Origin of the sequence: Leptospira levettii, from assembly GCF_002812085.1 — a bacterium.
Lineage (GTDB): Bacteria > Spirochaetota > Leptospiria > Leptospirales > Leptospiraceae > Leptospira_A > Leptospira_A levettii.
This window is the reverse complement of the sequence record NZ_NPDM01000008.1, coordinates 57,672-115,342: the sequence shown is the minus strand read 5'-3', so window position 1 is coordinate 115,342 and position 57,671 is coordinate 57,672. Positions and strand designations below refer to the sequence as shown.

57 protein-coding genes and 1 tRNA gene (2 of these 58 cut by a window edge) are annotated in these 57,671 nt (G+C 37.7%); 24 read left to right on the top strand and 34 right to left on the bottom strand.

Features of this window, described 5'->3' with window-relative positions; translation table 11 throughout:
- Positions 1–321, top strand: the final stretch of a protein-coding gene (locus CH354_RS17395; RefSeq protein ID WP_100727655.1) for an MBL fold metallo-hydrolase. It extends 636 nt beyond the left edge of the window; 321 of the gene's 957 nt are visible here — the last part of the coding sequence; its start codon lies off the left edge, out of view; it ends in the stop codon at positions 319–321.
- 60 nt (positions 322–381) lie between these two features.
- Positions 382–1,971 (top strand): hypothetical protein, encoded by a 1,590-nt coding sequence (locus CH354_RS17390; protein WP_100727654.1) that lies wholly within the window; start codon positions 382–384, stop codon positions 1,969–1,971.
- A gap of 50 nt (positions 1,972–2,021) precedes the next feature.
- Here CH354_RS17390 and CH354_RS17385 read toward each other — a convergent pair whose 3' ends face one another.
- Positions 2,022–2,531 (bottom strand): hypothetical protein, encoded by a 510-nt coding sequence (locus tag CH354_RS17385; protein ID WP_100727653.1) that lies wholly within the window; start codon positions 2,529–2,531, stop codon positions 2,022–2,024.
- Between the two features lie 141 nt (positions 2,532–2,672).
- Here CH354_RS17385 and CH354_RS17380 point away from each other — a divergent pair, with 141 nt between their 5' ends.
- Positions 2,673–3,455 (top strand): hypothetical protein, encoded by a 783-nt coding sequence (locus CH354_RS17380; RefSeq protein WP_100727652.1) that lies wholly within the window; start codon positions 2,673–2,675, stop codon positions 3,453–3,455.
- 65 nt (positions 3,456–3,520) lie between these two features.
- Positions 3,521–4,639, top strand: a complete 1,119-nt coding sequence (locus CH354_RS17375; RefSeq protein WP_243396142.1) for an MBL fold metallo-hydrolase — start codon at positions 3,521–3,523, stop codon at positions 4,637–4,639.
- A 93-nt stretch (positions 4,640–4,732) separates the two neighbouring features.
- Here CH354_RS17375 and CH354_RS17370 read toward each other — a convergent pair whose 3' ends face one another.
- Positions 4,733–5,146, bottom strand: a complete 414-nt coding sequence (locus CH354_RS17370) for an SRPBCC family protein (RefSeq protein WP_100727650.1) — start codon at positions 5,144–5,146, stop codon at positions 4,733–4,735.
- Between the two features lie 111 nt (positions 5,147–5,257).
- Here CH354_RS17370 and CH354_RS17365 point away from each other — a divergent pair, with 111 nt between their 5' ends.
- The 7 genes from CH354_RS17365 to CH354_RS17335 all read left to right on the top strand — a co-directional run bounded on the left by CH354_RS17365 (position 5,258) and on the right by CH354_RS17335 (position 10,209).
- A complete protein-coding gene (locus tag CH354_RS17365) occupies positions 5,258–6,136 on the top strand; it encodes an Ig domain-containing protein (protein WP_243396141.1) in 879 nt (292 codons plus the stop codon).
- A gap of 67 nt (positions 6,137–6,203) precedes the next feature.
- A complete protein-coding gene (locus CH354_RS17360; RefSeq protein WP_100727649.1) occupies positions 6,204–6,827 on the top strand; it encodes a hypothetical protein in 624 nt (207 codons plus the stop codon).
- Positions 6,828–6,881: 54 nt separating this feature from the next.
- Positions 6,882–7,415 (top strand): hypothetical protein, encoded by a 534-nt coding sequence (locus tag CH354_RS17355; protein WP_100727648.1) that lies wholly within the window; start codon positions 6,882–6,884, stop codon positions 7,413–7,415.
- Positions 7,416–7,494: 79 nt separating this feature from the next.
- Positions 7,495–7,986, top strand: coding sequence for a hypothetical protein (locus tag CH354_RS17350; RefSeq protein WP_243396140.1), 492 nt, complete (start codon positions 7,495–7,497; stop codon positions 7,984–7,986).
- Positions 7,987–8,087: 101 nt separating this feature from the next.
- Positions 8,088–8,486, top strand: a complete 399-nt coding sequence (locus CH354_RS17345) for a hypothetical protein (protein WP_238760713.1) — start codon at positions 8,088–8,090, stop codon at positions 8,484–8,486.
- Between the two features lie 80 nt (positions 8,487–8,566).
- Positions 8,567–9,625, top strand: coding sequence for an alkaline phosphatase D family protein (locus tag CH354_RS17340; protein WP_100766552.1), 1,059 nt, complete (start codon positions 8,567–8,569; stop codon positions 9,623–9,625).
- A 17-nt stretch (positions 9,626–9,642) separates the two neighbouring features.
- Complete coding sequence (locus CH354_RS17335) at positions 9,643–10,209, top strand: TetR/AcrR family transcriptional regulator (protein WP_100727646.1); 567 nt, start codon at positions 9,643–9,645, stop codon at positions 10,207–10,209.
- A gap of 4 nt (positions 10,210–10,213) precedes the next feature.
- Here the strand turns inward: CH354_RS17335 and CH354_RS17330 are convergent, their stop codons facing one another.
- The 6 genes from CH354_RS17330 to CH354_RS17305 all read right to left on the bottom strand — a co-directional run bounded on the left by CH354_RS17330 (position 10,214) and on the right by CH354_RS17305 (position 18,141).
- Entirely contained in the window at positions 10,214–12,007 is a 1,794-nt protein-coding gene (locus CH354_RS17330) for a TPM domain-containing protein (RefSeq protein WP_100766551.1), read from the bottom strand.
- A gap of 11 nt (positions 12,008–12,018) precedes the next feature.
- Positions 12,019–12,807 carry a DUF4349 domain-containing protein gene (locus CH354_RS17325; RefSeq protein ID WP_100727644.1) on the bottom strand — a complete coding sequence of 263 codons (789 nt, stop codon included), beginning with the start codon at positions 12,805–12,807 and terminating at the stop codon, positions 12,019–12,021.
- 53 nt (positions 12,808–12,860) lie between these two features.
- Positions 12,861–14,609 (bottom strand): N-acyl-D-amino-acid deacylase family protein, encoded by a 1,749-nt coding sequence (locus CH354_RS17320; RefSeq protein WP_100727677.1) that lies wholly within the window; start codon positions 14,607–14,609, stop codon positions 12,861–12,863.
- Between the two features lie 104 nt (positions 14,610–14,713).
- The gene (leuA2, locus tag CH354_RS17315) at positions 14,714–15,898 is read right to left on the bottom strand and encodes a 2-isopropylmalate synthase LeuA2 (protein ID WP_100727643.1); all 1,185 of its coding nucleotides are present in this window, start codon (positions 15,896–15,898) and stop codon (positions 14,714–14,716) included.
- 184 nt (positions 15,899–16,082) lie between these two features.
- Positions 16,083–17,522 carry a sodium:solute symporter gene (locus CH354_RS17310; RefSeq protein ID WP_100727642.1) on the bottom strand — a complete coding sequence of 480 codons (1,440 nt, stop codon included), beginning with the start codon at positions 17,520–17,522 and terminating at the stop codon, positions 16,083–16,085.
- 19 nt (positions 17,523–17,541) lie between these two features.
- Positions 17,542–18,141 carry a CBS domain-containing protein gene (locus CH354_RS17305; RefSeq protein ID WP_100727641.1) on the bottom strand — a complete coding sequence of 200 codons (600 nt, stop codon included), beginning with the start codon at positions 18,139–18,141 and terminating at the stop codon, positions 17,542–17,544.
- 123 nt (positions 18,142–18,264) lie between these two features.
- Between CH354_RS17305 and CH354_RS17300 the strand changes: the two genes are divergently transcribed.
- The 4 genes from CH354_RS17300 to CH354_RS17285 are packed head-to-tail and all read left to right on the top strand — an operon-like array spanning position 18,265 to position 23,425.
- Complete coding sequence (locus tag CH354_RS17300) at positions 18,265–20,166, top strand: AMP-dependent synthetase/ligase (RefSeq protein WP_135799723.1); 1,902 nt, start codon at positions 18,265–18,267, stop codon at positions 20,164–20,166.
- On the top strand, positions 20,163–21,737 hold the full coding sequence (locus CH354_RS17295) for an acyl-CoA dehydrogenase family protein (protein ID WP_100727640.1): 1,575 nt from the start codon (positions 20,163–20,165) through the stop codon (positions 21,735–21,737). Before CH354_RS17300 ends, CH354_RS17295 begins: the two co-directional genes overlap by 4 nt.
- 3 nt (positions 21,738–21,740) lie before the next feature.
- Complete coding sequence (locus CH354_RS17290; RefSeq protein ID WP_100766550.1) at positions 21,741–22,982, top strand: sensor histidine kinase; 1,242 nt, start codon at positions 21,741–21,743, stop codon at positions 22,980–22,982.
- Between the two features lie 20 nt (positions 22,983–23,002).
- Positions 23,003–23,425 (top strand): MaoC family dehydratase, encoded by a 423-nt coding sequence (locus CH354_RS17285; protein ID WP_100727638.1) that lies wholly within the window; start codon positions 23,003–23,005, stop codon positions 23,423–23,425.
- Here CH354_RS17285 and CH354_RS17280 read toward each other — a convergent pair.
- The gene (locus tag CH354_RS17280; RefSeq protein WP_100727637.1) at positions 23,409–23,774 is read right to left on the bottom strand and encodes a DUF1292 domain-containing protein; all 366 of its coding nucleotides are present in this window, start codon (positions 23,772–23,774) and stop codon (positions 23,409–23,411) included. The two genes, CH354_RS17285 and CH354_RS17280, sit on opposite strands and share 17 nt — an antisense overlap.
- The gene (locus CH354_RS17275; RefSeq protein WP_100727636.1) at positions 23,774–24,067 is read right to left on the bottom strand and encodes an HNH endonuclease; all 294 of its coding nucleotides are present in this window, start codon (positions 24,065–24,067) and stop codon (positions 23,774–23,776) included. Before CH354_RS17275 ends, CH354_RS17280 begins: the two co-directional genes overlap by 1 nt.
- Before the next feature lie 49 nt (positions 24,068–24,116).
- Between CH354_RS17275 and CH354_RS17270 the strand changes: the two genes are divergently transcribed.
- Complete coding sequence (locus tag CH354_RS17270) at positions 24,117–25,229, top strand: acyltransferase family protein (RefSeq protein ID WP_100727635.1); 1,113 nt, start codon at positions 24,117–24,119, stop codon at positions 25,227–25,229.
- Here CH354_RS17270 and CH354_RS17265 read toward each other — a convergent pair.
- Positions 25,226–26,602, bottom strand: a complete 1,377-nt coding sequence (locus CH354_RS17265) for a flavin monoamine oxidase family protein (RefSeq protein WP_100727634.1) — start codon at positions 26,600–26,602, stop codon at positions 25,226–25,228. The two genes, CH354_RS17270 and CH354_RS17265, sit on opposite strands and share 4 nt — an antisense overlap.
- An 82-nt stretch (positions 26,603–26,684) precedes the next feature.
- Here CH354_RS17265 and CH354_RS17260 point away from each other — a divergent pair, with 82 nt between their 5' ends.
- A complete protein-coding gene (locus tag CH354_RS17260; protein WP_100727675.1) occupies positions 26,685–28,820 on the top strand; it encodes a 7TM diverse intracellular signaling domain-containing protein in 2,136 nt (711 codons plus the stop codon).
- On the opposite strand, the gene CH354_RS17255 is transcribed toward CH354_RS17260, so the two are convergent.
- The 15 genes from CH354_RS17255 to CH354_RS17185 all read right to left on the bottom strand — a co-directional run bounded on the left by CH354_RS17255 (position 28,817) and on the right by CH354_RS17185 (position 43,431).
- Positions 28,817–29,743, bottom strand: coding sequence for a 50S ribosomal protein L11 methyltransferase (locus CH354_RS17255; RefSeq protein WP_100727633.1), 927 nt, complete (start codon positions 29,741–29,743; stop codon positions 28,817–28,819). The genes CH354_RS17260 and CH354_RS17255 overlap by 4 nt on opposite strands.
- 2 nt (positions 29,744–29,745) lie before the next feature.
- Positions 29,746–30,369, bottom strand: a complete 624-nt coding sequence (locus CH354_RS17250; RefSeq protein ID WP_100727632.1) for a helix-turn-helix domain-containing protein — start codon at positions 30,367–30,369, stop codon at positions 29,746–29,748.
- A 39-nt stretch (positions 30,370–30,408) separates the two neighbouring features.
- Positions 30,409–31,095: a 16S rRNA (cytidine(1402)-2'-O)-methyltransferase gene (gene rsmI, locus CH354_RS17245; RefSeq protein ID WP_100727631.1), complete on the bottom strand. Its 687-nt coding sequence runs from the start codon at positions 31,093–31,095 to the stop codon at positions 30,409–30,411.
- Positions 31,092–31,919, bottom strand: a complete 828-nt coding sequence (locus CH354_RS17240; RefSeq protein WP_100727630.1) for an HAD family hydrolase — start codon at positions 31,917–31,919, stop codon at positions 31,092–31,094. Before CH354_RS17240 ends, rsmI begins: the two co-directional genes overlap by 4 nt.
- A gap of 6 nt (positions 31,920–31,925) precedes the next feature.
- Positions 31,926–32,711 (bottom strand): M23 family metallopeptidase, encoded by a 786-nt coding sequence (locus CH354_RS17235; RefSeq protein ID WP_100727629.1) that lies wholly within the window; start codon positions 32,709–32,711, stop codon positions 31,926–31,928.
- Positions 32,712–32,967: 256 nt separating this feature from the next.
- Positions 32,968–34,212 carry a sterol desaturase family protein gene (locus CH354_RS17230; protein WP_100727628.1) on the bottom strand — a complete coding sequence of 415 codons (1,245 nt, stop codon included), beginning with the start codon at positions 34,210–34,212 and terminating at the stop codon, positions 32,968–32,970.
- Between the two features lie 18 nt (positions 34,213–34,230).
- A complete protein-coding gene (gene rsmA, locus CH354_RS17225; protein WP_100727627.1) occupies positions 34,231–35,109 on the bottom strand; it encodes a 16S rRNA (adenine(1518)-N(6)/adenine(1519)-N(6))-dimethyltransferase RsmA in 879 nt (292 codons plus the stop codon).
- Positions 35,063–36,892, bottom strand: coding sequence for a ComEC/Rec2 family competence protein (locus tag CH354_RS17220; RefSeq protein ID WP_100727626.1), 1,830 nt, complete (start codon positions 36,890–36,892; stop codon positions 35,063–35,065). The genes rsmA and CH354_RS17220 overlap by 47 nt, the downstream gene beginning before the upstream one ends.
- A 43-nt stretch (positions 36,893–36,935) precedes the next feature.
- Entirely contained in the window at positions 36,936–37,904 is a 969-nt protein-coding gene (gene trpS / locus CH354_RS17215) for a tryptophan--tRNA ligase (RefSeq protein WP_100727625.1), read from the bottom strand.
- The gene (locus tag CH354_RS17210) at positions 37,901–39,871 is read right to left on the bottom strand and encodes a hypothetical protein (protein WP_100727624.1); all 1,971 of its coding nucleotides are present in this window, start codon (positions 39,869–39,871) and stop codon (positions 37,901–37,903) included. Before CH354_RS17210 ends, trpS begins: the two co-directional genes overlap by 4 nt.
- Before the next feature lie 2 nt (positions 39,872–39,873).
- Positions 39,874–40,455 (bottom strand): LolA family protein, encoded by a 582-nt coding sequence (locus tag CH354_RS17205; RefSeq protein WP_100727623.1) that lies wholly within the window; start codon positions 40,453–40,455, stop codon positions 39,874–39,876.
- 23 nt (positions 40,456–40,478) lie between these two features.
- Positions 40,479–41,438 (bottom strand): electron transfer flavoprotein subunit alpha/FixB family protein, encoded by a 960-nt coding sequence (locus tag CH354_RS17200; protein ID WP_100727622.1) that lies wholly within the window; start codon positions 41,436–41,438, stop codon positions 40,479–40,481.
- Positions 41,439–41,448: 10 nt separating this feature from the next.
- Positions 41,449–42,210: an electron transfer flavoprotein subunit beta/FixA family protein gene (locus tag CH354_RS17195; RefSeq protein ID WP_100727621.1), complete on the bottom strand. Its 762-nt coding sequence runs from the start codon at positions 42,208–42,210 to the stop codon at positions 41,449–41,451.
- Between the two features lie 67 nt (positions 42,211–42,277).
- On the bottom strand, positions 42,278–42,577 hold the full coding sequence (locus CH354_RS18560; RefSeq protein WP_100727620.1) for an LIC10362 family protein: 300 nt from the start codon (positions 42,575–42,577) through the stop codon (positions 42,278–42,280).
- A gap of 17 nt (positions 42,578–42,594) precedes the next feature.
- Positions 42,595–43,431: a UbiA prenyltransferase family protein gene (locus CH354_RS17185; protein WP_100727619.1), complete on the bottom strand. Its 837-nt coding sequence runs from the start codon at positions 43,429–43,431 to the stop codon at positions 42,595–42,597.
- An 84-nt stretch (positions 43,432–43,515) separates the two neighbouring features.
- Between CH354_RS17185 and CH354_RS17180 the strand changes: the two genes are divergently transcribed.
- Entirely contained in the window at positions 43,516–44,865 is a 1,350-nt protein-coding gene (locus CH354_RS17180) for an adenylate/guanylate cyclase domain-containing protein (RefSeq protein WP_207762713.1), read from the top strand.
- 1 nt (position 44,866) lies between these two features.
- Here CH354_RS17180 and CH354_RS17175 read toward each other — a convergent pair whose 3' ends face one another.
- Positions 44,867–46,339 carry an HD domain-containing phosphohydrolase gene (locus tag CH354_RS17175; RefSeq protein WP_100727617.1) on the bottom strand — a complete coding sequence of 491 codons (1,473 nt, stop codon included), beginning with the start codon at positions 46,337–46,339 and terminating at the stop codon, positions 44,867–44,869.
- Between the two features lie 373 nt (positions 46,340–46,712).
- Between CH354_RS17175 and CH354_RS17170 the strand changes: the two genes are divergently transcribed.
- The 3 genes from CH354_RS17170 to thrB all read left to right on the top strand — a co-directional run bounded on the left by CH354_RS17170 (position 46,713) and on the right by thrB (position 50,521).
- Positions 46,713–47,897, top strand: coding sequence for an acyl-CoA dehydrogenase family protein (locus CH354_RS17170; RefSeq protein WP_100727616.1), 1,185 nt, complete (start codon positions 46,713–46,715; stop codon positions 47,895–47,897).
- 64 nt (positions 47,898–47,961) lie between these two features.
- Complete coding sequence (locus CH354_RS17165; RefSeq protein ID WP_100728866.1) at positions 47,962–49,533, top strand: phytoene desaturase family protein; 1,572 nt, start codon at positions 47,962–47,964, stop codon at positions 49,531–49,533.
- Between the two features lie 34 nt (positions 49,534–49,567).
- Positions 49,568–50,521 carry a homoserine kinase gene (gene thrB, locus CH354_RS17160; RefSeq protein ID WP_100727614.1) on the top strand — a complete coding sequence of 318 codons (954 nt, stop codon included), beginning with the start codon at positions 49,568–49,570 and terminating at the stop codon, positions 50,519–50,521.
- 48 nt (positions 50,522–50,569) lie between these two features.
- Here the strand turns inward: thrB and CH354_RS17155 are convergent, their stop codons facing one another.
- Entirely contained in the window at positions 50,570–51,208 is a 639-nt protein-coding gene (locus CH354_RS17155; RefSeq protein WP_100727613.1) for a hypothetical protein, read from the bottom strand.
- A gap of 2 nt (positions 51,209–51,210) precedes the next feature.
- A complete protein-coding gene (locus CH354_RS17150; protein ID WP_100727612.1) occupies positions 51,211–51,528 on the bottom strand; it encodes a hypothetical protein in 318 nt (105 codons plus the stop codon).
- 163 nt (positions 51,529–51,691) lie between these two features.
- Between CH354_RS17150 and CH354_RS17145 the strand changes: the two genes are divergently transcribed.
- Together CH354_RS17145 and CH354_RS17140 are read left to right on the top strand one after the other, a co-directional pair.
- On the top strand, positions 51,692–52,741 hold the full coding sequence (locus CH354_RS17145) for a DsbA family protein (protein ID WP_100727611.1): 1,050 nt from the start codon (positions 51,692–51,694) through the stop codon (positions 52,739–52,741).
- Between the two features lie 29 nt (positions 52,742–52,770).
- Positions 52,771–53,754, top strand: coding sequence for a malate dehydrogenase (locus CH354_RS17140; RefSeq protein WP_100727610.1), 984 nt, complete (start codon positions 52,771–52,773; stop codon positions 53,752–53,754).
- Between the two features lie 130 nt (positions 53,755–53,884).
- On the opposite strand, the gene CH354_RS17135 is transcribed toward CH354_RS17140, so the two are convergent.
- Positions 53,885–54,739, bottom strand: a complete 855-nt coding sequence (locus CH354_RS17135; RefSeq protein WP_100727674.1) for an alpha/beta fold hydrolase — start codon at positions 54,737–54,739, stop codon at positions 53,885–53,887.
- Positions 54,740–54,862: 123 nt separating this feature from the next.
- On the opposite strand from CH354_RS17135, the gene CH354_RS17130 reads away from it, so the two are divergent.
- Complete coding sequence (locus CH354_RS17130) at positions 54,863–55,318, top strand: MarR family winged helix-turn-helix transcriptional regulator (protein ID WP_243396139.1); 456 nt, start codon at positions 54,863–54,865, stop codon at positions 55,316–55,318.
- On the opposite strand, the gene prmC is transcribed toward CH354_RS17130, so the two are convergent.
- The 4 genes from prmC to CH354_RS17110 all read right to left on the bottom strand — a co-directional run.
- Entirely contained in the window at positions 55,266–56,153 is an 888-nt protein-coding gene (gene prmC, locus CH354_RS17125) for a peptide chain release factor N(5)-glutamine methyltransferase (RefSeq protein WP_100727609.1), read from the bottom strand. The genes CH354_RS17130 and prmC overlap by 53 nt on opposite strands.
- A gap of 7 nt (positions 56,154–56,160) precedes the next feature.
- Positions 56,161–56,233, bottom strand: a tRNA-Arg gene (locus CH354_RS17120).
- Between the two features lies 1 nt (position 56,234).
- The gene (locus CH354_RS17115; RefSeq protein ID WP_039928954.1) at positions 56,235–56,867 is read right to left on the bottom strand and encodes a Crp/Fnr family transcriptional regulator; all 633 of its coding nucleotides are present in this window, start codon (positions 56,865–56,867) and stop codon (positions 56,235–56,237) included.
- A gap of 11 nt (positions 56,868–56,878) precedes the next feature.
- Positions 56,879–57,671: the 3' portion of a tetratricopeptide repeat protein gene (locus CH354_RS17110; protein WP_100727608.1), read on the bottom strand. 260 nt of this gene lie beyond the right edge of the window; 793 of the gene's 1,053 nt are visible here — the last part of the coding sequence; the start codon falls outside the window, past its right edge — the gene reads right to left on this strand; the stop codon is at positions 56,879–56,881.

The following is a 57,671-nucleotide window of genomic DNA, read 5'->3' as shown; positions in this document are numbered from 1 at the left end:
GATTTTGCTGATGTCAATTCTAGCACTTTCGTTTTTGATTTTTTCGGTGATCAAAGTTTTTTTATCATCTCTGTTCCAGGGCATACACGAGGAAGTTTAGCATTCTTTATCCCTTCCAAGGATGGTGGTCATTTGGTTTTAGGTGACACTTGTCACACACGTTTTGGTTGGTTAGAAAATGTAATTCCTGGAACCTTTACGACTGACCCAAAATTGAATCGTCTGAGTTTGGATACTTTGAAGGGTATTGCAACGTATCAAAAAACCAAATACATTTACCCAGGCCACCAAGAGAGGATCATTTCCAAAGAATCAAAATAAACGATTGATTCTTTTTAAAAACAATCAATACTCTACGCTTCCATTGCCCGAGGTGATTTGATGAACCAAAAAAGAAATCTATTTTTGCTAATTTGTCTTTCCTTTTCGTCATTGTTTGCTGTTGATCAGGTGACTTGGAACCAAGCAGACAAGTTTTTGAAAAAACAAGATTACCTCTCTGCATTCAAACTATCGGAAGGGATTATCCAAGCGGATCCAAAAGATAGTTTTGGTTGGTGGCTTCGATTGGCTTCTTCTTCTCAATTGGCGAGTAAAAAAGGGAAATGGCCAGATGAATGTGTGAAGAGTGCAAACCAACATATTATACTCGTTCCTGAAGAAGAACCATCTAGTTTGACAACAGCAATCTGGTGTCTCAATCATGATTCTCGTTATTCTGAAATGGTATCCCTCATCCCTAAGGTCATTCCGAAAGCAAGAGAAAAAATTGGGGATGACAACTATGGGTCTCTAATCAATGTTTTAACGATCGCATATTTAAAGTTAAATGAAAGAGAGAAGGCCAGGGAATTTTTATACTCTGGTCTTTCTTTGTTATCTGGAAAAGATGCAGCAATGAACACTGGTTATAATGTCGGTGAACTTTTTATCGATTCAGAAATCACAATGGAAGAAAGGGAAAAGTGGCATGAATTATTTCAGAATAATCTGTTCAAAGATAAATTGTCTAACCCACTCGTTCCTGCAATCGCTTGGAATACTTCCTTACTCACTGATGAATATGTAAAAAAAGGGAAATACAATTACGCATTTGATACCATATCTTTGTTATACCCAGATATGGATGTACACGTAACCTCATATTGGAATTTTTTACGAGACCAACTTCTCATCAAATACAAGGCGTTACAGTTTAGAACAAAAAAGTTAAAAGAAGAACCTCGCCGGAATCTAAAAATGATATTTTTGGTTGTCCCTCGCACACGATTCAAAGATCCATTACCTAATCAATTAAGTTCCTTTGGAAATATGGATGCAGATTTAACGGAAAAGGATTTTTCCGATTTATTGTTAAGTTTTATTTACTTTCGAGACTCCTTTGAAGAGGTATCAAAGGGAATCCATTGGGATTATGAAGTGATCCGTACCAATTCAGAAATCACTTCTACAAATTTTAGAGATGAATCCTTTCGTTTTGTGATGCAACCTTCGCTCGAATCCATCCAACCAGCATTATCAAAGGATATACTCGACCAGATCAAATCAAGTGATGGAGTGATTGTCGTTTGGCCAGGTGTCAAACAACCAAATCGAGTACTCATAACCAATGGAGGTGGGACTGAATGGAATTATGGCACTGATGCAGATCCAGAAGTGAGACTGACCATCCTTTCGGATTCCAATAAAAGTATCGCAAGTGGAAATCATGCCAACCATCCCATTTTCATTTACCATGAATTATTCCATGTTTTGGAATGGGCATACCACAAATCCAACTTCCCTAAAAAAGACCATCCATACCAAAGGAAAAAAGAGTGGCCTCGCGATTACCAAGGAAATACAGAGTGGGACTTTTACTCGGAAACATTTAACAAACGTATGATGGTAGAAGACCAAATGGATCGATTGTATTGGATAGGAAGAAAAGAAGGGTTTTACGGAATCAAAGTCAAAGAAGAAAAAAAATAACACAAACGGTTAACTTTTTTTCAGCCTTTCCTTTCAATCAATATGTAAAGTTAGATGGTTCCATCTAACTTTGCTTCTTTTAGAATGGAATGGATATGGTGGTTTAATAATTTTTGGAATTCCGGATTTTCGAGGAAAAAAGGCCAAAGGGGTAAAAATATCCATCCATTGTACACTTTAAATTTTGATTCTCGTTTGTAATTATTTGCTTTTCCCGTTTCTTGATCACGAATGCTCACTTCTGTTGTGATCGTTTCATAAGTGATACTTGGTAAGATTCCAAACGAAAGTCCCGAGATCCAAACACCAATTCCTTCTTCAGGTTTTCTCGTTAGAAACACTAAAGCATAAACATCATCATCCTTGTATCCAACTTTGACAGATTTGAAATAACCAGCTGTTTCAAATGCTGTTTGTAGCAGTTTTCCTTGATTGATAACACTACTTGGATGATCAAATGTAGATGGGTTGAAAATGGTAATGGATTTTTGGGACGGATTTTGTTTTAAGGATAGGAGGAATTTAGTATCTACTTCTGATAAATTTTCAGCAAACGTCATACAGTTGTTTGTGCATAACAAACATAAAATGTAAAAAAAGAATCCGACTCTAGAACACATCGCCAAAGAATGAATTCTTCCCGCCTAATATCAAGTTATTTTTTCTTGACACCTCTAATTTACAAAACATTGTAATCTACCATGGCTTTTCACCGTATCACTTCAGTTCTTATTCTTTTTTTCACTTATGTATTTATTTCTGCAGGGTGTAAAGCAACAACAGAACGAGTGTTTGATCCTAGTGATTCTAAATCCGAGACAAAAAACACTCTTGTTGGTTTTTTATTATTGGATGAGACCGAACAAAAGGATTTTTCGATTGCGGTTAGTTACGTTAGCTTACAACCGTTATCAGGGGAAAATGTAAAAATAGACGAGATTGTAGAACTAAATCCATCTCTTGATATATACAGAGGTTCTTATATTAAAACTTCTTTTTATTATTTTGAAGAAGAAAAAGAATCTTATGTTTCATTTTCCAATCATCCTAAAAAATCAATTTTTAACCCAAACAAGTTGGATGGCGACAAGGAGTATTTAATTAGGGAACTGAATTGGACAAGGAGTTGTGGAAATAAATGTAGAATCAGTATGAATTCAAGGCTAAACCCTTTCAAAAGTGTGAATACATTAAAAATCAAAGGGAAACCGGGAGAGATCGTTTTCCTTGGTATTTATACGATCAAAACGAATCAAATTCCTGGTACTTCGAGTTTTACCATAGAGTTCAACCGAATTTCGGACGACTCAGAGTTTTACCATAGGCGGATTGATCCTCTTCAGGAAAAAATAATTTTTGATCCTCAATTTGGCAAAAATCAAAAATCGGCAGAAATTCAATTTCTGAAATCCATTTTGGAAATGCAAAAATCTGGGTTTTGGTATGAAAAGGCAAAAGAAAAATTAAATACCCTCATAAGATAAGTTTACAAAACGTTTTTCCAGATACAAAATGTCTAACTTAGACAGCTGTGTTTGGAGAAACTTCTTTGCCAACAATCCTCATATCCTTATCAATCGTAGTGGTATTTTCTATTTCTTTTTTCCAATGTAAGGCATTTGGAAAAGACCCAGAAGGTTCCCATAAAGAATTGATTCAAAAATCAACCCATTACGATCATTCACGCGAACAGTTCGTAAACCGAAGACCAGATGTACTGGAAAAAATGAGAGAAGGTCAAAACTTCTTTTCTCTTTTCGTTAAGTTTATGTTTGGTGGTGACAAATACCAGAAACCTTCCGTAAAATTACCGGAAGAAAAACCAAACTTTCAGGAATTTTTAAAACCTGACGAAAGTATCAAATTTATTTGGTTTGGGCATTCTACATTCCTTGTGAACATTGAAGGAACCATTTTACTCTTTGATCCTGTTTTTTCAGGGTCAGCAGCTCCCTTTGCTTTTATGGTCAAACGATTCCAAGATGCTGTTGTGAAATTAGAAGAATTGCCAAAAATCGATTATATCATTATCTCACATGACCATTACGATCATTTGGATATGGAAACTATCGATTTTTTTAAAGCCAAATATACTCGTTTTCTCACTCCGCTGGGTGTGACTTCGCATCTAAAAGAATGGGGGATTCCTGAAGATCGGCTCACAGAACTCGATTGGTGGGAAAAGTTTACCATTGGAAAAATTCAAATTGTTTGTACACCTGCTCAACATTTTTCAGGACGGAGGGGTATGAATGGGAACCAAACTCTTTGGTCTTCTTGGACAGTGATAGGTGAAAAGGAACGATTTTATTTTAGTGGGGATTCCGGTTACGATATCCATTTCAAACAAATTGGTGATACATATGGTCCCTTTGATTTAACTTTCATCGAAAATGGACAATACAATCCTATGTGGGAAGCGGTTCATGTTTTGCCAGAACAAACCGCAAAAGCTCATTTGGATTTAAAAGGCAAACGATTGGTGCCTGTCCATTGGGGAATGTTTAATTTATCCCTTCATAGTTGGTATGAACCAGCTGAAAACATTGAAAGAGAATCAAAAAAATATAACATTGATTTGATGACTCCAAAATTTGGGCAGTTGGTAAAACTAAAGGAACCAAATCTATTGGAACGTTGGTGGAAAAAATACATAGAAACCGATTGAGTTTCTTTGTCCAACAATCCAAAAGAGAGTAGGATTGTTGGATTTCTTTCTCAATTAAGAAATGTTAGTTGTAAGGGAAACTGGATTCAATCACTAATTTGATTCAACATAATGTTTGAAATTATTTAAGATCGATTGCCATCCATCTTTTTGCATCTCCACTGGATTTTCATTCTCTGCATCAAAAACAACAATCACTTCCGTATTGGGAGATTTGTCTAAAAATTGCACCTTAACCTTTCGACCGTCAGGCATTGTGTAAGACAATGATTGAAATTCTTTCACTTCATCGAATATTGCTTCAAAATCGAATCCAAAACTTCCATCTTTTGCTTCCATTCTTGCAAAATACTTTCCACCTGCAACTAAATCCACTTTTGCAGCGGGACAATGCCAAGAGGGATCTGCAAAATTCCAAGATGTGATGTGAGATGGGTTTGTATAGTATTCCCAAACTTTTTTTCGTTCGGAAGTGATGAGCGCGTTAATCGTAATTTCTGTAGGCATAAGGGAAAATGGATTCAGTTTGTAACCCTTGAGTCAATGATATTTTCCCATCTTTTTTAAAACCATTTCATAGAAAGATTTACCCCAATCCATTACAAGGTGGTACAACAAATGGGAAAAAAAATCTATAACTATCGTTATGCAAAAATTCTTGTGATGACTTCATTCGTTCTCGTATTGTTTGGTTGTTCCGACAATTCGAATTCAAATTTTTCAAATTGGATGGAGGGAATCCTTCTTACGGTCAAAGTGCCACAAGTCGAAACATCGAATGAACCAAATGAGCCAACATTAGGGAATGAATTTGAGATCCACTCCTTCACTCCAAACGTACTTTTGGAAAATTCTAACTTTGTGATCACAGGTAAGAATCTCCTCTTGTTATCTCCGAAAACATTGTGGGGAGAAGTTGGTGATAAGTATCTTTCCTTTATAAGCACTACTGATCAAGAAATTAAAGGGCAAGTGAAAGTATGTCCGAGTCCCATGATCGAAGTTCAAATTGTCAGTCCATCGAACGGAAAAGAAAAACGCCTTTTGCCATGTCTTGGATCCTTTTATTATTCATTCCGTTCTTACTTTTTGGAAACCAACCAGGCGATTTCAAATTTTGAACCAAGGGCTTTGAATCCTTCCTTACAAGGATTAGTGAATTTAGGTGAGATTGTGTTTGGAATTGAACCCCAACTTCCGAGTGGCATTTTTTTCGATTCCAATACAGGTATAGTTACGGGAATCCCAACAACTTCTTCCAATCAAATGTTTCAATCCTTTCAAGTGACTGCTTCTTTAAAATCGAATCCAGAACTTAAAATCCATTCCGAGTTCAAACTCATTGTCCTAACGAGTGAAGAAAAAAATAACCGAACGTGTCGTGAGATCACAGCTACCTCAACTTGTAACGGACCATCACCTCATGTTTGTTCCAATAGTAGTAAATGTTTTATGAGTAAACTAGCTTGTATCTCAGATATTGAGTGTGGCCTTTAAAAAAAGGAAAACCTCTATTTACAAATCGAAACCTATCTGAAAAGATGTGAAAGTCAGGTGGTCACCTTTGAAATATTCACATCTATTTTTTGTTAGTTTTTTAACTCTTGTTTTCCCTCTCCTTGCCATTGATGAAAGTAGAGAACCAAATGTTCAATATACACTCCAAATCAATGGAAAGGATTATGATCTCATCGCTGATATTCCTAAAAAAATAAACGGAAATTTCCAAAACTTAAATCTATTGTTAAAAGCAGGTAAATGGAAAGAGTTCGCATATGGTGGAATTCAGTTTTCCTATTTAGCTTCCTTTACTTGGGAAGCTGACATCCAATCCGATAGTGATAAAAGTTGGGTTTTGTCTGGTAATGATTTTAAAATCATGTATTTTGTTTTGTCTGAAGCGATTACAATCGAAGATTATACAAATGCTTTTGCAGATCGAATGGGAAAAGAGAATACCCAAATCTTTGATGTAGAAGATCGTTTTGGAAATGCTACATACACTGGTAAAAAATTATTTGTAAAGATTTCTGGTGTGGACCTTGTTTATGAAATTTATCTTATCCCTACAAAGGAAGGCACAAGGATCTTAACATTACAGGATGCACCCGAAAGTACGGACAAGTCAAGCCCGGAAAAAATCCAAATGATGGAACAAATTCGAAAACAGTTTACCATTCTCAAATAATAAAGAACCAACTTCGTATTTTTTTACCTATTTGTTTCGACAAGTAGGTAAAGTATGCGTAAGTTTTGTTTTTTCCATTTCTGTATGGTGTTGTTTGTTTTCCAATGTTCCTCACAAGAAGACAAAGGACTCATTCCTGGCACCAGAATCACTGGTGATCCACTCGGTGATGTTTTGGTATTTCTAGCATTATCGAATCCACCATGCCAATTTTTAACAAGTGAAAATGCTGGAGTAACATTTGTTTTACGAGAAGGGCAAACATCTATATGTAGTGCACAACTTGTGAATGGTTCACTTCAGGTAGAAAAATCGGGAAAATACCAGGTCCAATCATTTGCGGGTAAACAGACTTTATCTTCTTCCAGATGTAATTCCCTTTCTTTTGATTTCCATGTAAAATTGAGGGAGGGAAGTACCGATTTATTTTCCTCTCAGAATCCCACTCCAAGTGAAATCAGTCTCGAGATGGGAAAACAATACCAAATATTGGCTTCTGGGCTTGTAAATCCCGATTTGTACCAGTGCCAAGGACGTCCCGTTTCCTCATCGGTCACTGCTTACCGTATCCAATTCCAAAAACTTTAATTTGATTCGGTTTCCCCTCTTTCCAAATCCATAACTAAAAAATTGAGTTTCGAAAAACTGATTTAGGTAGTATCCGCAAATGCGGATAACTACCATCGCTTTCCCTCCGTTAGGAGGTTATACTTTCCATATGAGGTGGCTCTTCTTTCTTATAATAGGTTTCCATTCTTGTACCAGTTTTGACCGTATGGTATTTTTAGGCATCGTGGATGATTCGATCAGAGAAAAGAGAAACGAATACATTCGCCGGCAAGTAACATTAGGCGCCAGTTCGGAATGTTTGGTCCTACCGAGTGGATCGATTCCTTTTTCTAGAATGGAACCTTGTCCGATTGGTGATTTCAGAAGTGTCGATTATGACCGAATGATCAAAGTAGAAGGTCGTATCCATGTATGGTATGTTCCAAGTTATTTATTGGAAGGACATTCCAATTTAGAGTTTTACCAAGACGTCACACTAGGACGAGGCCCATTTCATAACCGATCGTTAAAGGAGAATATCCTCCGACAATCCATGTCTCAAAGCCAATATCAAAATCGAAAGATTCCGACCTTACAATATTCGAAATGAAAGAGGGGTTCATACAAATGACTCAATATTGGATTCTGTTTTTCATCTTTGTTTTTTGTTTCGATTGTTCGGGGCGGCAGAAGAACCAGGAATATATCACTTTGGATGAACCTGCTATCCCCATCAAATCAAATGGTGGAGGGTTTGCAAAGAAGTATGGTTATCAATCAGAATGTTTGGTTTTGATGGAAGGGCCTGTACCCAGTCGATTGGAACCTTGTGTGATTGGTGATGTTCGGTCTGCATCTATGATGTATAAAGAAACGGAAGTGACCGTTTCGGGTGAAACTGCTCAATTTGAATGGCAAATGACAGGCATGGTGTATTCACCATTTGTGAACGAAACCTATTACCAAAATGCGATTTTATACCGAGGTTCCTTTTTTCGAAAATCAGACATTCAATATGATAGACGATCTCCATATCCGACCATTGTTCCTTATTTGACAAGGCCTTCCTATCATTACCCAAGGCATGGGTATTACCGGTATGGTAGATAAGGATTTACGATTGACGTTACTCAATCATCCATCCAAACTTCTATTAGGAGATAGGTTCTTCTCATTCTATCATTTCTCTCATGAAACATTTTTTCTTTATACTTCTCGGTCTTAGTTCACTTTCCTATCCCCTGGTCGCAAAAGAGTCAAAAACTCTTTCGATTGGATTTGGTTCTTGTTTGCACCAAGAAAAAGAAAGTCCTATTTTAAAAATCATCCAATCAGAAAAAATGAATTATTTCATCATGTTAGGTGATAACATTTATGCGGACCAATTGTTTGCAAATGATAAAATTCCTGCTTATGAAAAACAATTCAAACGACCAGAATGGAAGTTGATCCAAAAAGACACCAAACTACTGTTTACTTGGGATGACCATGATTACGGGATCAATGATAGTGGTGGCGAATATGTAGACAAAGTAAATTCCAGAAATATATTTTTAAAATACATCTCACCTATGATGCCAAAACAAATTTCATTTGGCACAGAAAATAAAGAAGGAATCTTCTACTCCTATTGGATTCCATTTCAGGGAAAAAAAATCCATATCATCATTCCCGATACACGTTACTTTCGTTCTCCTTTAGAAAAGAGTTTTTATTCTTATTTGACTGGGAAAAGCCAATACAGTCCTTCTTCCGATACAACTCGGACCATTTTGGGACAAGAGCAGTGGGAATGGCTTACAAAAGAACTGGCAAAACCATCCGACTTACTCATTTTTGTTTCTAGCATCCAAGTTTTACCAACAGAACAACCATTTGAAAAATGGAATAATTTTCCACATGAAAGAGAAAGGTTATTACTCGCTCTTCAAAATGCGAATACTAAAGGATTGTTACTTGTATCTGGAGATAGGCATATTGCCGAAATCCACGAATATAAAATCCCGGACAAATCTTCTTTGATTGAAATTACATCTAGTTCTCTCAATTTGCCCCTTCCATTTTTACCTTTAGAATATGATTCCGAATTGAAGATTGGGAATACATACAAAAATGAAAATTATGGATTCATTCAAATCTCTTTGCAAGATGGTTTGTTACGCTGGTCGACATCCATCAAAGATTTAAATGGAAAATCTGTTTTAGAGGTTCATTCCAATATGCCAGCGAACCAGTTAGAAAAAAAATAGAAAATGGAGTCATCATTTTGAAACCGAAAGATAAAATTTTAGAAAGTTCATTTGCTTTGTTCCGCGAGAAAGGATTCCAAGCTACAGGCATTGCAGAAATATTAGAAAAGGCTGGTGCTTATAAAAAAACTCTATATGATCATTTTCGATCAAAGGATGACATTGGATTTGAATACTTAAACTATTTGTCCGAACAACAAAGGATAGTGATGTTAAAAGTGTTAGGGAAAGCAAACGATCTTTCTGACTTCATTGATAAATGGGTGAATTTCATTGTTCGTAACCAAAGGAATACCTCCAGAAAAGATTGTCCAATTGCATTGTTTTCAGGTGAAATTTCCCACCTGAACCAATTTGATTCGTATCGGAATCGCGCCATACAACATGTGTTAGAAACTGTAGAAATTTGTATCCTGAAGTTCGAGCCGAGTTTACGCCCCGATCTTGTAAAATCCTTGAGTTATGAACTATATATGAGTTATTTAGGTGGATTACGTTTGTATGCACTTACCAAAGATCGTAAGGTAATTGAAAGGATGAAATCACAAATGATCCATTCTGCTCAAAGGTTAATCAAAGTTTAGTTATTTATGACCAACTTCCACTCGCACCACCACCACCTGACCTTCCTCCTCCGCCAGAGTAGGAGCTACTAGAGGAACGGTAACTGGAACCTGATCCAGAACTTGAGGTAGAACCAGAACCAGAACCAGAACTTGTAAAAAAGTCCCGAGTATAGGTACTGACTGTCTTTGACCAACCGAGTTTTCGAAAGATAAAAATGAAGATCGAAGTGAAAATGGCTGAACCGATCATTGATGACAGTGCATATAGGTTAGGTGAGTCTGGTAACATGTATAACTTCATTCGTATGATGACTCCGATCACATAAAATAGTCCATAAAAGAAGATCATTCCTTCACCCGAAGCCAAACCAACCCATAAGAAAAAAATCATCAACATGAAGAACAATTGAAATAGAAAATGTGGTTCCTTAATGATTACTTTTGAAGTGGAAGTCGCGGTTGATGTGTTCGATGAATTTTCGTAATTAAAATCCTTTTGGTAACGAAGTGAATTGAGATAATGATCAATTCCTTCCGCACTTCGAATGCAGATCCAATCAATGTCTGCTACCTTTAGTTCGGATTGTATCGCATTTGTAATCGATTCTTCCAATTTTGGATTTTCAATCGAGTAATGAGATGATCCATTGATTGACTCAATCATAGAATTTTGATCGGTATAAACCAAGAATTTTTTGTGATTTAAGGAAAAGAGTAAGGTGATCCCAGGTGACTTTCCAAAAGCCAATTGGTGGTATTTTTTCCCTTCTTCCTTTAAATCACTTTTTGTATCTAAGAAAAGAATTTGAATTCCAATTTTGTATTCTGTTTCTAACTTTCGAATGGTTTCACCTGCCCTGTCATAAGAGAATCGTTCTAATGAATCAAAAGGATCGTAGATTCCTGTGCCTTTTTCGATTTCGATTTTTTTCTCATGACGGATATGATCTAACAGATCTAAAAATGCGCGGTATGTATAATTTGTAAAATCTCCTGTTCTCTTTTCATTGTATCGATTGTGAAAGATACTCCTGATTTTGTTTTGGCTAAGAGACCAGTAAAAATCTGGGCTTGTTACGATTGTGCCTTTATATTCATTTTTAGGTGAAGTTACAAAAATTACAGAACTTACATTTGGAGAAGATTTTTGTCGTTGTAAGAGTAGGTGATTGGCTGCTCCTTCTAAAGCAAATTGGGATTCTAGTGGAAGTACACAAAATTTAAAATCAATCAATCGAATCGATTTTGTTTCCTTCAAGAGGTAAGGAATTGTATCCGAATGTAATTCTGAATTGGTATCACTAAATGGTTTTGGGCAAGATTCATTCGTCAACTTTGGTGATTGAATCCTGAGTTGTTCTAAAATAGCAGTGACACCAGAGATCATCGCCATAGAAGGATTTCCAGCTTTCATATTAGGGATGATGATTTCATCAATGATACGTTTTGCGATTAAATCAGTAAGGATTGATTCGAGACCATAACCAACTTCAATTCTTACCTTTTTATCATTGGGAGCAAGTAACAACAATATCCCATTGTCTTTCTCTTTTTGTCCGAGTTTCCATTGTTCAAAAACAGCAACTGCTTCTTTTTCAATTGTACTTTCATTCAAACTTTCTGCAATATATACCACAACTTGATTGGAAGTTATTTTTTCTTCTTCTAACAAGATGGTTTCTAGTTTTGATTTGATTTCCAATGGCAAATATCCGCTTGGATCAACCACTGGTCCCGTAAGTACTGGATAAGAACCGAAGGGTACCTTACATGAAAAAATACTAACTAACGTTAACGTTAAAATAAGTCTTTTCATTGTATCAAAACTTATTTTTCTTTGGGAACTTCTTGGATAAATAACCAGATGAAACCATCCTTTACTTTGCCAAGTCCCAGGTATAACCAATAGAAAGGATATCCAACGGGTCCTGGTTGGTATTCTTTTTGTACGACTGGTTCCCATTTTTGTCGAACATGGACTGTCACAGTCGAAAGTTGGACTGCTTGGGATAGATATTTTAATTTTCCTTCCCAACGTTCTATGGATTCAGATACTTTATTCAGTTCAGCTTCTACTTTTAAAGTTTCTTCCAAAGTTTTTGCCGTTTTTAAAATTTCTAATAACCGAGTCCGCATTTTTTGAGCATTTTCTAAACGGATCTCTGTATCTAAATAATCTTCTGTAACATCTTTAGCAGAAACATCTTCTGAATAGTTATGTGATTCTTTTTTTAAACTGCTGAGAAAGTTTTTTAGATTTTCCTGTGGGATTTTTAATTGAATGGTTCCTTGGGAACTATATTGGAGTGCATAACCTCCAAACGTTTCTGCCAATTTGATGATTTCTAATACTTTTGGTTCAATCTCCTTTGATTGTAAATTCACTACAACTGTATAGATCATCATTCTTTTCGGGGATTTGTTTTCTTGTGGTTTACCCTCCGATTTTGGAGATGAGGAAACACCAGGTGAAACTTTTGATTCTTCGTATTCATCTCCTGAATTACGCGAAGCATATTCTCGTTCGCTGCGACTAGTACTAGAACATTGGATGTGTAAAAGAAATAGGGAGAGAAGGATGGAAAAAGAAAAAAGGGAAATCGAGTTTGGTTTCATGGTTTGGTTGGATACTGAATCTAATCGAACCAGTATCCAACTTCAAACCTTTTTTAAGCACCGATTTGTGATTCTAAAAAGCGACCATACCCTCGTTCTTTTCCTAGTCCGGAGACGGGTTTCCCCCCATCCACCGCTAGTTTTCCATTAATGAAAACTTTTTTGATGGTATCATCATTACGACGAACCCATCGTTTAAAATCTTCCATAAACGGCATAGGTGCTTCAACATCCTTGGCCAATGACTCATCCAATTTGTTTGGATCAATTAGTACGAGGTCAGCTCGTTTTCCTTCTTTGATATAACCTGCATCAATTCCAAACCAATCACCAATTTCACCTGTCAGTCTGTGAACAGCACGTTCTATACTCATAAATGGTTTGTTTTCCAATTCGGCATCTCGTACTAGTTTTAACATTCGAAGCGGGAAGTTGTAATGTGCCATACCTCTCAGGTGTGCTCCTGCATCTGAAAATCCGATGAGAATATCTGGATAAGAAACTATTTTTTGAAGTGGTTCCTTTCTATGGTTTGCCATAACAGTATACCACCTAACTTTGTTTCCATGTTCTGCCACTAAATCCAAGAATGCTGTCACGGAGTGTACACCTCTTTCTTTTGCAACATCATCAATTGATTTTCCGATTAGAGATTTGTCCGGTGCATCTACGATTTTTGTTTCTCTAAAGTTTCTGTGAAACACTCGAGGTAAAAACCAATTTGTCCATTGTCTTTTGAACCAAGATCGATAATTTGGATCCTTCATTAGTGTTTTACGTTCCAATTCATCTTCAATGTGGTTTGCTTTTGCACCAGCTGCAAACTCTTCAAATACAACCACATCCATTCCATCTGCATATAGATCAAATGGTTCAGGAAGAGCTTGGAATCGAAAGTCCGATCGGAAAAGTTTATTCGTAATCCTTCCAATCACTCCTAATAATTTATACAAACCTGGATCAAATTTTACATCCATAAGAGAGATGATGGTAGTTTTTAATGGTTTTCTAAAAATACCAAATGCTTCCTTTAAAAACATCAAAACATTGATTTTAGTGGATACGTTTGGAACACCTTGGAATATTTTTCCACGTTTTCTTAGAGTTTTATTTAAAAACTCATACTCACTCCAGTTGGCAAAGGTTGAAGGAAGAGGTCTTGAGCGAAACCGGGAACCATCCATTTTATCCCAAACAAGTGTATTGATCGATAAACCCATAAAACCAGCATCCAATGCTTCTTCTAAGTGTTGGTTCATTTTCTCTAACTCTTGTTTGGTTGGTTTTTCTCCTTTTGTTAAAGATCTCTCTAATCCCATTACATGAGCACGGATTGCTGAGTGACCTGCAAAGGAAGTCACATTGGGCCCTAATGGAAGATCGTTTAAATGTTTTTTGTATTCAATGGCGGAGTTCCAATTTTTTTTACTCTCTAATATCGATAATACATTTTTTCTAGGGATTGCTTCTACACGGCTAAACATATCAGCAAGATCAGTCGGATCACCAACTGCCAAACTCAAAGAACAACTTCCAAGAGAGATCGTTGTAATTCCATGTCTCACTGATTCAGAAAGATCGGGAGCCATTTCAATTTCAGCATCATAATGAGTATGAAAATCGATAAAACCTGGAGTGAGCCATTGGCCTTTTGCATCAATGACTGTTTCTCCTGGTTTTGCACTCAATTCAGTTTTAGAAATCGTCTCCACAATTCCGTCTTTGATCCGCACATCTCCAATAAACGATGGGTTTGTGCTTCCATCAAAAATACGTGCTTGTTTGATAAGAGTTTCTGCCATGATACCTCCAGAAAAACCATTCGAAATTATGGCAGATTGACAAAGATTTGTCAACGATTCCTGATGAATTGCCTCAAGTTTCTCTGGACAAAACCCTTTACTGTTCACTGATAGGTGAGAATCGATCGGCTGAGTTCCACTAACTCTGTTTCGGTGATTTCTCGATTGTTCTCTTTGGAAGAAATTGACTTTGCAACTGAGAACAAATGGTGAATTTCTTCTTTTGAAACTTCGATCCCTTTTTGGCATAACAAAAATTCGATGGCTTTATGACCAGACTGGTTGGTGAATGAGATTGTTTCTTTGTCAAATCTACCTACAAATTCTGGTGAAAAGGTTCTATAAGCACCTTTGGATTGGTTCATAGTTTTGGTGACTCCGTCTTGATGGATGCCTGATCGATGTGAAAATATATCTTCACCGATGATGGGAGTTTTTTCTCCAATTGGAATTCCCGTTAATTCTGAAATTCGTTTTGCAGTTGGATAAATTCTATCAAACTGTATGTTCAAAGATTCACCATTTTGGTGTAAGGCAATCACTGTTTCATACAAATTGGTATTACCTGCTCTTTCACCAAGTCCATTCAATGCCACTTCAATTTGTTCTGCTCCGACATACACTGACTCAACCGATGTGGCAGTTGCCATACCCAAATCATTATGTGTATGAATGGAAATCATTGCTTTGTCTCCAATTGATTCCTTAATTTCCTTCACCATATTGACAAAAACCATCGGGCGATAACGTTCCACTGTATTTGGCAAGTTGATGATATTGGCACCAGCTTCAATCGCAGTCATAAATGCAAGTTTTGTGAATTCAAAGTTTTGGATGGCATCTCCAAAATGTTCCCCTGAAAACTGTATTTGGTGGTTTGGTCCAACAATCGAACGAGCAAAAGAAACAGAAGATTTGATTTTTTGAATCACTTCTTTTTCTGAGATCTTTAACACATGTTTAATGGAGAAGTCACTAACAGGATATACAATATGCATACGAGGTGAGTCTGCATGTTGTATGGCTTCCCACGTAACAGCGATTTCCTTTTCATTGGCTCTAGACAAAGCAGCAATTGGTTTGCCCTTTGGCGCTCGTTTAGACAAAACTTGACAGGTATAAAATTCGGATTCATTGGAAGAGGGAAATCCCACTTCTATGCCATCTACATTTAAACTGACAAGTAAGTCGAAAACTTCGATTTTTTCATTAAGTGTCCAAGGTCGTTTTAACGCTTGGTTTCCGTCCCGTAAGGTAACGTCTTGGATGTGAATGGTTTTTGGTTTCATGGTTCCTCCGTTTTCGCGATCTCACTACCGACCGGGGGAACAAATAAAAAAGCCCACTTCCCGGTTGGGAGTGGGCTTTGTCACATAGCACTCTCTCCCTCGAATTATAAAATTTCGAGGAGGAGGAGAAGCTGAATGTGTGCGAAAAATTTCATTGTTAACTTTTAGACGAACAGAGAACGGATTATCTGTCAACTTTTTTTAGCAATTTTCCTATCGAAACAAAACTAAGCAAAGAACCAAAACCAATGGGGACAAGAAGGGTAAAGGAAAGTTTCCAAACCAAACCCACACCTACAGTCGTGAGGATACTAGATAGGAATAAAAAAGAAAAGAGAGAACCAGAGATAGGAAGTTCCTTTTTCCCTTTGGCCAAAAAGAAAACAGCGATGGAGGGACCAAGTGTGTAAGAAAATATGGTGAGTCCCATTTCCAAAATTCCTTTTTCCCAAGTGTCAACAAGTGCATAGGGGATTAGGCTTGCGAAAAAAAGAAGGACACCGAAGAACAAAGACAAAATTCTCGGACTAAACCATTTGTCCATTTCCCAGTCCCTAGCCCAAGTGAGGGACAATGAATTGATAGTGGAACTGAGTGTGGACATCGCACTGGCAAGGATAGCAGCAACAAGGATCCCAAGGAAAGGAGATGGCACTTCCGTGATGATAAAATGACTAAACACTTTATCGGGTGGAATTGACTTCCCATTATAAAAAACAAACAAAAGAGATCCAATGCACAAAAAAAGTAAAAATTGAAAGAAAACAACGATACCACTTCCGATCAAAATCTTTTGACCCGAGAGTAAATTTTTTGTTGCTATCACTCTTTGGACTAACATCAAATCAGTTCCGTGCGAACCAATGGAGATAAAAGCTCCTCCTATGATGGCAAACAGAATGAAATAACTATTATCTCCAGTTTGGTTATAGTCGAAGACAAACACTTTCCATTTACCCAGAGATTGTAATTGTTCGATTACATTTGAAAATTCTTTACTACCAAATTGTGAATATATCAATACAAGTGCAAATATCCCACCGATAATATAAATGATCCATTGTAAGACATCCGTAAAAACAATTGCTCTAAATCCACCAAACACAGAGTATATGATGGTAACAATGCTAAGGATTGTTAATGCTATAATTCCAAGTATCTCAGGTGATACAGAAAATCCCATTCGTTCCAATAGAAATGCGATCGGTAAGGAACTAACATACAATCGGATTCCATCACCGAGTAAACGTGAAATCGTAAAAACAAAAGAGATCGTTTTTTGAGGAGATTTCCCGAATCGATTGCCTACATATTCATAAACTGAAATGGTATTTCCCGAGAAATAAGAAGGCAAAAGATATAATGCTACAATTGTCCTTCCAAAAATATAACCAATTGCTATTTCTAAAAAACGAAAATCTGTTTTGTAAGATAAGGAAGGAATACTTAAAAATGTTAAACTAGAAGTTTCGGTGGCCACTAGAGATAACATCAAAAACACCCAATGGATTTCTTTTTTTGCTAAATAAAAGTCCTCTTCTTTTTGTGTGTTCTTTGCAAAGTGAAAACCAAAATAGAACACGATAATAAAATAAATCAATATGACAAAAATGTCCCAAATCATAATTTTCCTTTTACAATGATTAAACCGTTAAACTCAAATTGGGATATTTCAAAAGAAGTCGAAGTAAATCTGATCTTGTGATGATGCCAATAGGTAAATTATCGTCATTTACGATTGGTAAACAACCAATTCTTTCTTCGAGTAATACCTTCGTGACCTGTCTGATTTCTGCTCCGGGTGTACCAACTAATACGCGTTTGATCATTGCATCCGAAACAGGTATTTCCCTTTCATAGGATTTCATTTTATCTAATAAATCCCTGTCAGAAACAAATCCAACGAGTTTTCCCGACTCATCTGTGATGGGAAGGTGTCGGATTCCTTTTTCCATCATAAAGTCGAGGCAGGATTGGGTGGATTCGTCCTGGTTTTTGGTCCAAACGGGATTTGTCATGATCTCGTGGAGGAAAAAGACAGGTTTTTCAGAGGGAAGTGAGGATTCTTTGTAAACATCCTCTGGGGTTCTGTGGAGAAAAGAGCCTGTGGGAGTTGTGCCAGGTTCTCCTTCCCCGATGGCTGGTGCGGAAGGTTTGCCTGATGGGTGGACCATAGGGACACGATTGGGTTGGATTTGCGGGGGATTGGGGGAAATTCGGCCATCATGGATCCAAAAGAACATAATTATGCCCTACCTTTCTGAAAAGTTTGTCAAAAATAAGAAAAAACTTGCAAAAAACGAACAGTGATTTTTTATCCATCCTACATTTCCTGTAAAAAGAACGAACTGAAAAAGGCAAAATCTATGAACCAAAACTACCAAATCCTTTACCAAGCATTGGAATCCGTCGCAAATACCTTCCCAACGAAAATTTCGTTCCGGAAACGGAAGTCGACCACTGAGTTTCCTGGGATCAGTTTTGGAGAATTGAAAGAGTTTGTCGACCACTTGACTTCGGGATTCATCGATCTTGGTGTTGAGGTAGGGGACCGAATCGGATTTTTTTGTGATGCATCCGTCAATTGGCTTCGGACCGATCTCTCCATTTTAACTGCAGGTGCAGTTGTTGTCCCAAGAGGAACAGATATCGTTCGTGAAGAAATTTTATACATCTTAAACCATTCAGAAGCAAAGTTTTTGATAGTTCAAAAACCAAAAGATAAAAAACGCATTGATGACCTGTTAGGTGAGCTTCCTCATTTGAAACAGATCTTTGTTTTGGAAAATGAACAAGGTGAACTTATTTCTGGACCCAATTCAATTTTATCATTGGCAGAAAAGGGAAAAGAAATTTGGAAAACAAATGGAAAACAAAACTTAGAGAATCGAATCAAACAAATTGATCCAGATGCTTTGGCCACTTTAATTTATACTTCTGGGACCACAGGAAATCCTAAAGGTGTGATGTTGTCTCAAAAAGGATGGATCACTGCCATTCAAAATACAATTGCTCGTTTGGATATGAATTCAAATGACAATGCTGTAAGTTTATTGCCACCTTGGCATGCTTTTGAAAGAGCCATTGAATACGCAGGTATATTCCTCGGTTTAGATTTTTTAGTTTCCAATATGACAAGTTTGAAGGATGACCTTCGTGATTTTCGTCCTACGATTTTTCCATCCGTTCCAAGGATTTGGGAATCTGTTTATAATGGGATTATGGCGAAAGTTGCCAAAGAAGGTGGTTTTAAAGAAAAGTTATTTCATTTCTTTTTAAAAGTAGGTGCTACATGGGCACGATACTATGCAATGTTTATGGGTTTTGAGTTTGAAATTAAAAAACCAAACTTCATCGTTTCTTTATGCAAACGAAGTTATGCATTATTGATTTTAATTTTACTCTCCCCATTAAAGTTACTCAGCATAAAAATATTTTCTACCATTCATAAAGCATTGGGTGGAAGGATTCGAATTTGTATATCTGCTGGATCAGCTTTACCGAGTGTAGTGGATGGGTTTTTATCAGCCATTGGATTAAAAGTTTTAGAAGGATATGGAATGACAGAAACTTCTGCTGTAGTTTCCATTCGATCCAATACAAAACCAACAAAAGGAACTGTTGGAATACCAATTGATGGTTATTCTATTCGTTTAAAAGATGAAACAGGTAAAATCTTAACAAAAACAGGAGATAAGGGAACTCTTTGGATTAAATCCAAACAGATATTAAAAGGTTACTATAAAAGACCTGAACTCAATCAGGTTGTTTTTGATGCAGATGGTTTTTTTGACACTGGTGATTTGATGATGATTTCACATCGAAATGAACTTGTGTTTGCTGGTAGATCAAAGGATACCATCGCCCTTATTGGTGGTGAAAACGTTGAACCAATCCCAATCGAAGACAAACTCTTAACATCCTCTTATATAGATCAAGTGATGGTTGTTGGCCATGATAAGAAAACATTAGCTGCTCTGATTGTTCCAAATTTTGAAGCAGTTGAAGCAAAAATTCCAGGTTTATCAAAAGACAAAGCTGTTGAATGGAACACTAATCCTAAGGTTCGTGAACTATTTCGATCTGAGATTTCCAAAATTATCTCAAAAGATAATGGATTTAAGTCTTTTGAAATGATTCCAGCTAACAATTTTTATGTGGTGCCACGGCCATTTGATCCAGATGTGGAAATGACAAGAACTCTTAAAATGAAGCGAAATATAATTTCGGAAGTATTTACAAAACAAATTGAAGGAATATACCAATGATTAATCCCAAACTAAATCCTTATCTGGGAGATGAGGAAAGAAGTTTTTACAACACAGTCTTTCAATTTTCAGAAGATAAAGTATACCCATCTTCGGAAGAAAGGGACGAAAAAGAAATTTGGTCTGATGAACTCTGGAAAGAGTTTTCGAAAGCAGGTTTAACTGGTCTTACGATACCAGCAGAATACGGTGGTGAAGGTGCAAGTTGTTTGTTATGTTCAATCGCAACTGATGCATTTGCTTCTGGTTCACTCGATGGAGGTATTGGTTTATCATGGGTTGCCCATTTAGTCATTGGTACGATGCCCATTGTATTCCAAGGAACTGAAGCCCAAAAAGCCAAATACCTCACGAAATTAGCAACTGGTGAATGGATGGCAGGATTTGCGCTCACAGAACCTGCTTCAGGCTCAGATGCAGCTTCCCTTCTGACAAAAGCAGAAGAAGTGGAAGGTGGTTGGAAACTAAATGGATCAAAAACATTTATCACAAATGGCCCTGTTGGTCAGGTGTTTATTGTCATGGCAAGAACTTCCGAAAAAGGAAGAGGGCCCATGGGAATCTCTGCCTTTATCGTAGAAAGTAACACACCTGGCTTTAAGGTGAGTAAGGTTCTAAAAAAATTAGGCCATCATACTTCCATGACTGCAGAACTGGTTTTTGAAGATATGATCATACCAAAAGAAAATCTTCTTGGACCATTAAACACTGGTTTTATGAGAATTGGTAAAGAAACCTTAGAATGGGAAAGGACTGTTTTTGTGGCAGGACTCAGTGGAGCAATGGAGTTTTGTTTTCGCAAAGGAATGCGATATGCCAACGAAAGAGTCCAATTTGGAAAATCGATCTCCAGTTTTTATGGAATGCGAGATATTCTAGTACGAAACTGGGTATACATCCAAGCAGCCAGAAGATTGATTTATTGGGTTGCAGAGAGAAAAGATAGGGGAATCCCTTCTCCGCTTGAAAGTAGTTTAGGTAAATTAATTTCATCAGAACTCGCAGAAGACGTAGCAAAAGACACCGTACAATTGTTTGGTGGATACGGTTACATGAAAGAGTATGCCGTTGAAAGGTTTTACCGTGATGTCAAATTGGGAACGATTGGTGGTGGAACTAGTGAGATCCAAAGATCGATTATTTCTTCGTTATACCCTGGGAAGGAAAAATTCCAAAAAGAATTTAGTGCCATTGGAAATCCACAGAGTGTTACGGATTCCATTCAAAATTTATTATTTGATATCATTCTAAAAATGGATGGGGAACCGAACCGCAAAAAACAACAATCCATTGAATTTGCATTTGCTGATGTGTTATCGGTTTTTGTGATCATTTATTTATCAGAAATTGACACTCATAAAACGATAGATTCTTATCCAAAAGAAGAAAAAATGATAGATCGGAAGTTACTTTCGTATTATCTTGTGGGTAAGTATTTAATGTCCATGAGCCGTCTCAATCAATTTGTACCAAAAGAACTCAATGAAATTTGGAATCTCTATCGAGAGTTAGCAAATTCAATCGAAGAAAAGGTTCATACTAGGTTTTCTTCTCTCCAGGAGTTAGCCTAAATTGTGAAAGCAGCTGCCCGGATTGCAATTTTTTATTTGTTCTTCGGGTATCTGTGGATTTATTACTCTGATTATGCAATTTCCTTATTTTCTCTTTCCGCAGACGATATAAGAGAAATTCAAAGTTTAAAAGGGTGGGGATTTGTCACAATCTCCGCCTTCATCATCTATTTTCTGTTAGTTCGCGAGTTAAAATATCAAAAAAAAGTATTATCCGAGAAGTTTGAATCGGATCAATTATTCCAAGTTATATTAGAACGTATTGAAGATGCAGTGATCGTTTTCAATTTGGATACTTGGAAAATTGATTTTTTGAGTGAACAAGTATGTAGGTTGTTTGATACTGAAACTAAAGAAATTTTAGCGAATCCACAAGTTTTGATTGATCGTGTTTATGAGGGAGATCGAACACGTATGTCTCATATCTGGATGAATCAATTAAGAGAAAATCATACGGGTTTATTGTATCGGATTCAAATGAAGGATGGAAAAATCAAATGGGCATTGGAGCACCGATTGTTCATCCCTTCAATTGATGGAAGTCCAAACAAAGCAGTCGCAGTTATTTCAGATATGACCAGTTATATGGAGAATCAAACTAAACTGGAACAATCTTTAAAAGAAAATGAAACTTTACTAACAGAAGTTCACCATCGAGTTAAAAATAATTTAGCTGTTATCATTTCTTTTTTACAATTGCAAGTATATTCATCTCCCCCAGAAACCGCAGATATCTTAGAACAAAGTATTGTTAGAATTAAAGCTATCGCACTTGTACATGAAAAATTATACAGCGGTAAAAACTTATCAGGGTTAAGTTCCGTCGATTATATCACAAGTCTTGTTGAAAATATAAAACTCATGTATATGCGTACAGATATTCTCATTGAACTGGATATCCAAAAGATGGAGTTTAACATCATTGATGCGATTCCCATGGGACTTATGATAACAGAGATGTTAACCAATTGTTTTCGTCATGCATTTAAAATTGCAAAAGAAGATGCTCAAATTAAAATTGAATTTATTGTGAATGAAAATGGACAGTTTGAATTAAAATATCGTGATAATGGAAGTGGTTTTCCCATTGGGTTTGATTATCGAAAAGCAGAAACCATTGGATTGTCCGTCATCTTTTCATTGAGTAGCCAATTGAATGGTCGAGAGATTGAATGTTCTTCAAGTCCTGGCCAAGGTGTCTTTTATCATTTTTCATTTTCGCCTAAAAGAACAAATTCAAAATAAATAACATTGTTGTAGGTATTATGTACAATCAAGGAAAACGTTTTTCAGAAATCCAAATTGGAGAAAAAGCATCGTTTACAAAAACAATATCAGAAACAGATGTTTATCTTTTTGCCGGAATCAGTGGAGATTTTAATCCCTTACATGTGGATGAGGAATATGCGAAAACAACTAGTTTCGGAACAAGAATCGCACATGGGGGACTTGCTGCTTCATTACTTGCTCCTGTTTTGGGGATGAAGTTGCCTGGCCTTGGAACAGTTGCGTTAGAAACAACAACCAAGTTTCGAAAACCTGTTTATTTTGGAGATACGATTACTTGTTTGGTGGAAGTTGTTGAAAAAGTCGAAAGGATAAAAGCAGTTAAAATGAAAATTGTTTGGTCCAATCAGAAAGGGGAAGTGGTCAGTAAGGGAGAAACTTTGGTCATTCCTCCTGGTTGAGGAATTGGCCAACTAAACCAATTTCATCTTCAACGAATTCTCGAACTTCTTCCAGTTCATCTTCGTCCAAAATTTCTTCTAAGATTTCTTCTCCAGCTTCGTCTTGCCCAAGTCGCATAATAATGTATCCTGGTACTTCCGAATCTGGATCATCCATTTCTACATTCACAAATTGGTATTCTTGCTCTGTTGTGGGTATAAAAACGAGATAATCATTTCCGAGTAAGGAAAAGGAATAAAATACTTCCCATTGGTAACTATTTCCTTTTTCGTCCACCAAATCAATTTCTTCCGAGGTTCGGTTTGGTAAAAAATCATCTGCTTGGAATCCGATTTCTTTATTTTCCATTAGCTAAAGAATTCCTTCTCAAATGGTAGACTATGTTTTTTTTTGAAATTACAATCTTTACAAGCTGGTACTAAATTTGCTTTGACTGACTTCCCGCCTCGTATAAGAGGAATTAGATGGTCCATTGTTAAGTCTTCTACCTTGAATTTTTTTCCACAATAATGGCAAATTCCAGAGGCACGTTTGTTTTTCCACCATGCGGTATTTTTTAAATCTTTTGCTTTTTTCCTTTCTCGACGGATTTCTTCATCGCTGATATCAGAAAAAAAAGGTTCTAGCGGTGGATCGGTCATACCTTAAAAAAATCTGTTATTTTCCATTCGTCAAGAAAAAGATGGAGGAATGGGACGACTCATATACCTCGATAATTTACGTTCTTTTGCCTTATTACTTGGGATTGTTTTTCATTCTGCGATTGTTTACGCATCTGATATCAAATATGCCATCCAAACAGAAGAACGAAGTGAGATATTGTCCTACTTTTGTTATTGGATCCATAGTTTTCGAATGCCAATGTTTTATATGATCTCTGGTTTTTTTTCCGCAATGGTCATTGAAAAAAAAGGTACATCATTTTATCTAGATGGAAGGTTGAAGAGAGTATTCATTCCTACCATTTTTGGATTGGTCTTTCTTGCTCCGATACAATACTTTTTAATGGAAAAATTAAATTCACCTAATTTGGGTTTGATGGAATTTTTGACTTCTTTTTTCACTAAGGATAAATTTCAACATTCTCATATTTGGTTTTTAGTCGATTTGTTTTTGTTTAGTATGATTTATGTTCTAATCCAAAAACCATTGCATCATTTTGCAAATTGGAAACCATTCCAACATTTATCTGGAAAAATATATTATCTAATTGGTTTTACTTTTCTTCTGGTTCTTTTGGCACACACACAATTTGGCAAAGGAGAATCTGTATATGGAATTTTTAAATTAACCTTTGTTTACCAATTTGCATTTTTTATTGTGGGAGTGTTTTGTTATTTTTGGAAGGAAATCCTTTTTGAGGCTTCCATGCCAAAATTGAAACCGTATGCAATATTAGTTTGGGCGATTGTAGTTTCTCTTTTACTCATGGAATTAGAAATATCCGATCCGCTATGGATTTATTTTTCTTATGCGAATCCGATGTTTCGAATATCCCATATTTTTTTATGGGTCCTTTCTCCATTTTTATGGACTGTATTCTTTGTATTTGCATTTGTTCAAATTGGAAATAAGGAAGGGAAAATGGGAACCTATGTCATCGAAGCAAGTTTACCCATTTACTTATTACACCATCCGATTTCATTAACATTTGCTTACATGATGAAAGATAGTCCTTACCCGTTATGGGGTAAGTTTCTCTTTCATAACCTGTTTGTTTTGGTACTTAGTTTTTTACTGTATGAAATTTTAATCAAAAGATCTCGATCGTTACGATTTATCTTCGGGTTAAAAGTAAGTTAAGTTTTACTAATTGCTTGGATGGCAGAAGCAACTGCGCTATCCATACTCCCAGTGTGTAATGCAAGATGTTCTCCTGCAAAAAATACTCTTTCAAAAGGTTCGTTCCAAACATCTTTGATCCCATAACTACCTGGTGGGAAAAGGGATACAAATCCTGACCTGCCAGTTGTTTTTTGAAAACTATGAAAATGGAAAGGGTTTTCTTGTACTAACTCGAAACTCCCCAATTCTTCCAGAGCAGACAACATTAGGTTTTTTTTCTGACGATCACTCCCTTTTTCAAAGAGGGATGCTTTATCACCAGTTGATATCGAGGTAACAGCTGTTACATTTTGTCCAACAGCTTGGTCAGAAACGTAAAAAGTTTCAGCGGCTGTATTTGTAGATTGGAAAAAATTAGAATAACTACTATTACTTTTGACAAAACATATGTTCTTTGAAATTTTACCAGTTTGCATGCGGAGAGCAGAATAAATTAGGTCTTTAGGTAATGTTGGAGTCCATTTTATGTCCAACACAGCTGCAGATGGCAAAGTACAAACTATCAAATTTCCTTTGATGACTCGTCCTGAAGATAACTCCACCGTCACTTGGTTTTTTTGTTGGGAAACTTTTGTTGCTGATTCCCCAAGTAATAATTCTTGTCCTTTTAGTTGAGTTACGAGTGCTTGGATGATTTGTTCTGCTCCGCCTCCCACTAAATACTTAGGTTTGAGTGCAGATTGTAAGGCTGAGAGATCATCTAATACCGATTCACTGGAGATTTGATTTAAGTCTGCACCTAAAATGGTACGATAAAGATCATTCATTGACCTAATTTCTTCTTCTGTTAATCCTTGGTACCTTGCATAAGATGAAAAATTGATTTTATCTAATCCTTGTTTTTGGCCTGTTCCCAAGGATTTGTGTAACTCTATCACCTTATCTAATGTATCGATGGATGTGCTCGAAATTTTATGTTGGTCGGAATTATTTTTAGATAATGAAAATCTTTCAGAGACATTCGCATTCACCAATTCAAGGCCTAATTGTTTAACAAGGCTTTTAATGTCTGTTTGGTTTTCGCTGATCCACTCACCACCTAAGTCTTGTACAATTCCCAAACTTGGATTGGAGTAAGTAGCAATCCTGCCACCAAATTGGTCTCCTCTTTCGATGACTGTTACATCATATCCCGTTTGTTTCAGTAAATAGGCTGAATAAAGTCCCGACAAACCCCCTCCTAGTACGATGGCTTTTTTTGCACCAGAGATTCGTGTTTTTGTTTCTGCGCTCACCACACCTGTGGATTGTCCGTAGAATTTTTGAGGGGAGAGAAGGCTAATGCCCGCTGCTGTGGCAGTCAAATTTTTGAGGAATGTTTTTCGATTCATAGAACTTTCCCCTATTTTACCACTCAAAACAAAAAAGGCTAGAAAAATTACAAAAATAGAATCTATTGGCTTTGGCTTTTTTATGCGAAATACAAAAACAATTTTTACAATTCCGATTCTGTCCTACTTTTTTGCGATCCTTCTCATCCTTCCTGCAAATTTCTTAAGTGCGACACCTAAAATTGATTTGGCTACCGAAATGAGCGGAGTGGCAATCTGGAACCAAGTTTTGGTTTTGGAAGATCCTACCCAATCCATATCAGAAACGACGATTGTGTCTGGTGAAAAAGACGGAGAATTCAAACAACTCTCCTCACCTAATTTAGGTTTTTCTCAATCGGTGTTTTGGGTTAAATTGGATATCTCCAATCCTAATTCGCAAACAGTGAGATGGAATTTGTTATTTGATTTTCCACTGATAGATGAAATCCAAATTTTGGGTGACCCAGTTCCCAAAAATGCGATCCGGAAACTCGGTGATTCATCTCCTTTTGCCGAACGAAATGTGGAATATAGAAATCCAGTTTTTCCCTTTGAAACACTTCCAAATGCAAAGGCTGTCTATTATCTCAAAATCAAATCCGAATCAACTATTCCGTTGGCATTGGAACTATGGACCGAACGAGAGTTTAATGAAAAGATAAACAAAGAACAAATGATCTTTGGAATTTTTTATGGAATTTTGTTTGTGATGATTGCTTACAATTTTTTCATCTATATATTCACGTATGAAAAGAGTTATTTATTATATCTTTTTTTCATAAGCTCAATATTTTTCTTTCACTTAGTAAACAATGGATTTGCCTTTCAATACATTTGGCCCAATTGGGTCTTCTGGGCAAATTATTCCTTGCCATTTTTTATCTGTTTGTCCTGTATCACGGGAATCATCTTTACTTATAATTATTTAAGTTTGAAGAAACACCTCCCAAAAGTTTCCAAATTGATGTGGGTTTGGGTAGGGATCCTAGTATTGTTTTCTTTTGTAACATTTTTTTTGCATTATCGAGTTGCGATGGTCACATCGATACTGCTAACTGTTCCCACTGCACTGTTACTTGTATATAGTGGAACTTATACATTTTTAGCAAACGTTCGAACTGCTAGGTATTATTTAATCTCTTGGTTGTTCTTTTTGTTAGGTGTTCTGTTGTATTCTTTAAAGAGTTTAGGATTTTTATCTGACAATCATATAACAAGATGGACGATTCAGATTGGAACAGCTTTACAAACAATATTATTATCACTTGGCTTAGCAGACAGAATCAATTTTTTAACTAGAAGTTTAAGGGAAAATTTAAGAGATTTGTCACATGCAAAGATAAAAATTGAAGAGTCGGAAAAACGTTTTAGAGAAATTTTCCAAGGTTCTGATGAAGTGATTTTAATGATGAACGAAGATTTCGAAATCATCAATGCGAATCGATCGTTATCAAAACACCTAGGGTATCGACTGGATGATTTGAGAAATAAAAAAATAACAGAAATTCTTTATACAGGAAGAGATCAAAAATCGGATTACAATGTCATGTATGTAAATGACAAACTCACAGACTTAAAGATGACTGGATCCGCAATTAACTTTCGAACTGAGTTATCGCAGAAGTATGTAAAAGAACCAAAAGAAATGGTTTGTCGTATCCAATATATAGATTTTGAAGAAACGAGAGAAGTGTTAATGACCTTGTCTCCTGAATTTGAAGATACCATTATCCAACTCATTGATTCTGAAAAAATCGAACTTTCGATGAATAATTATCTACGAAATGCAGAACTTGTTTCACAAAAAATAACTTCGCAATTAGCAAAATACCTCACAAATATTGAACAAACGGAAGTTCGATCGTCTGTTCGAGAAATCATAATTAATGCAGTCGAACATGGAAATTTAAATATCAGTTTTGATGAAAAATCGAAAGCGCTGATGGAAGGAAATTATTTAGAGTTTTTACAAAAACGACAAGAGGATCCAAGGTATCGGCACAAAAAAGTAAAAATAGAATACTCCTTTAGTAGTGAGTATGTGGCGTATCGGATCACAGATGAAGGACGAGGGTTTGACCATAAAAAACATATGGAAAAATCATTGGATGCAATGAACGAGGCACATGTCCAACATGGAAGAGGGATCCTTATGACAAAATCTGTTTTTGACAGAATTGAATACAATGAAAAAGGGAATCAGGTCAGTTTGATCAAATTTCTCAATCGTATTTAATTTTTTTGCCAGTCAAGAACCCACCATTCGTTCCATTCTTTGGAATAAAGGAGTTTTCCCGGCAAATGACTTTGTAATAAACTTAAAAATTCATCTTTTTTCTCGGTGATGATTCCTGAAAAAATGATTCTAGGTGCATTGATTTTTGCCAAATGACGGATGTTTTGTGAGAGAACTGCAAAAGTAATATTGGCAATTGCTAGATCATACTTTTCATTGGAGAGTTTGGGATTGTCGATCCCCGATTCTTCTACACTAAATTGAAATCCTTTTGGGTATTCATTTTCAGTCCAGTTAGACCAAGCTGCTTTGACAGCATTCGGGTCTATGTCCAAAGCAAAAATTTTAGAAACTCCAAACTTAGCAAGACCTATGGATAAAATTCCAGATCCTGTTCCTACATCACATGCGGATTGGAATACAAACTTTCCTTCTGCATGTAATGAATCCAAATGTTCTAAAATCAGTTTTGTTGTTTCATGGTGACCTGTTCCAAAAGCAACTCCTGGGTTGATAAAAAGTGGAATCCCTCCAGTCGGTTTCCATAATGCGATTGTATTTGGTTCATGTTTTTCCCAAGTAGGAATCACCCAAAGTTTGTTTCCAATCGGAAAAGGTTTGTAATATTCTTTGTAAGCTTCTTCGTAATCCCTTGTTTCGATGATACGAGATTCTGAATTAGAATTGTTAGGTGCATGAAGTTTTAGAAAAATTAGAATTTTTAATTCTTTTTCTACTTCATCAGTTTGTAGATAAATACGAATGTTTGTATTGTCTCGAATGAGGCCCTGGTCTTTTTCTTTTGGAGCTTCACCATCAAAAAGAATTTCATAATAACCAGCACATTGTAAAGAATCTAGAAGTTCATAAAATGGATCTGATAATTCTTTTGGTAAATTGACTTTTAATTCTCTGTATTCCAAACTTAACCTATCTCATCCGTGTAATCCATCACCAAGTACATAAGAGTTTCTTGGTCAGTTGGATTGGAATACTCATGAGAGACATCCGCTTTAAAAAATACAGAGTCTTTTGGTTCCAGTTCGACTACCTTTTCTCCCACACGCAAACGAAGTTTCCCAGAGACAACAACAAGGTTTTCTGTGGTTCCTGTTTTGTGTGGTTCGGCAACTTCATGTCCACCGGGTTTTAAAATGAGTTCATAAAATTCCGTTTTGCGGTTTCCTAGGAATGGAAACAAGGCACGGCTTGCAAACACCTTCGAGTTGGAATACAAAACCTTGGAGTTTTCGGCCTTTAAGATATGGATGCCGTCCTGATTTTTTTCTTTGAGGAGTTCGGAAAAAGGAACATTGAGCCCGTTTGCAATTTTCCATAAAACGGAAATGGTCGGCACAGATTTCCCTTGTTCAATTTGAGACAACATCGCACGGCTCACACCACATCGATTGGCGAGTTTGTCCAAAGAAAATCCTTTGGTGTGACGGATGAGTTTCAGGTTTTCTTTGACAACGTCTGTTATATAGTCGCCCGACTCTGAAATTAAAGGATCTAATCCGTCACTTGTTTGTTCTACTTTACTGACCATTGTCCAAGCGTCCAATATAACAGAGGTACTGTCAAGAAACTATCGTTTGTGCCTTTCTTTTTTCTCTTCGATGACAAATACGGGTGGGAGTTTCATCCCTTGGGGGAATTTTTTTTGGACTTCCTTGGCTGTCCCACGGAAGGAAGTTTCGTGTGCGAACGAAATTCCCAGTGCCAAAAAGATCATACGATCATTCGGAAGGATTTTGGCGAGAGTTTCCAGACAATGTTTGGCACGATAAGGGGTTTCGTAAAATGCAAGTGTGATCCCGAGTCCTAAGTATTGTTTTAAGGTTTTTTCCCTTTCCTTTTCCTCTCTTGGTAAAAATCCAAGGAATAAAAAAGGTGAGGTCGCAAAACCAGAACTTGTAAGTGCTGAAACAAGAGCTGTCGGTCCCGGGGCTGATCTCACTTCCACTCCCATCTCCCATGCGAGTGGGACAAGCCACTTACCTGGGTCTTCGAGGCCTGGACTACCAGAATCAGAAATGAGACAAGTACGTTTTGTCATCGCAAGTTTCATTCCTATCTCATCCATCTCATTTCTCGAAGTATGTTCATTGAGAAGGTCAAAAGGTTTTGAGATTCCTAGTTTTTTCAATAGGGTAGACGTGGTCCTTTGTTCTTCCCCTAAAATCCAATCTGCTTCCTCTAGCAATTGTTTGGTGCGTGGTGGGAGGTCTAAATCGTTTCCAATGGAATTGGATACTAAATACAATCGATTCATTTGGTTAAAGTTTGGTAAGTAAAATACGGTTGGATGAGAATACCTTTTGCACTGCAGGCCTTAACAAATTCTGGATCACCTTTATCAATGGCTACTCCAAATTCTTTAGCTTTGGTTAACATCGGATAGTCATTAAATGAATCACCAAAGACCAAATCAGGATAATGACCTATCCTTTCTTCGATTGCTTTGACTTTCCCTTCGCCATATGTATATGGTTCAATCAGTTCGTGAGTATATTTTTCTTGTGCGTTTAACGTTTGTCTCATGCCAATCACATTACTTTCTAAAACGGGAAAATGGTGGGCGATGGCAGCAATGCCAGGTTCAGGAGAGGCAGTTACAATGTACACTTGCCAATTGTGGTGGTATAAGAACTGGATTAAATCTTTCATCTCCACTTGTGGAAAAACTCCAGACTCATCTTCCGGTAAGTTCACTCGTTTCCAAGCACGTCTTGAGATTTCATAATAATCCTCTTTGGATAGACCTTGGAATAAAAAACAAGTCCAACGATACCCTCTTTCAACTCCAAATTCTTTTAGCTGAAAAGCATATTCTTCCCATATCAAATGTTCTTTTTCAGCTAAACTGAGTTTGGTGTGGTCTTTCCAAAGTTTTTTATCACGAAAATACGGGGAGAGATCAGTCGGCAAAAATGTAAGATTTTCCCTGATGATTTGGTCCATAATTTTTTCGCCAAAATCATTACGGATAAGAGTATTATCAAAATCAAAACAAGCAATGCCTGTTTTTTTAGGGATCAGTGTTGTCAGACGGTTATAAATTTCATCTGTCCAACTATGCTTTGTAAGGTTTGTCACAAATACTTAGTCTGCAAATCCGACAAGGTTTGTGGCAACACCTTCTTCAAATGGTGTGAGAAAGTTTTCAGGATTCAAATACACATTATGAAACCGAACTTCGAAATGGACATGAGGTCCAGTTGACTTACCTGTGTTTCCAGAAAATGCGATGATTTGCCCTTTTTTCACAATGTCACCAGGTTTAACGAGTAACTCTTGGTTATGTCCATACACAGTATGGAAATGGTTCATGTCGTGGTGGTAAATTTTAACGGCAAGGCCGTAGTCCCCACCTCTCCCTGCTTCTTCGACAACTCCATCTGCTGCCGCAAGGACAATCGAGTTTTTCGGAATGGCGATGTCAAGGCCAGTATGCCAAGTGTTCCAACGCCTTCCAATGCGTGAAGAAATTCGAGATTTGTTATTGGGTAAAACGGGCCAAATGAATTGGTCAATGGGAGAATCGATGGTTTCACGAAAGAGTTCTTTTTCTTGGAGGTTCCGCATGTATTCAGCGGAGTATGGGAAAAAAATGGAGCGTTTCAAACGTTTGAGTTCGGTTTCCGTCAGGTGGTTGATTTCCATTACCTCTTGGGCAAGGACACCAAACTCGGATGCTTTTTCCAGTAAGGATTTTTTCTCTGCATTCAGATCCACCCAGAGACCCCATTGGTCGTTATACCGTTGGAACACATGGTTGTCCAAAAAAACAGGACCATTTTTTTGCTTTTGGTATGCCGCATAGGCCGAGTAGGTCACGACAAAGAGGATTAGGACCAGTATGATATAGTAACTGCGGTTTCGCTTCATCTCATTTCGCCTCAAAAACTATGGTGCAATGCCAAATTCTCACGGCCACCCACCGGGTCAAGGCGAAGAGGTCGGAAACTTGCGTCAATCATGGCTTTTATGTGACATAAGAAAGTGGTTCCTCTCTCTGTCATTTCCTTTTCTCGAGGGAAATTTAAATATTAACGTCGTTCATTATGGTGAGATGGTTTCGGGGAAGGGGAAAAAGAGAAGGGAAAGGAGCGATTGGTTTTCGATCCTTTCCTTTTGGTTCCGATTAGGAGGCTGCTTGTGTTTTTTGTTGGCCAGTGCGGTAGAGATATATCCCAGCGATCACCAAACAAACAATGCCAATGGCATAATAAGCCCAGTTGACATCGAAGTATCCTAAGACTAAGAATCCAAACAGTAATCTTGTGATCTCCAAAGCTCCCGCCCAAGTTTTGTTTTCAATCAGTGCATTGATGGCAACGAGAGAAAGTGTCACCCAAATGGTCACAAGGACTTGGGAGACAAAACTGAACTTTGGAACAAAGAGTAAAAACGCAAACGAGAGGAGTAATACCAAAACAAACCATGTAGTGGTATAGGTTTTCACTTCTGTAGCTGGTTTTGGGTCATACTTTTGGAACGAATTTGGGCTTACTTCTGGGATGGGTAAAAATCCTGCAGGTTGGTTTCCTTGTCTTGGGTACCAACCTGGTGGTTTTAAAAAGACGCGGATTTTATCCATAAAGTATTCAGCAGCAAAAGCTTGTTTCAGAAGTTCCCAGTAGTAGTGGAAGTTTGCATACACAGGGTTAAAACTACGAAGTGGTTTTACAGTTCCATACACACAAGGTTCTGTTTCTTCTTGGAAGGTCCCAAACATTCGATCAAAGAGGATAAAAATCCCACCGTGGTTTTTGTCGATGTAGATGGGGTTAATCGCATGGTGTACTCGGTGGTGAGAAGGTGTCGAAAGTATGTACTCACCAATCTTTCCAATTTTACCAACTGCTTTTGTGTGCACCCAAAATTGGTAGATGAGATTGATTTGTCCACTGGCAAGATACATCCATGGATGGAACCCAATGAGAGCAAGTGGTATATAAAATACCCAAGTGACAAGGCCACCAAGACCTGTTTGCCTAAGGGCAACCACAAGGTTGTATTCTTCGCTATGGTGGTGGATGACATGCCCTGCCCAAAGAAAGTTCACTTCATGTGCTAAACGGTGTGACCAATAATAGCAAAAATCTTGACCAACGATACAGAGAACCCATGCCCAAGGGTTTGTCATGGCAAATTCAAAAAATCGAAAGTGTTCATAGATATAAAAATAGGCGTATAAACCCACACCTTTTTGGAAAAGGCCCCAAATTTGGGAGATGATTCCCGTACTCAAATCGGCAATCGAATCATTCAACCGGTACAGGTCTTTGTTCCTGCGGTAACCGATGTACACTTCAATGCCAATCAAAAGGAAAAAAACGGGGATGGCATACGTTACAATGGGAGGGGGTGTGAAATTCTCAAACATAGCGGACTATATTTGACATCATTTTGACAAAATGTCAAGTAAATGTTGACCAAGATTCAGAAATTGTTCACGGTTCAATTCTTCGGGACGTTTGGTCGGAGGGATTTCCGAACGGACCAATGCCTCACCCAATGCTTCTCGGAAAATGGGATCCTCTGAAAAAGGAGATTCCCGTAAACTCACTTGGATTTGTTTTCGTTTGCCCCAAAAAACAGTTCGTAACATCCGAGACCAAATTTCCACTTCTGCTTCAGATCGAGGAGACCAGTGATGTTTGCCCTTTTCTTTTTTGGGAGAGAGTAAAATCAGTGCGGAATGGATTTTGGGAATGGGAAAAAAACAATTTTTATGTACAGTCTTTACGTATTTCACTTCGCAGAAAGCAGACAAAAATACTGAGAGGGAAGAAGTTTCTTTTACAAGTCGTTCTGCAAACTCCTTTTGCACCATAAAAATGCCACCTTGGAAGTTTCGGCAATGGATGATCAGGGTGTTGATGATTTCTGTTGTGAGGTGGTATGGTAAGTTTCCAAATACAAAAACTTTTTTCGGAAAAATATGGTGTAAATTTTCTAAAGCATCACCTGCGAATAAATTTGCATTGGGGAAATTTGGTAAAATTTCATCTTTTGCCAATTGGATGTAAGCAAAATCAATTTCAAATAAATCGGTAGGTTTACCTAAACTCAATATTGGATAGGTTAAGGTTCCAAGTCCAATTCCAATTTCTGCCAATGAAACATCATCGTCAGTGAACAAAGGTTTTGCGGTATTTACAATATATTCCACAATGTTTTGATCAATTAGGAAATTTTGACCAAATTTTTTTTGTGCCCTGATTCCTTTGTGTTCAAAGAAGGTTTGGATTTGTGAGATAGTGGAATAAGGAGATTTCAAATTGATCCTCAACGATGATGATTTTCCATGCGTTAGAAATCCCAAGTAGTTTTTGGTAGGTGATCCATTCTTTTGCTTCCTTTTTTTTCCAAGGAGGGAAATCGAGAACTAGGATTCCCTTCCATTTTTGTAAGGAATTGAATGTTTCTGATCCTTTTAAGGCACGTAATAAAGAGTTCACTTCCTTCGGATTGCCATCAAATCGAAATAAAGTTACATCCTTTGTGAGATCGTTTCCCAATCGGAGTGAAGATTGGATTTTGAACCCTTGATTTTCAAATTGCCGAATGAAAGGGGAAACCTGTGTTTCGAAAAAAATCACATCTTTAATTTTCTCTTTTTTTTGCAGTCTTAAAACCGTTTGTAAACAGGATTCGGATTCGAATAAGATTTGTTTGATTGGATGGTTTGATTTTGGAAGCGCGATTCGTTTATGAGGAGGACAAATTCCATAGAGATACATTTTGTTCTCGAGAGTAATCGTAAAATAACCTTTTCCCGATTGGGTGAGAATTGGTAGAGAGCTTGTATCCTCTTGCCAAAAACTAAATGGAAAAAATAGAAAGAGTACACTCAGGATCAATCGATTGGTGATTTTGTTATGGTTTAGGTTGTAACGATGTAGTGCCCAAAGGATCAAAATGAGAAAGAGTGAAAACACGAATAAAGGGGTAGTCTCAATTTTCCATTCCTTGTAGGCTCTTTCGAAATTTGATAAGGATTGAAAGAGTTTTAAAAAAAGAGAAAGTAAGTAACTTGCCGGTATCCAAATCCAATCGGAAAGGAGTAACGAGAGAGAACTGGGTAAAAAACTTTGGAGAAGGAGTGTTAGATACAAACTAGGAAGTAAGATGCCAGCAAGTGGAACCAAACAATAATTGATCCAAATCCCACCAAATGAGTAAGAGTGAAAAAAATACACAAGAACCGGAAAGGTACATAAGGAACAAACGGTAGTTAGTGTTAAATTTTCCTTTAAAAAGGATTTGTTACTCTTAAAAAACATTTGGTCCAAACTCGGTTTGAGATAAAAGATCCCAAAAACGGCACTAAAAGAGAGTAAAAAACCGATACTTAAAAAATCCGAATAACAAAACAAGGCAATGGTTGCAGATGATATGATGAGTAGATCACTAACTGCAATTTTGCGGTAAAATAAGGAGGAAATCAAGGTTAAAAAAGCAAAGAGGTAAGCTCTGACAAAGGAAACAGGAAAGTTTAATACATATAAATACATAAATCCAAATCCAAGTGAGAGTAGGATGGAGAGCCAGCGGTGTTTCGAAAAAATTAAGTTTCCGAAAAATTGAATGGATCCAATAAAAATACCTAAATGGAGTCCAGAGGCAGCAAATAGGTGTAAGATGCCCGATTCCTTTGCTAGTTCTTTAAAGTCTTTTGGGATTTCTTTTGTGGAACCTGTCACAAGACCCATAACAATTCGTGATTCAAAGGGAGAAAGAGGTGACCTGCTTAGTTCCTGTTTTAAAAAATCACGAAAATAATGTTTTGGTAACTTTTGAGAGAGTGTTTGGTTGGTATCGGCAAATAACAAAAATAGAAATGATGCAAGAATTGCCCACGGGATTCGATGATGGAAATATTTTGTGAGCTTTGGTGGAAGGATTATGATTAGGCAAAAGAAAAGAAGTTGGAAGAGAAAGAGAGTGGCATAAATTCCAGGGATTTTGTTTCCGATTTTGATTGTTGTGGCTGTAACACAAATTCCAAAACAAAACCATCCAAAGTTAGAATTAGGAAGTAGTTTTGTGTTTACTCTCACATGGAGAGAGGTTCAAAAATGAAACACTTGGTCTCTTTTAAATTTAGAAAGGATAAATGCCGAGAGTGTTTCGCACTTCGCTTAATTTTTGTTCTGCAACTTCCTTTGCTTTTTGTTTCCCAGTTTTTAATACTGAATGAACATAATCTAAATTTTTTGAGAGTTCTTCTCGTTTGGATCGGAAAGGTGCAAAATGATTCAGAATGGATTCAAGGAGGTCTTTTTTTAAATCCCCGTATCCAAATCCACCTTGTTTGTACTTTTGTTTTTGAGTTTCTTTTTCTGAATTTGTTAAGAATAAAGAATGAATTTGGTAAATGATAGACTCGTCTGGATCTTTTGGTTCTTCGATTGCTTTGGAGTCACTTACAATCGACATCACTTTCTTTTTGATCTCTTTTTCTGTACCAAAGAAATCAATCGTATTGTTATACGATTTGGACATCTTTGCACCATCTACACCAGGCACTGTTGCTGTGTTTTCATCAATGTCAGGTTCAGGAAGTGTTAATACAGATCCAAATTGGTTGTTGAATTTTTCTGCAATGTCCCGAGCAAATTCTAAATGTTGTTTTTGGTCTTTTCCAACGGGAACTTTTTCTGCTGAAAACAGTAAGATGTCACTTGCCATAAGGATTGGATAAGTAAAAAGACCAGCACCTGGAACAAATCCTTTGGCTACTTTGTCTTTAAAGGAATGGGCAAGTTGTAATTGGGAAACAGTGATTGATTGTGATAAATACCAAGTGAGTTCAGTGACTTCGGGAACATCACTTTGAACCCAAAAAACAGTTTTATTGGGGTCAACACCTAGCGCAAGTAAGTCGATTGCGCAACCTAAGGTGTAGTCTTTCAGCTCTTCTTTGGAACGAAAGGTAGTTAATGCATGTAGGTTTGCGATAAATAAAAATAATTCTTCTTTTGATTGGTAATCTAAGATTTTTTTGATCGCTGAGAAGTAGTTTCCTAAATGTAATTTTCCTGACGGTTGTAATCCTGTGAGAACTCTCAAGTATCTTCCTCTTCCCCTGTTGTTTCGTTAGTCTCATTTGATTCGGAACTATTCGCATCACCTGACGTTGGTTCTGGATTCCCACTATCTTTGTGAAAGGTAGAGTAGGTAAGTCGTTCGTATTCTTTATTGAGTTTGATCAGTTCTTGTTCGATTTTTCTGTGAGCTGTTAGTTTGGATGTAGTTGTTGGATCTTTAAAGATAACAGCATAATTATATAAATATTTTGTGAATTGAATGAAAACATCTTCCACTTTCATTCCATTGATTCTCTCTTTTGCAACAACTGCTTTGTCATAGTGAGGAATAAACCTTTGCGCAATTTTAACTTCTTCGATGACTTTGTCTTTTGTGGAAATGATTTTGTCGTTAGTTTTCCCTTTTGCTTCAGTTGCTTTTGCCATCAGGTGGTTTTCCACGATGATATTAAGTTTACCGGCAAAACTTCCAAAAAATTCAGAAGCATCTTGAAGGGCTTGCACAATTGGTCCTGCAATTTGATCACTGGCAGCATTCCCTGTGCTAAAATCCATTCCATATTGTTGGAAACTATATTGGAAACTTGGGAATTTTTTATTAAAATTATCAATGGTTCGAACGAGTGTATTCAGTTGGTCAATTTCGTTTCTAAAAAGACCAGGTTGGATGATGAGAAGTTCTTGGTTTTGGTTTTTATCACCTAACCGAACATAACCTTCGATGAGGTTGATATAAACCGTTTGTAAGTCACGTAATAATAAATAAACGAGTCGATGTGGTTGAGATTTGTAACTGTTTTTGACAGTTTGGCTTTTTGCCGATTCCGGCATATGGTGAGCCATAAAATCATCTACAACATGGTTCAAAAAATCAAAACTGATTTTTCCTTTGTCATCAATTGAAAAATATCTGGATCTAAGGTTTTGTAATTCTTCTTTTTTGAAGGTTCTTGTGTTGATATCGTCGGAAATTTTGGCTACAGTGATTTCTACTTCTTTTTGGATCTCACGTGCTGCTTGGAATTTATGTTCTTGGATGGGCGGAACTCGTAAATCGGTTACAATTTCTGGCCATGTAAACATTTTTTTCTTTGCTACAATATAAAAGGCTGTAATCGCATCAGATAACTTCGGTTTGTTGTTTTCTAAATTGATCGCATAGTTCACACCTTCCATGATTTTGTTTAGTTTGGGTGTGAGTTTTTCATCCATCTTTACGATGTCTGGTAGGTTGGACAATATGATATCTTTTGCATCATCTCTTTGTAAAAAACGTACATAAAACATCTGCATTTTAAGGGAACGTTCCAAAAAAATCTCTGCAGAAATTTTATCCAAGATGAGTGCATCAAGCGATGCAAAGGCATTGAAAAACTTATTAAAATTATTGATGATATTGTAAACGAGTGGTGTCCAAATCCTCCAACCTTGTTGTTCTGAAACACGAAGGGCTTGGATGGTTGGAATGAGGACATCTTCTTTGAGTCCACGAAAAATTTTTTCCACATTGTTGGAGATGGCTGGATTTCTTCCAAATAAACCGATATCTATAGTTCCCGTTTCTTTGGCAAATTTACCGATGGAACTGTTTGCATTGTTCCCTCCGCCAAAAAGTCCTGCAAGAAGTCCTCCACCTTGTTTCTGTTCGGTGGCCTTTTTTCTTGCGGGATTCTGTTTTTGTTTGGCACTGTCTACCGTGACTAAGTCACTGGATCGTTTTGGTTTTGGATCGGGAGTAGAGGTGCGAGAAATCACTTCTCTTTTTGGTTGTTCTCTCTCTGGTAAACCACGGTCACGGCTGTCTTCTTTTTTGGGTTTGTTTTTATTTTCGTAGTCTTCGTCCACTTTCCGGATCAGATCAATCCGTATGAAGACATCGTTCGATTTTAAAATCGCTTCATCAATGAGTTGTTGGTGCTCAGGTGTCCTTGTTTTGCGATACAAATCTGCAAAAACACGATGCGCTTCGGTACGAGAAACTGGTGTCACAATTACTCCTTTTGGTTGAGAGGGTTCTCAACAATCTGTGAGCTTGTGGGAGGTTGGAAGTTAAAGAGTCCAGTTCCGAGACCAATATTGGTAGCAATGCCTGAAAAAGCAATTTCTGTGATTTCTTCGTCGGAACGTTTCATTTTGAGAACACGGGGGAGGTCGTTATCAGAGACGACTAAAATGATTTCATTATAACGTTTGGTAGTAGAAGTGAGACGAAATGTTCTACCGCTAACAGTCACGTTTTCGTAACCAGATAATAATCCGCCAAGTCCACCGGAAACACCTTTCAGGTCTTGTTTCCCTGCAATTGAGGAATCAGGATTATAGAACCATAAAATCCTGCCATTGGAAGAGATGATCCTTCCATCGCTGAACCGAACATGGAGTTGGTTTGGGCTTTTGTAAGAAACGACGCCAGTCAGGCCACCATTCACAGTGACAGAGGCACGAAAACTTTCAAGGGAGTTCATTCTGCCGATGACGGCATTGAGACGATCTCGTCCATCCTCTGCCCAAAGGGAACCCCATTGGACAGAGAAAAGGAGAACAATCTGGATTTTGAGAAGGAAATTTCTCAAAGTTAGATGGTTCGTATTGGGAATTAACCCAATACTTTTTTGAATTCAGAAGTAAGTGCAGGCACTACTTCAAACAAATCAGCGACAACACCGTAAGTTGCTACTTTGAAGATCGGAGCATCTCCGTCTTTATTGATCGCAACGATGTATTTAGAAGATCCCATACCCGCTAAGTGTTGGATGGCTCCGGAAATTCCGCAAGCGATGTAACAGTTAGGGGAGACAGTTTTTCCTGTTTGTCCTACTTGGTGTGAGTGAGAAATCCATCCTGCATCCACTGTGGCACGGGAAGCACCAAGTGCTGCACCGAGTGTGTCTGCTAAGTCTTGGATGATTGGCCAGTTTTCTGGTCCTTTGATTCCACGTCCGCCAGATACGATGATAGAAGCATCAGCTAACTGCACTTTGTTTCCACCAGAAAGGTCTTTGGAAAGTGATTTTGTTCTCACTTCACCAGCAGAAGCGCCAGATTTTTCAACCGCACCTGCTCCTTCTTTTGGAGTTACTTCTTGTGAGTTCGCACGCACAGTGAACATTTGAATGTCAGAAGACACTTTGAAGTTCGCATACGCTTTACCAGAATAAATTGGTTTTTTTGCTACTACTTTACCACCGTCAACAGAAAGACCCACTGCATCCGCAACGATTCCTGCATTTGCTTTGATCGCTACTCTTGCAGAGTATTCTTTTCCTTGAGCAGAGTGTGGCATAAGAACCACTGCTGGTTTTTTCTCTTGGATCACGGCAAAAATACCGTTTGCATAACCTTCTGGTGAAAATTCACCGAGGTTTGCACCGATCACAGCGTCAGCACCAACTGCTTTTAAATCACCTGCAAACGCGTCAACGTTGTCAGTGATGATGAGAGTGTGAACTTTACCACCGATTGCATCCGCAATTTTGCGAGCTGCCGAGGTAAGTTCTTTTGAGATTTTTTTAAGTTCGCCGTTTTTTAATTCACCAACTACTAAAACATCAGCCATGTTCGTCTCCTTAGATGACCTTCGCTTCTTCGCGAAGAGCTTTTACAAGTTGAGATGCAAAACCTTGTGCATCTGCTGCTTCCAGTTTTCGACCAGCGATACGTGGAGGAGGTGGTTCAAGAGAAACAACTTCGAGTTTGGAACCAGTTGCACCGAGTTCTTCTGGTTTTTTCACATCGACTGGTTTTTTCTTCGCAGACATGATTCCTTTTAAACTTGGGTATCTTGGTTCGTTCAAACCTTTTTGCGCAGTCACAGCAAGAGGAGCAGAAGTTTCAACCACTTCAGTTCCACCTTCGATTTCGCGAGTTGCAGTTACTTTTTTACCATCAAACTCGAGTTTGAGAGCCATTGCTACGTGAGGGACATTCAATCTCTCTGCAATTTGTACGACAACTTGTGAGCTGTCAGTATCGATGGATTGACGACCACCAATCACTACATCTGCATTTTCTGCTTTGATGAAATTGGCAAGAAGTTCGGAAGTGTATGTAGAGTCAAAAGTTACATAGTCATCCACTTTTACATGAACGGCTCTGTCCACACCCATAGCGTAGGCAGTGCGAAGTGCTTCTACGACACGGTCCGGGCCGAGGGACACTGCGATGACTTCTCCACCGCTTTTTTCACGAATTCTGATTCCCTCTTCGATTGCAAATTCATCATAAGGAGAGATGATCCATTTTACGCCAGCTTCGTTGATCGATTTGTCACCGACCTTGATATTGGTTTCCGTATCCGGAACCTGCTTTACTAGAACAACAATTTTCATTCCTTAACCCCGTTTTCGTGGATTACCTTAGACCAGAAAACGAGAGGGAAGTCATAAGGGAAGTAATTTATTCTCGGAAGAAACTGTATTTGCTCCAATTATAAGCCCAAATGATCCAAACGATGACAACAAGGACATTCGCATCCGACCGGAGGTAAAATTGAAAACCAATGACCAGGGGAAGGAGGAGGAAAAGGATAAAAGCGAGTACGAGTACTAGGTGGGGAGTTTCTTTCCAGTGTTTACCGGCGTTTTGGATTTCAATGAGAAGGTTTCCCTTGGGACCCTCCACCTGGGAGCGAAATCGGAACCAGTAAAGTGAGCTCAGGAGAAAAAAGAGGAAAAGATGCAAAAAGAGAAATAACATAAACCCAACCTTATTTTTTAGCGGAGTCCAGAGAAGAAAAAAATGATCGCAGGTAAAAACATCGGAACATAGGAAAGTTCGGAAAATAACTTTTGGGAGGAGGGTTTTGGGATCAAATACCATGTAACCCCAAGCCACACGTAGGAAAGCCCCATTCCTAAAACGAAAACAAAAGGAATGGTTTGGGTATAAAAACAAAAACAAAGAAAACTAAACCCAAAGAGGAAAACCAAAATTGCAAAACCTTTTGCTAGGTTTGGAGAAAGCCAAAGGTTGAGAGTATTTGTATTTTGGAGTTTGTCTCTCTCTCTGTCGATTTGGTAAGTCAATAAAACATTGGAGAGCACATGGAGGAAAAAAAGTACAACGATTGGAGGTAGTCCTTTGGCATTCGAAAACGGAAGGAGGATTCCCCAGGTATAAAATACGGAAACCAAAATTTCCTTAGGAATGGGAGAGAGTTGTTTCACAACAAGAACTAGGGCCAAAAGAAAACAAATGAGGTAGGGATAGTTCTGGTAAAGGAATTTCCATTCCCAAACCAAACCGAGTAGGAGTGCTACCAAAAATGAAAACCCAATTGCCACTCGGATTTTAGATTGGTGCCGTAAATAAAACTGGGAACGAAGAGAGAGTGGGGCGATTTCTTTTTTAGCATCCCATAGGTGGTCTGCCAAATACAAGGCCCAAACAGAAATCAGATAAAACAAGAGTAAGGTAAGGTGAAGTTCGGTTTGGAAATACGCTGTGAAAAAAATTAAATTCGCAAAAACGGAAACCACAATATCAAAAGATAAATCAGAAAAAGCGAGTGAAACGTTAGATGCCCGATTGTTGTTTTTGTTTCGGAACATAGTTCATCTATTCCCAGAAGGAATCCAAAGGCAAAAAGAAAATTCCCTTGCCACAAAAACTTTCACAGTCTGAAATGTATGCCAATGTTCAGGTCCATTCGAAACGCCATTTATTCTGTATATTGTATCCGTGACCAATTCCCCAAGTATATGTCGGAATTACTTTTAGAAGAAGAAGAGATGGGAGCATTGTTTGCAGTTCGATTTCGGTATGTCATTGGATTTGCCCTCATTGCTAGTGCGTTTGCCAACCTAAGTAATATAGATACGATATGGGGTTATTTGGTCAACTTCATTGCCATCAGTTTCTATTTTATGAATACATTTGTACATTTGCATATTCTGAAAAAAAAGGATAGCAAATGGAAAACGAAATATGACTACATAAGTTTACTTGTAGACAATGTTTTGATTACAATGACCATTTTAAACTGGTATTGGATCAAGGGAGATGGGAATCCAAATTTTTTGGTGAAAACCCCTCTTGTGATTTTTTATTTGTTACCTTTGTCATTGTGTTTGTTCCAATACCGATTTTCTCTAGTTGTTTTTAGTTTTGTTTGTTTTCTCATTAGTTATTATTCTTTTATCACTATCGCAATCCTTGATCCTGATGCACAAATTAGTTTGGATTGGACCAATTATGTGTTAGGTGATGAAATCATCCTATTAGATGCCCTTGTTTCCAAACCTGTGATTTTTTTGATTTTAGCTTTTGCGATATCCTATGGAATTTTTCGTAGTCTCAGGATGTTGTTAAAATTTGCTGCATCCGAAACACAAAAAACAACTCTCTCGCGATACTTCTCTCCTGATTTGGTTTCGGAAATTGTTTCCGACCCAGAGGTTATTGGCAAAGGAAAACGCCAAAAGGTAACGGTTCTATTTAGTGACATTCGAGGGTTTACTCAGTTTTCCGAACTTCTGGATCCCGAAGAATTATCTGTATTTTTAACAGAATTTCGTCGCAGAATGGTTCGTGTCATTTTCCAAAACAAAGGTAGTTTAGATAAATTCATTGGAGATGCAGTCATGGTTACCTTTGGAACTCCGCTTCCTTCAGAAATCCCTGGGGAAGATGTTAAGAATGCCGTGAATGCCGCATATGCAATGTTAAATGAATTAAAAATTTGGAATGCGGAAAGAAAATCCCAAGGCCAAGTAGAGATAAAAATTGGAATTGGAATTCATTCTGGTGAAGTGTTTTGTGGGAGCATTGGCTCAGAAGAAAGAATGGAATATACAGTCATTGGTGATACTGTCAATACGGCATCAAGGATTGAATCGGCGTGTAAAGAGATAGGTTCTCCACTTCTCATTTCGGAAGTAGTTTGGGATGAAATTGGAAAACCTTCTGAATGGAAGAAAAATGAAGGTGTATTACTTCCTGGTAGGGAACAAAAAATCAATCTATATGCTTATCAAAACGTATGAATTAGGTATTCAAATTTAATTTATAAACGGCATCGTGTAAGGCGGGATTGAGTTCTGGATCAATGATATAAATCACACGTGTTGTGCCAGCTTGTAGGGCTAAATCCATAATTGCTTTTCTACGATCAATTTTGATGCTCTTTAAATCAAAGTCTGCAATTTTAAATTTGATCCCTTTTTGGAACACAGGATTAATGCTACAAATCCTTTGGAGTTTAGGTCTTGTTTGGTATCGGCCTACATCCAAAACAAGGCAAATGTCAAAGTGAGCACGTTTTTCTGAATCGACAGAAGCAGTGATCACAAAGTCACCAAAGTTAATGATGTTTTCGTTATTGGTGAGGGAACTTCCAACATAATCAAGGAGGTGGCGAATGTTTTTGTTGCTATAAGAAAAAAACGAATCGTTTAGAATCATTTTGAGTGCAGTAGAAGATTTAAAAGCAGGTCTCCAAGGTTGGTTGGAAGTTAGGGATGCGTATTCACTTGCGAGTGATAAAATCGCAATGTCTTCTTCAAAACTAGAAGTTGTCACATTATTTTCTTGTAAGTGTAATTGTAATTCGATATCTTGAGTGATCCTTTCTTTTCCCACTTCTTTGTTGTATTTATCACGAACTGACATGAGTTTGGTGAAAAGTGATCTTGGGTCTGGGAAGTTATTGTTCACCCCATTACCTCGGTAAGGTCTGTGGTGATTTAAAATCAGAGTTCGAACATGGGATTCAACTTCAGGAGCAGGAAGGGTCATTAAATAACTAATGATAGGGTGTTGTTGCACAACAGCGTATTCTTCTTTTGTGAGTTTTGGAGTTTGTTTGACTTCAAGCCTAGAATACCCAACATCCATCAAATAACTAGCCATCATAAGGCTTAAGTGGTCTTTTTTATTGGATTCTTCTTTCCCTTCGTTCACAATTTTACGTGTACGAACCTTCATTCCCATGGCGACAACTGTCCGTTTTGTCATAAGCTCTGACTCAACGGAAACACCAGCTACACTTAGGATTTCTAAGATATTAAATATTCCCAATTCAAAATCAGGATTACTAGTAAAATCGGTGAGAAGTTCATTCACAGAGTTTTGTACAAACACTGCTTGGTCAGAGGAAAAGGATGTTTTGCGTAAATCTTCAATTAACGCCTGCGATTGTTTGGCGAAACGAGCGGTTTTTTCTATGTCGAATAATTTTGTAGTACGACCTGGTTCCAAGTAAGGTTTATCGGAATGATTAGGTTTTGATTTTTTTAATTCGGAAATTAAAAAGTAAACTCCTTGCATTTCAAACTTTAAGAGTTTACCAAAGTCTGCTTCCGTTGGATTTCTTTTTTTATGAATTAAAATTTGTCCGTCTTTATTGTATAAATCGAGTGGGATGTTTTGGTTTTTCCGAAAACTATTTAATGATTCTTCGGTTAACTCAAATTTTGCGAGCTTGTCTCTAGGTACTATATTTGTATCATTTGTGCTCATAGGAAACTACAACCATTCGACTAGTTTAACTTTATGAATGTTTAGGCGATGATGTATCATCTTCCTTAAATTGTAAATTCATTCCTATGTTTTGAATCTCATTTTTATTTTTAGGGAATTTCCGTAAGTAGTAATCCTAATCTATAATAGTGGATCTTCTTTTTCTCGTAACAATTGTAACCAATCATAAAAAGATGTGTCAGGAAAGATACATATGATAATATACGTTAGGTGATTTACGAACATTGTCATTTTGATTTGTCATATTTCGAAAATTCGATGTTCGTTTTTGGAATAAAATGCAACAAATGTAGACAATTGACTCTGATTTTTTCGTTTACAGTTTCAGGAAAAGTACGGAAAAATCTTCTCTATGAGCATTCTTACGACCAAAAAATCTTCTTATGATTTATTCAATCCAACAGAAGACCATTTAGCCCTACGACAATCCGTTGCATCTTTTGCAGAACGAGAACTAGACGAACAAGCGAAAGAGAATGATGAAACGGAATCGTTTAATGAGATGTTATTCAAACGACTTGGTTCCGAACTCGGAATTTTTGGAATCACAGTACCGGAAGAAGAGGGTGGTCATGGACTTGATCCTCTTGCCTCTGTTATCATCCACGAAGAGATGAGTCGTTTTGATCCAGGTTTTACTCTTTCTTATTTGGCTCATGAAGTTCTTTTTGTGAACAATTTCTTTTATAGCTCTAATGCTTCGCAACGTAGCCGTTACCTCAGTAAAGTCATCACTGGAGAATGGATCGGAGGAATGGGTATGACCGAACCAGGTGCGGGAACAGATGTTCTCGGCATGGCAACTCATGCTGTCAAAAAGGGAGATCGTTACATCATCAACGGTGTCAAACAATACATCACAAACGGTTCCGTGGGCCAGGTTTTTGTTCTTTATACAAAGTTAGATAAAAATGCAAAAAAAATGACTTCATTTGTGATCGAGTCGTCTTACAAAGGTTTCTCGGTCGGAAAAAAAGAAGAAAAAATGGGAATGCGTTCTTCTCCCACAACCCAACTTGTTTTTGAAGATATGGAAGTCCCAGAAGAAAATTTGCTTGGGGATGAAAACGGTGCCATCACTCATATGATGCGTAATTTGGAAATCGAAAGGGTAACACTTGCGGCACAATCGCTTGGGATTGCTCGTCGTTGTGTGGACATCATGTGTGATTATACGGTCCGACATAGAGAAGCTTTTGGAAAAAAACTCATGGAGTTTGGACAAATCCAAAGGTTGGTTGCAGAGTCTTATGCAGATTACCAAGCAGCGAGAGCCCTTGTTTACCAAGTCGCAAGTGAGCTTGGACCAGATGTTCGTAATTCTCTTGGCGCTGCGTCTGCAAAACTCGTTGCCACACAAATGGCAGAACGTGTTTCAAGAAACGCCATACAGGTATTAGGTGGTTATGGATATTGCCGAGAATACCCTGTTGAGAGGCTCCACAGGGATGCAATCCTTCTTAGTATAGGTGGTGGAACGAACGAAGCTATGCAAAAGAACATTGCAAGTGATCTCAAAAAACTTTGGTCGGAGTGATAGGACAAATCATCTAAACTAAAACTTTTTTCCCATTCGATTTTTATGCCAGTCTACTACTTACATGGAAAAAGAATGGGATGTGATTGTCCTTGGCTCTGGGCTTGGTGGGCTCACTGCTGCCTTATCGTTTGCAAACAAAGGCAAACGAGTTCTTGTGCTCGAAAAAAGTATCTCTCCAGGTGGTTCTGCTTCAAGTTTTTGGAAAAATGGATTTTTATTTGAATCTGGAGCCACAACTCTTGTTGGTTTTGAACCAGGTCTTCCGATGGATCGACTCACAAAGGAACTTGGAATCCAATTCCCAATCCTACCCATAGAAAGGTCAATGGTAGTTCACTTTCGTGGAAAAACCATTGAAAGGTATAAAGATAGGACTCTATGGATGAATGAAGCCAAACGAGTATTTGGTGGTGGATTTCGAATGGTTTTGTTTTGGAAATTGTGTTTTTTCCTGTCTGATCAACTTTGGAGTTTGTCAGCAAGATACAAATGGTTTCCCTTTCAAAATCTACGCGAGGTTTTACTCAGTTTAAAAAAGTTTCACCCATTTGATCTGATTGTTTTACTGTTTTCACTGGTATCCGTACGATTTGTACAACGTCTATTTTGGTTACACAGAAATGAAGAGTGGAACCAATTTTTGGATGAACAACTTCTCATCACAAACCAATCCGTTTCAAAAAATGCACCTTTTTCCATTGCAGCTGCTGGACTCACGTATCCGAATTTACAAAATTATATCGTGAATGGCGGGATGTTGGAATTATCCCAAACACTCATCAAACGACTTCGTGAATTAGGAGGAGAATTCCTTCCCAAACAAGAAGTGATCCATTTAACAAAAAAAGTTTGGGAGGATCATCCAGGAATCAACAACAACGAGAAGTTAGGTGCTCACACCTTCTTTCCATCTAACCCTAAAACAATTTGGGAAGTGAAAACAAAAAATAGAGAACGTTCTGTTTTTTCTGCACCCATCCTAGTATCAAACCTTCCGATTTGGAACCTGGTCACAATCTCGGAAAGTTTACCAAAATTGGAAAAGAAATCCAAACAAATGGAAAAAGGGATATGGGGTGCCTTTACTATGGGAATCGCCATCCAAGTTGGTTCACTAAAACATTCTCTGCAAAAGGAATGCCTACACCACCAAATCCATATGGACGTATCTCTCCCTCACGGTGGAGGGCGATCGGTGTTTGTATCCCTTTCACACCCAGATGATACACTACGATCCAAAGATGGGATTCGGATTTTATCGGTTTCGACTCATTTAGAAAATCCTGAGAATTGGAAACGTGACAAAAATTACCAGATTCGGAAAAAAGAAATCGAATCCCAGATTCTATCTACTTTGGAAAAAAACTTTGATTGGTTCAAACTGCAGAATATCTTGTTTTACCATTCTGCAACACCTGTTACATGGCAAACTTGGACGGGGCGCAAATGGGGACGTGTCGGAGGAATCCCTTCCTTTTATTTTTTGAATCCTTTTCGAATGGTATCCAATCGATCAGAAGATCCAACAGTTTTACTGACGGGTGACACAGTGTATCCGGGCCAAGGGATTCCTGCTGTGGTGCTTGGTGGACTCAATGCCGTGGAACAATTTGAATCCCGAAAGTTCGGTTGATTTCCGAACCGAATCCTAGAGCCTGGGCGAAACGATGGTTCGCCTTCCAAAGATTCACATCAAAGTGCCAGGAACTTCTGCCAATTTAGGTCCTGGGTTTGACCTCATGGGCCTTGCCCTTGACATTCATAACGAATTCGAATTCCAATTTTCAAAAGAAATTACAGAAACCAAAACAGAATTAAAAAATGGAAAAACCTTACCGTTCTCCAAAAAAGAAGATTTGGTTTTGTCTTCTTATTTGTCTTATTTTTCGAAATTCACAAAGAATATCTCACCACCACCTTATCATTGTAAAATGACATTGGCTTTGCCATTAAAGGGTGGGCTTGGTTCAAGTGCATCAGCGATTGTGGCTGGACTCTGTTTGGCAAAAGAAGTCCACAAAAGGTTAAGTCCCGAGTCTTTGCCAAGAGAACAAGAGTTTACTCAATACTTAGCTGAATTTGAAGGACATCCTGACAATACACTTCCTGCTTACCTTGGTGGATTCGTTTTTGCATACTCTACGTTTGGTGAGACATTGCGTTATTTTCGAAAAAAGTTCCCATCATCAGTTTCCATATTTGTCCTAACACCTGAGTATTCTGTTTCTACAGAAGAATCAAGAAAAACTCTTCCCAAATCATATGTGACTTCAGATGTCATATTTAACCTTTCACGAATTGGTGCATGGATGCATTTTTTGGATAAACGTAAGTTTGGTGACCTACTTGTTGGATTGGAAGACAAGATGCATACTCCCTATCGAATTCCAAACTCATCGCCTCTTTTTCCTTTAGCTGATACTTTAAAACAAGAAGGGATTGGTTATTGTTTGTCCGGTTCTGGTCCGAGTTTACTTATTTTCTTAGAACGAAAGGCATTAAAATCAAAGTTACACGAATTGGAATCAAAAGTATCAAAGATCATGAAGGAATCAGGCATCACATATCAATTCCGTAGGGTAAAACCTGATGGGGTAGGTGTACGAATCAAAATGAAATAAAGATGTTTTCTAACCAATGAATGGTTAGATGAATTTATTTTGTGTAATTTATTCTTCCTCCGCTCCTTCTTCTTTCCCGAAGCCATAAACATCCCCTCGAAACCGAACTTTTCGGTTGATCCCTGGTTGGATTTTACCAACTTCAAAGGTGAACTTCATCCTTTCTTTTCCTGATCGATTGAAATAAAAGGAAGATGTAAGTGAAATTTCGATATAGTTTACCATTCTATCTTTTGTAATTTTATCAGAGATTCTAAATTCAGCTGGGTGACCAATGATCTCATAAGAATCGAAGGACTCTTTGGATTCCATTTTTCCATAATGTTCCATTCTTGGTGGTTTATAAAAACTTGGTCCGTTTTTTAAAACAGTTATCGTATAATCTTCGCTATCTCTACTTTTTTTGAATTGGAAAATCAAATGATCTTCTGTGATGGCATTACATCGTGTTGCCAATTGGCCTGTTTTACAACCAACATGGAAACTTGCAAATCTGGAAAGTTCATCCACTACTAAATCATATTTATCACCTGTTTGGACAGGGATAAATCGATCCGATTCTTGTCTCATGAAGATCGGATGGATGAATTGGTTGTACACAACAAATCCCAGTCCTAAAATGGAGATTGTAAGCACACCACTGAGGACTAGGACAAAACTATCTAAAATGGCAATGCTTAAAAACAAAATTACCTTTTTGTATCAACCTTATGGCTTTTTGTTTCCGGAAGAGGAGTTCTTGTCACAAGGGAAAGAAGGTCCTTCACTTCTTCCGGAGAAATGATTTGGTTTAATTTTTCTTCTAGAGAAGCCGGTGTCGGTTTTAAAACCAAATCTTCCGGTTTTACTTTTGGTTCCGATTTTGTTTTGGCTTCTGTTACAGGCACTTCGTTGTTATTTTTTTTAGGGAAAGATTCCTTTCCTTCCTCCGACTGTTTTCCCGTTTGAGTGGGAAAGGTAGGGGGGATGGATAGGCCGGGATTCCCTTGGATATTGATTGTATTCATAGTTCCCAAACCTCCGTGTTCAGGATCGAAAATTGAAGAAAAAACTTTCCTTTTCCCTCCCTCAGATTTTCGGTCAAATCGAGGTTCGCTTTAGCGAAAATCGAAACATTTTTTAGGATTTTTACGTTTGATTGCCCGCTTTATGGCCGGGAAGCTGGCAGAGATGGAAAATAATTTTAAATCGTGGATGGCTTCGCCCATCTCTAAAATCTTCATAGGGACCAATTTGGTCTTTGCCGTGCTTTTTTTAGTCAGTGTTCCTTCATTTGTGAAAGAATACATCACCCAAGATGCAGTGAGTATCGGTGGAAAAAAATACGACTTGAGTGACGTGAAAGACTCCTCACCGATTGCTTATTCCAAATTCCAATCTGAATACAAAGCCCTTCTCAAAAATACATTTGGTGAATTTGCTCAAGACAAATTATTTGAACTAGTTGCAAAAGATAAAAACATCAAACCTTCTGAAGTTTTAAACGAAGGATTGGTTTTAAGAGAACCTTCGGAAGAAGAAATCTTAAACGTATATATGTCTAACAAAGCGCAGTTAGGTGGAAAATCTCTCGCTGAAACAAAAGAGAAAATTGTTGGATTTTTAAAAAACCAACAAGAACAAGAACACAGCAGAAACAAATACCGTGAGATTATCACAAAATACCCAGTTGATTTTTTAATCAAAGAACCTGAATCGATCCGAGTGACTGTGGATGAAAAAAATAATCCAAGTATGGGACCAAAAGATGCAAAGATTACAGTGATTGAATTTTCAGATTTTGAATGTCCATTCTGCAAACGAAGCCAAGATGTGAACCGCCAACTCCGAGAAAAATACAAAGGGCAGATCCGATGGGTATTCCGTGATTTCCCTCTCCCATTCCACCAAGATGCAATGTACGCTCACATGGCAGCAAACTGTTCTATCGAGGAAGGAAAGTATTGGGATGTATTTAATGTTTTATTTGATAACAGTGGTAATTTGAGTAAATCAAATGTAGATTCATTGGTTTTAAAAACAGGATTGTCCAAAGACAAATACCAAGCTTGTATGAAAGACCAATCAAAGTTAAAAAGTGAAATCGATGTCGATATCCAAGATGGACAAAAAGTAGGAGTCAGTGGAACACCTGCATTTTTTATCAATGGTATCTTTGTATCGGGTGCTTTACCTTTTGAAAACTTCGATGAGATCATCCAAAAAGAACTGAAACAATAAAGATTTATAAACCAAAAAGGAAAAATTATATGAGCAAAAAAGTAAAAGTTGCTGTAACAGGTGCGGCCGGACAAATCGGATATGCACTCTTATTTCGTATCGCTTCAGGACAAATGTTTGGACCTGACACAGCTGTCGAACTCCAGTTATTAGAATTGGAACAAGCGCTCCCTGCAGCGAAAGGTGTCATCATGGAATTGGATGACTGTGCGTTCCCATTGCTCGAAAAAGTATCAGTGACTTCTAACTTAGACGAAGCATTCCGTGATATCAACTGGGCACTTCTCGTAGGTTCTGTTCCTAGAAAAGCAGGTATGGAACGTGGTGACCTTCTCAAAATCAATGGTGGTATTTTTACAACCCAAGGAAAAGCGATCGAAAAAAATGCAGCAAGTGATGTAAGAGTTCTTGTTGTAGGTAACCCTTGTAATACGAATGCACTCATTGCAATGAATAATGCAAAAGGTGTTCCGTCTGACAGATGGTTTGCGATGACAGGTCTTGATGAAAATCGTGCAAAAACTCAATTGGCACAAAAAGCGGGAGTCCTTGTAAAAGATGTTTCCAATGTTGCGATTTGGGGAAACCACTCTGCAACTCAATACCCAGACTTTTATAATGCAAAAATCAAAGGAAAACCAGCAACTGACCTAATCAGCGACGAAGCTTGGTTAAAGGGAGATTTTATCTCTACAGTTCAAAAACGTGGAGCTGCTATCATTGCTGCAAGAGGAGCTTCTTCTGCTGCTTCTGCTGCCAATGCAGTGGTCGACACAGTACATAACATTGTAACTCCAACAAAACCTGGAGATTGGTTTAGTGCAGCTTGTCATTCCAATGGTGAGTATGGTGTAGACAAAGGACTTATCTTTGGATACCCTCTCAAATCTGATGGAAAAAAAGTAGAGATCGTAACTGGCCTTGAAATCAATGCTTTCGGTAAGGAAAAATTTGATATCACACACAATGAATTAAAAGAAGAAAGAAACGAAGTAAAAGATATGTTAGGTTAAACTCTAACACAGATTTCCCTACTGAATTGACTGGTAGGGATTTTTTCTGACTTCGAAGCCCACTTGGTGAAATAATCCCAGTGGGCTTTTTTTGTTTGTCCGAAAAATTCTGTATCTTAGTTCAATGCCTTCATTCCGAATCCAACACTTGCATAAAACGAATTGGGTCTTCGAAAAATGGCAAATGACCACACTGGTCAAGGACTGTTCGTTTCACTCCAGGAAATCTTTCTATGATTGTATCCCATGTATAATAAGGAGCTACTTGGAAATCATACTTTCCTAATATGAGTTGGATTGGAAGTTTTAAGGTCGATAGGTAATTTTCGACATTGATCTCGACAAAAACTTTCCCAAACAAATAATCAAACGCTAGTTTGTTGGTTCTTACTCCATCCCATAAATGAGTAGAGTCCATTTTTAAATCATAAAAACCGAGTGCATCTTGGCTCACACAAAACAAATTAAAAAAGTTCGGAAGGCCTTCAGGATGTGATTCAATTAGATTTTGGAATTTGTTTTGGAGTTGTCTGTGTTTTTCTTTTCGTTCTTCTGTGGCGAAGGAAACAAAGTATGTTTCTCGTTCCAAGAGGGGGACACCATGGTTTGGGCCTGTCGCTACCATCACGAGTGTATTAACACTGTTTGGGTATTTTTTTGCATACGTTAAAGCCATGTATCCATGGCCTGAGTGGCCAAGGATTGTACAGGCAGGAATTTCCAATTGGTTTTGGAAAAAGTAAAAATCATCCAATACCAGATCCAAATCATACGTGGATTCGTTTTCGGAAGTAGGATCTATACGGTTTGCAAATCCTCTATGATCCACAACCGTGATGTGATACTGTGATGCCATCTCCTCTGGGATCACCCTTGGGTAGTAAAGAGCACTTCCTAGCCAGTAGAGGTTTGGTCCGATTGTTTTGTTTTGTGCGATTAAAAAATCAAATCCATCCCTTTGGATTGTCTGATATTTCCATTCCATAACATTCCCTTTCACCATACTTGGTGAGTTTTTATTTTCTATATAGTTGCTATATACAACTATATAGTTGCTATATGCAACTAAAAAACTTGCCAATTCCATCATTTAATTTAAGATTGGGGAATGAATGAAATTTTTTCCTATTTAGGCATTCACTTAAGTGAAACTTTACTCCAGATGCGGAAGTTTCTCGCAAACGAGTTTGAAACGAATCGAGTAGGGATGCGATTTGAAGAATGGATCCAACTGATTCCTCTAATGGAAAAGGAAAGTTTGAACCAAAAAACCTTAAGTGACCGATTGGCCAAAGATAAAACCACAATCTCTAGGTTAGTTGATAGTTGGGTAAAAAAGGGATGGGTCAAACGAATCCAATCGAGTGAAGACAAACGAAGTTTTAGCTTAAAATTAACAACCAAAGGGAAATCCATATGGGAGAAGGGGATTCCTGTTGTCAGAGAAGCAGATTTAGTCTTTAAAAAAAATCTGAGTGAGGAAAATGAAAAAGAATTGTTTGTAACTCTCTTTAAGATTCAAACTTCGATTCAGTTTTCAGAAACAAAAAACGTTCCTTATTAGAACTATCCAAAATCTTCTTTGAGGAAACAAATCCTAAACGATTGGCCAATGTTTCTAATTCTTGGATATAACCTGGATGTGTTTCCATTAGAAACCAACCACCTGGTTTTAATCTTCTCTTAACGGAATCAAATAATTCTCGATGAAAGGAGAGTATATCAGAAACAAACAATGCTAGGTGTGGTTCATACTCCAAAACATCTGGCATAATGTCTTTTTTTTCAGATTCTGGGATATAAGGAGGGTTAGAAACAATGACGTCAAAACGTAATTCATTTGGCAGAGAATTGTCCAGACTCGAAACATAAAACTGAACGTCTGTTAGTTTGTATTTGTCGGCATTTGTTTTACTGGTTTCGATTGCCTTTTCTGAAATATCAGATAACACAACAAGATTTGGTTTTAGAAGTTGTGATAAACTAAGACCAATACAACCACTTCCCGAACACAAATCCCAAATTTGTATTCCATTCGGAAATTCGTTTGCGAGTGTTTCTTTTTGTTTCATTAGAAAATCAACGAGTTCTTCCGTTTCTGGTCTCGGGATGAGAACATCTTCTGATACAAAGTATTCAAATTGGTGGAATCCTTTTTTCCCAGTGATGTAGGCTACGGGTTTTCGTTTGCTTCGTTCTACAATTCGTTCCCTGTACAAATCAATTTCTTTGGGAGAAAGTGGCATTTCGAATTGGGAATAGAGTTTGATACGAGGTAAACCAAGTAGGTCCGAGAGAAGCCATTCAGCATCGACACGAGGGTTTGGAATTTCTTTTTTTTCCAGAAATTCTGTGGAACGTTTGAGATAATAAAGTAAGGTTCCTGGTTGTTCCGCCATGATCTTTTGCCCCCAACAGGATTCGAACCTGTGTCCCCAGTTTAGGAAACTAGTGCTCTATCCACCTGAGCTATGGGAGCTTTACGTAGGTTTACGTTTCTGATTCACTATCCTTTGAAAATCGGAGATATTGTGAATAACAATTTTATCTGGGTAGAGGTCAAGTTTCCCAGTTTTTACATATTGCATGAGGACTTTTTGGACTTCGCCCACGGGTTGGGCACACCAATTGGCAATGTCATCCACTGTTGCAGAAAGGATGATTTCATTATATACATCATTATTATACTGCTTCTCGTATAACATCACAAAGACGTCACAAACTTTTCCTACAATGTCATCCATAAGAAGGATCATCAGACGTCTTTTTTGGTCATAAATCCGAAAGGAAAAGATATGTAATAATTTCATCGCAAGAGCAGGGTTTTTGGTCATGAGCATCTCAAAGTTTGCACGATTAAAATTGAGAGCTTTGACTTCCGTCACAGCGATGGCAGTGGCCGATCTAGGTTGTTCTTCTAAAATTGCCATCTCTCCCAAAATATCACCTGCTTCCAAGACATCTAAGGTTTTGATACTTGTGCCTATGGTTTTTGTGATTTTGACTTTGCCTTCTTTGATGAGGTAAAAATCGTTACCAGGTTCGTATTCACAAAATAAAACTTCGTTTGGTTGGAAAACCTTTCCAAATTTCCCAAACATAGCTTCTAACATTTGGTCGTTCACTATCTACCTCCTTTGAGTTTGGATTTGGCATCTTCTGAGATACTGTCATCCATAGGAGGCATTTGTGTTACCTTTTGGAAGAGTTGTTTTGCTTTTTCTTTGTCCCCGGAGGCTTCTGTTGCGAGAGCCAAATGGTAAAGGTTTTCTTTGAGCAGTAGTCCTTTTGGATAACGTTTGATAAAACTGGAAAAATGAGAAATGGCACTTGGATAATCTTTTGCTTTAAAACTAGATTTTCCCATATAAAAAAGTGAATTTTCAACAAACTGTTCTTCTTCTTGAGTCACTGAATCAGTTCGATCGGATACAGTTTTGAAGAGTTCAATCGCATCTGCATATTTCCCTGCATTCATGAGAGTGGATGCTTTGTCATATTGGGAAAGAATGGAATTTGGGTCCACACTGGAAGTGGCAGTTGGTGATTGGACTGCCATCGTTTTTAACATCTCTTGGAGTTTTCCTGTTTGGGATCCTGGTTCGGGCTTATAAACTAACTCTTGTATGGTGAGAGGGAATGGTGTTTTTTTGCGAGCTAAGTCTAAAAGTTGTTTGGCTCGGTCTAAGTACATTCCGTCCGGATAATGCTGGATGTATTTCTCAAATGCATAGGCTGCATGGTCAAAGTTACCATTTTTATAAAAAACTTCTGCAACGTTCATGAGCTCAAATGCTGGGTTCTTCGCTTCCCCTTGTCCGAGGATTTCCCTAACCTGTCTGTGCACTTGCCTCAGTTGGCTTGAGAATACTTTGAGCATTTTGATGATGAGATGGGTTTTATCTGAGACAAATTTT

What these genes read in the sequence shown, in the direction of transcription:
- CH354_RS17355 (WP_100727648.1), top strand. Translation starts at nt 6,882, where the DNA reads ATGCGTAAGTTTTGTTTTTTCCATTTCTGTATGGTGTTGTTTGTTTTC.
- CH354_RS17175 (WP_100727617.1), bottom strand. Translation starts at nt 46,339, where the DNA reads ATGAGCACAAATGATACAAATATAGTACCTAGAGACAAGCTCGCAAAA.
- CH354_RS17340 (WP_100766552.1), top strand. Translation starts at nt 8,567, where the DNA reads ATGAAACATTTTTTCTTTATACTTCTCGGTCTTAGTTCACTTTCCTAT.
- CH354_RS17350 (WP_243396140.1), top strand. Translation starts at nt 7,495, where the DNA reads ATGCGGATAACTACCATCGCTTTCCCTCCGTTAGGAGGTTATACTTTC.
- CH354_RS17170 (WP_100727616.1), top strand. Translation starts at nt 46,713, where the DNA reads ATGAGCATTCTTACGACCAAAAAATCTTCTTATGATTTATTCAATCCA.
- CH354_RS17260 (WP_100727675.1), top strand. Translation starts at nt 26,685, where the DNA reads ATGCGAAATACAAAAACAATTTTTACAATTCCGATTCTGTCCTACTTT.
- CH354_RS17140 (WP_100727610.1), top strand. Translation starts at nt 52,771, where the DNA reads ATGAGCAAAAAAGTAAAAGTTGCTGTAACAGGTGCGGCCGGACAAATC.
- CH354_RS17310 (WP_100727642.1), bottom strand. Translation starts at nt 17,522, where the DNA reads ATGATTTGGGACATTTTTGTCATATTGATTTATTTTATTATCGTGTTC.
- CH354_RS17280 (WP_100727637.1), bottom strand. Translation starts at nt 23,774, where the DNA reads ATGGAAAATAAAGAAATCGGATTCCAAGCAGATGATTTTTTACCAAAC.
- CH354_RS17265 (WP_100727634.1), bottom strand. Translation starts at nt 26,602, where the DNA reads ATGAATCGAAAAACATTCCTCAAAAATTTGACTGCCACAGCAGCGGGC.
- CH354_RS17180 (WP_207762713.1), top strand. Translation starts at nt 43,516, where the DNA reads ATGTTCAGGTCCATTCGAAACGCCATTTATTCTGTATATTGTATCCGT.
- CH354_RS17300 (WP_135799723.1), top strand. Translation starts at nt 18,265, where the DNA reads ATGAACCAAAACTACCAAATCCTTTACCAAGCATTGGAATCCGTCGCA.
- CH354_RS17200 (WP_100727622.1), bottom strand. Translation starts at nt 41,438, where the DNA reads ATGGCTGATGTTTTAGTAGTTGGTGAATTAAAAAACGGCGAACTTAAA.
- thrB (WP_100727614.1), top strand. Translation starts at nt 49,568, where the DNA reads ATGGTTCGCCTTCCAAAGATTCACATCAAAGTGCCAGGAACTTCTGCC.
- CH354_RS18560 (WP_100727620.1), bottom strand. Translation starts at nt 42,577, where the DNA reads ATGTTATTTCTCTTTTTGCATCTTTTCCTCTTTTTTCTCCTGAGCTCA.
- CH354_RS17330 (WP_100766551.1), bottom strand. Translation starts at nt 12,007, where the DNA reads ATGAAAAGACTTATTTTAACGTTAACGTTAGTTAGTATTTTTTCATGT.
- CH354_RS17135 (WP_100727674.1), bottom strand. Translation starts at nt 54,739, where the DNA reads ATGGAATGGAAATATCAGACAATCCAAAGGGATGGATTTGATTTTTTA.
- CH354_RS17145 (WP_100727611.1), top strand. Translation starts at nt 51,692, where the DNA reads ATGGAAAATAATTTTAAATCGTGGATGGCTTCGCCCATCTCTAAAATC.
- CH354_RS17295 (WP_100727640.1), top strand. Translation starts at nt 20,163, where the DNA reads ATGATTAATCCCAAACTAAATCCTTATCTGGGAGATGAGGAAAGAAGT.
- CH354_RS17115 (WP_039928954.1), bottom strand. Translation starts at nt 56,867, where the DNA reads ATGTTAGAAGCTATGTTTGGGAAATTTGGAAAGGTTTTCCAACCAAAC.
- CH354_RS17230 (WP_100727628.1), bottom strand. Translation starts at nt 34,212, where the DNA reads ATGTTTGAGAATTTCACACCCCCTCCCATTGTAACGTATGCCATCCCC.
- CH354_RS17320 (WP_100727677.1), bottom strand. Translation starts at nt 14,609, where the DNA reads ATGGCAGAAACTCTTATCAAACAAGCACGTATTTTTGATGGAAGCACA.
- prmC (WP_100727609.1), bottom strand. Translation starts at nt 56,153, where the DNA reads ATGGCGGAACAACCAGGAACCTTACTTTATTATCTCAAACGTTCCACA.
- CH354_RS17165 (WP_100728866.1), top strand. Translation starts at nt 47,962, where the DNA reads ATGGAAAAAGAATGGGATGTGATTGTCCTTGGCTCTGGGCTTGGTGGG.
- CH354_RS17325 (WP_100727644.1), bottom strand. Translation starts at nt 12,807, where the DNA reads ATGAAACCAAACTCGATTTCCCTTTTTTCTTTTTCCATCCTTCTCTCC.
- CH354_RS17370 (WP_100727650.1), bottom strand. Translation starts at nt 5,146, where the DNA reads ATGCCTACAGAAATTACGATTAACGCGCTCATCACTTCCGAACGAAAA.
- CH354_RS17385 (WP_100727653.1), bottom strand. Translation starts at nt 2,531, where the DNA reads ATGACGTTTGCTGAAAATTTATCAGAAGTAGATACTAAATTCCTCCTA.
- CH354_RS17185 (WP_100727619.1), bottom strand. Translation starts at nt 43,431, where the DNA reads ATGTTCCGAAACAAAAACAACAATCGGGCATCTAACGTTTCACTCGCT.
- CH354_RS17195 (WP_100727621.1), bottom strand. Translation starts at nt 42,210, where the DNA reads ATGAAAATTGTTGTTCTAGTAAAGCAGGTTCCGGATACGGAAACCAAT.
- CH354_RS17380 (WP_100727652.1), top strand. Translation starts at nt 2,673, where the DNA reads ATGGCTTTTCACCGTATCACTTCAGTTCTTATTCTTTTTTTCACTTAT.
- CH354_RS17365 (WP_243396141.1), top strand. Translation starts at nt 5,258, where the DNA reads ATGGGAAAAAAAATCTATAACTATCGTTATGCAAAAATTCTTGTGATG.
- rsmI (WP_100727631.1), bottom strand. Translation starts at nt 31,095, where the DNA reads ATGAATCGATTGTATTTAGTATCCAATTCCATTGGAAACGATTTAGAC.
- CH354_RS17275 (WP_100727636.1), bottom strand. Translation starts at nt 24,067, where the DNA reads ATGACCGATCCACCGCTAGAACCTTTTTTTTCTGATATCAGCGATGAA.
- CH354_RS17130 (WP_243396139.1), top strand. Translation starts at nt 54,863, where the DNA reads ATGAATGAAATTTTTTCCTATTTAGGCATTCACTTAAGTGAAACTTTA.
- CH354_RS17285 (WP_100727638.1), top strand. Translation starts at nt 23,003, where the DNA reads ATGTACAATCAAGGAAAACGTTTTTCAGAAATCCAAATTGGAGAAAAA.
- CH354_RS17390 (WP_100727654.1), top strand. Translation starts at nt 382, where the DNA reads ATGAACCAAAAAAGAAATCTATTTTTGCTAATTTGTCTTTCCTTTTCG.
- CH354_RS17270 (WP_100727635.1), top strand. Translation starts at nt 24,117, where the DNA reads ATGGGACGACTCATATACCTCGATAATTTACGTTCTTTTGCCTTATTA.
- leuA2 (WP_100727643.1), bottom strand. Translation starts at nt 15,898, where the DNA reads ATGAAACCAAAAACCATTCACATCCAAGACGTTACCTTACGGGACGGA.
- CH354_RS17305 (WP_100727641.1), bottom strand. Translation starts at nt 18,141, where the DNA reads ATGTTCTTTTGGATCCATGATGGCCGAATTTCCCCCAATCCCCCGCAA.
- CH354_RS17235 (WP_100727629.1), bottom strand. Translation starts at nt 32,711, where the DNA reads ATGAAGCGAAACCGCAGTTACTATATCATACTGGTCCTAATCCTCTTT.
- CH354_RS17150 (WP_100727612.1), bottom strand. Translation starts at nt 51,528, where the DNA reads ATGAATACAATCAATATCCAAGGGAATCCCGGCCTATCCATCCCCCCT.
- CH354_RS17250 (WP_100727632.1), bottom strand. Translation starts at nt 30,369, where the DNA reads ATGGTCAGTAAAGTAGAACAAACAAGTGACGGATTAGATCCTTTAATT.